Genomic DNA, 55,806 nt, shown 5'->3' with positions numbered 1-55,806 from the left:
TCGCTGACCGGCACCATGCGGGCCTTCGCATCGTTTGCGGGATTCACGGGATTCGAGGCTTTCACGTCGTCGTCAGGTTCAAGCACGAAGCGGAACGAATCGACGCGCTGCATCACCTTCGCCGCATACGCGTTCGAACCGCCGCTGTAGCTCCTCAGTCCGGCCCGCACGTCGCCACCGGCCGCCCTCACGTAGCCCGACAGGATCGCGGAGCCGACTTCGACGTTCGCGTTCGGGTCGGTCAGGTCCTTCACGTTGCGCACCAGGCCGCGGTGCGCGGTCGGCACGACCTGCATCAGCCCGGTCGCGCCATGCTGGCCGCGCGCCTTTTCCTGGAAGCGCGATTCGATCGAAATAATGGCGTAAACGAGTGCGGGAGGCAGCGAATATTTCGTCGCAGTGACGCTCACGATATCGGCGAGCTTCGCGGCCCGTTCCTTCGCGACGCCGAACTTCTTCGTCAGGTAGGACGTGATGCGGCGGTTTGCTTCGTTCGGCTGATCGTTGGCGTCGGCGAGCGGCGCGGAGGCGACGGACGGCGCCGATGCGGCTGCTTCGGGCGCGGACGCAGGCAGTGCGGGCGCTTGCTGCGCCGACGCCTGTTGCGCGATGCCGAGCGAAAGCACGATCAGCCAGAGAAACCGTCGCATGGTGGAGTGCGGGGAATGGGAAGGCGCCTAGTATATCGGCCAATTGCCGCCGGTGGTCGAGTGCCGGTTCGAATGAAAGCGGCATGTAGGCTTGTGTCGCGGCGAGCCGATCGAGGAACCGATCGTTGCGCGGACACGCATCGGAGTCCGGACGAACGCTAGTTGATGATCTCGCCGATGCCGGTTTCGATGCGGATTCTGAGCTGCTGGATGAACGCCGGATCGTAGGGTTCCCAGCTTTCGAGTTCGCCGACGATCTTCAAAGGCGATGTGCTCCGGTACGATCGCGTCGGATTGCCCGGGAATTTCTTGTCCGTGACGTTCGGGTCGTTTTCGAATTCGCCGGTGGGTTCGACGATGTAGACCCGCGGTCGGCCGTCGCCTTTGGCCATTTCCGCAGCCAGGCCGGCGCCTTTGGGCAGGGCCGTGAAGTAGATGTGATTCATCACGACGTCGTCGCGATAATTCGATCGGAAGCCTGCCGTCAGCAAATCGCCGATCCGCAAATCCGCTTTCGTGCCATGAAAAAACGGGCCGGTGTCCGAAACGGTCATGGTTTCTCCTTCCAAAAGTCGCGCAACGGCTTCTACGCGCGCCGTGCGGCCGCCACCCGTGCAATCGCGCCGATCGCATCGCTGACGAGCACCGCGAGCAGCCCGACGATCACGCCGCCCTGCAGCACGAACGCGGTGTTCGACGTCTGCAGCCCCGCGATGATCACGTCGCCGAGCCCGCGCGCGGCGACCGTCGAGCCGATTGTCGCGGTGCCGAGATTGATCACGACCGCGAGCCGCACCCCATTGACGATCACCGGAAACGCGAGCGGCAGCTCGACCGACACGAGTTGCTGCCGGCCGCTCATCCCCATCCCGCGCGCGGCGTCGACGACGTCGCGCGGCACGTCCTCGAGCCCCGCGATCGTGCTTTCGAACACGGGCAGCAGCCCATACAGCACGAGCGCGATCAGCACGGGCTTCAGGCCGAAGCCGACGGCCGGCACCGCGAGCGCGAGCACCGCGACGGGCGGGAAGGTCTGGCCGATGTCGACGACGCTGCGCGCGACCGGCAGGAAATCCGCGCCCCACGGCCGAGTGACCGCGATGCCGGCCGCGACCGCGACGATCGTGCCGATCACGCTCGACAACGCGACCGTGCCGAGATGCGCCAGCGTGAGGTCGAGCAGGCTCGCGCGATCGTAGATGACCGGCGCGCCGTTGTCGGCGAACGGCGCGAACAAGCCTTGCAGCCAGGCGGGTCGCAACAGCAGCACGAGCAGCAGCGCGAGCGCGGCCGCGCGTGCGAGGTAGGCGGGAAGTGCCGACCGCCCGGGCCGCGTGCTGCCGTGCGTCGTCATGCGGGCTTCCTTGCGTGCGCACGGATCGCATCGAGCGTGATGCGGCGCGTGTTGCGGCCGTCGCCATCTTCCACCGGAAGCACATCGACACCGCGCCACAGCAGCTCCGACACCGCATCGCGCAGCGTGCGCGTCGCGGCGATCGGTTCGCCGTCGGCATGACCGGGTTCGGCCACCGCGTCGATCGGCGTCAGCGCGAGCAGGCGCAGCGGCCGGTCGACGCCGGCGACCAGCTGTTCGACGACGCCGGCTGCCGGCTTGCCGAGAATCTCGGCCGGCGCAGCGACCTGCAGCAGCCGGCCGCCGTCCATCACCGCGATCGTGTCGCCGAGCTTCAGCGCTTCCTCGATATCGTGCGTGACGATCACGACCGTGATGCCGAGACGGCGCTGCAAGGCAAACAGGTCGTCCTGCGCCTTGTTGCGGATGATCGGATCGAGCGCGCCGAACGGCTCGTCCATCAGCAGCATCGCGGGCTCCGCCGCGAGCGCGCGCGCCACGCCGACGCGCTGTTGCTGCCCGCCCGACAGTTCGTGCGGCAGCTTGTCCGCGAACTCGGCCGGCGCGAGATGAAACAGATCGAGCAATTCGTTCACGCGCGCGTCGATGCGATCGGCCGTCCAGCCGAGCAGGCGCGGCACGGTCGCGATGTTGCGCGCGACGCTCCAGTGCGGAAACAGCCCGTGCCCCTGGATCGCATAGCCGATGCCGCGACGAAGCTGCTCGGGCGCAACGGTGGCCGTATCGACACCGTCGATGCGGATCGTGCCGCTGGTGGGCGCGATCAGCCGGTTGATCATGCGCAGCAGCGTCGACTTGCCGCTGCCCGATGCGCCGACGAGCGCGGTGATCGTGCCGCGCTCGATCGTCAGCGAGACGTCGTCGACGGCGACGATATCGCCGAAGCGTTTGCCCGCACGTTCGATCTCGATCATCCTGCACGCCCCTTCGCGAGCGTGGTCGCGGCTTCGAATATGACGGCCGCCACCAGCGCGAGCGCGATCGTCGGGATCGCGCCGAGCAGCACGAGATCGGCGGCCGATTGCCCGATCCCCTGGAAGATGAAGGTGCCGAAGCCGCCGCCGCCGATCAGCGCGGCGACCGCGGTCAGCCCGATGTTCTGCACGAGCACGATGCGCACGCCGCTCAGGATCACCGGCAGCGCAAGCACGAGATCGACGCGCAGCAGCCGCTGCGCGCGCGTCATCCCCATCGCGCGCGCCGCTTCGGTCACGTGCGGCGGCACCTGGCCGAGCCCGACCACGACGCTCGACGCGATCGGCAGCAGCGAATACAGGAACAGCGCAAGCACGGCAGGAGCGACGCCGATGCCGCGGATGCCGAGCGCGGCCGCGAGCGGCACGTGCGCGGCGAGCAAGCCGAGCGGCGCCATCATCAGTCCGTACATCGCGATGCTGGGGATCGTCTGCACGATATTGAGCACGGGCATCGCGACGGTACGCACCGCCGCGATGCGCGCGCAGGCGATGCCGAGCGGCACGCCCGCGACGAGCGCGGCCGCCACCGAGCCGCCGGTGAGCGACACGTGCCGGATCGCCTCGATCCAGAAGTCGTCGCTGCGCACCGCGTATTCGCGCATCACGGAAAGGCCGTCCCACCAGCCGCTCGCGAGCGGCACCGAAATCGCTGCTATCGCGACGACGAGCGCGGCGAGGCGCCGCCACGGGCCGAATGCGAGCCGTGCGAGCGCATCCGCGACGAGCACGGCCCACGCGAACAGCAGCAGCCAGACGCCGGAGGAGGGCGATACGCGGGCGAGCGTGTCGTCAGGCGCGACGAGGTGCGTCGCGGCCGCGCCGACCGCGTACGCGAGCGTGGCGAGCCACGCGCAGCCGGCCGCGAGGCGCCACGCGGGGCGGCTGGCCGTCATCGCCCACAGCGCGCCGACGATCCACAGCGCGGCGAACCCGGCGCCCTGCAGGGCCGGCAGCGCGGCGAACACCGACAGGTCGGTGCCGGCCGCGATGCGGTTCGGCCGCAGCACCGCGAACGGCAGGCCGAGCACGGCGACGATCGTCAGGACCCCGATCAGGATGCCGACCTTGTCCGCCGTGATGCGCCGCGCGGACGCTGCCGCGCGATCGGTCATTTAACGAAGCCCTTCGCTTTCAGGTAGCTTTTCGCGACGCCGGCGGCCGGTTCGCCGTTGATCTGGATGCGCGCGTTCAGCGTCTGCAGCGTCTTCAGGTCGAGGCTCGCGAACACGGGCTTCAGGTAGTCGGCGATCTGCGGGTGCGCTTTCAGCACGGCTTCGCGGATCACCGGCGCAGGCGCGTAGACGGGCTGCACGTGCTTGTCGTCGTCGAGCACCGCGAGGCCGCTCGACGAGATGCCGCCGTCGGTGCCGTAGACCATCGCGGCATTCACGCCGTCGGTCTGGTTCGCTGCGGCCTTGATGGTCGCGGCCGTGTCGCCGCCGGAAAGCACGACGAGCTGGTCGGGCTTCAGCTTGAAGCCGTACGCCTTCTCGAACGACGGCAGCGCCGACGCGCTGTTCACGAATTCGGCCGACGCCGCGAGCTTCACCTTGCCGCCGCCGGCCACCCACTTGCCGAAATCGGAGAAGGTCTTCAGGTGCTGCGACTGCGCCACCGGTGCGAGCAGGGCGACGCCCCACGTGTTGTTCGCGGGCGCCGGGGTGAGCCAGACGAGATGGTTCGCCGCGTAGTCGAGTTGCTTCGCGGTGTCGTAGCCCTGGCTCGCGTTCTTCCACAGCGGATCGTCCGCCTTGTTGAAGAAGAACGCGGCGTTGCCGGTGTATTCGGGGTAGACGTCGATCTCGCCGCTCGTGAGCGCCTTGCGCACGATCGGCGTGGTGCCGAGCGCGATCTTTTCGGTGACGGGGATGCCGTGGGCCTTCAGCACCTGCGCGATGAGGTTGCCGAGCAGGTTGCCTTCGGTGTCGATCTTCGACGACACCACGACGGGCGTGTCGGCATGCGCGCCGGGCGCGACGATCGCGGCGGCGAGCGCGAGGCCCAGGATCCGGGCGGGCAGGGCGAGCTTCATACGGGCCAATCTCCAGGACGAGGGCGTACGCCGAAAGTTACTTGACTGAGCCGGCTTTGGCAAACCACGTGCGGCGGCGTGCCCACAGCCCGTGTGGGGATTACCCGCATCCGTGTGGCAGGCTTGTTACACTGAATCCGTTCCCGCCTTGCCGACACTTCCTGACATGAAGCCCGAGTTGCTGGTTCTCATCGCATTGCGCGGCGACGCGCATCGCGAGATCGCCGCGTCGTTCGACGTGCGCTACGCCCCGACATCCGACGAACGCGAACGTGCGATCGCCGAACACGGCGGCACGATACGCGCGGTGCTGACCAACGGCAGCACGGGGCTCACCGCCGCCGAAATCGATCGTCTTCCGCAACTCACGTTCGTCAGCGCGCTCGGCGCCGGCTACGAGCACATCGATGTCGCCCATGCGAAGACGCGCGGCGTGACCGTGGTCACGGGCGCCGGCACCAACGACGATTGCGTGGCCGATCATGCGTTCGCGCTGCTGCTCGCGGCCGTGCGCAACGTCGTGCAGCTCGATGCGAAAACCCGCGCGGGCGTGTGGCGCGACGGCCTGGCGATGCCGCCGAACGTGTCGGGCAAGAAGCTCGGCATCGTCGGGCTCGGCAAGATCGGCGAGAAGTGCGCGCGCCGCGCGGCCGGCTTCGACATCGAGATCGGTTATCACAACCGGTCGGAGAAGAACGTCCCTTACCGCTATTTCGATCGCGTCGACACGCTCGCGCAGTGGGCCGATTTCCTGATCGTCGCGACGCCGGGCGGCGCGGGCACGCGGCACCTGATCGATCGCGCGGTGCTCGACGCGCTCGGCCCCGGCGGATTCGTCGTCAACGTGTCACGCGGCAGTGTTGTCGATACCGCTGCTTTGGCGGACGCGTTGCGTGAAGGACGCATCGCGGGCGCGGGGCTCGACGTGTACGAAGGCGAACCCGAGCCGCCGCGCGCGCTGACGGATCTCGACAGCGTCGTGCTGACGCCGCACATGGGCGGCTGGTCGCCCGAGGCGCTCGATCGGTCGGTGCGGCAGTTCATCGACAATGCCGAGCGGCACTTTTCAGGGCGGCCGGTGTTGACGCCGGTGTGAGCGGCGCCGGGACGATGATTCGCCGCCCACCGTTTCGTCCGGGATCGATGTCGGCGTGAGAGGCGTCCCGCGACGGTCGAGGGCGGGTGCGCAGCGCTATCGATCGATACGCAGCACGAGCTTGCCGGTCGTGCCGCCCGACTCGAGCGCCACATGCGCGTCGACGATCGCGTCGAGCGCATAGCTGCCCCCGATCAGCGGCTTCAGTGCACCGGTGGCCAGCAAGCCGAACAGCTCGCCGAGCGTTTGCTGCACGACGTGATCGGCGAGGAACGCATGCAACGCGAAACCCGACAGCGAGCGGCAGCCGAAGATGAGCGCGTTCATCAGGCTGTCATCGACCGCGAGCAACTGGCCGCTTGCCGCGCCATAGGCGACGAAGCGACCGTGCGGCGCAAGGCTGGACGCCAGCGTGCGGGCCACGGCGCCACCGATCGAATCGAACACGACGTCGGGGCCCGTGCCGCCGGTTGCGGCGCCGAGTCGATCGACCCACGCGTCGTCGCGATAGCTCACGGCCTGATCGGCACCGAGCGCCCGCACCGTCGATAGCTTCTCCGTGGAACCGGCCAGGCCGACGATCGTCCTGGCGCCGTCGAGTCTCGCCAGCTGGATGAGCATCGAACCGACGCCGCCGGCTGCGGCGGTGATGGCGACGGATCGTGCGGCCACCGGCGTCTCGCGCAGCAGCATGCGGGCGACCAGCCCCTGCAGCATGACCGCGACGGCGTCGTCGTCCGAAACGGCGTCGGGAATCGCGACGATCAGCGGAGCGCGTACCGTCACATATTCGGCATAGCCGCCGGTTCCGCTCGTTGCGCCGAACAGCGCCGCGGCCACGCGATCGCCGACCTGGAAGTCCCGCACGTTCGCGCCGAGGGCTTCGACGGTGCCGACCGTTTCCGATCCCAATATCGCCGGCAACGTCGGCGCCGGCCCCGGATAGGTACCGGCGCGTTGCAGCGTTTCCGCGAAATTCAGTCCGATGCGCGTCACGCGCACGAGGACTTCGTCGGGAGCCGGTGTCGGGCGCTCGATCACGACCGGACGGAGTACGGACGGAGCGCCGAAATGATCGATCTGAATGGCATTCATGGTGTTCACGGGGAAATCTCGCTGGATGCGGGGGCGTTGCCCCCGGGATGTGTGAGGTGTCGGGCAGGACGCGGCGTCGGCCGGATCACTCCGGCAGGGATGCCCGATCGCCGCGATCGAACGAGGCGCGGCCCGCGCCGTTCAGCACGAGCGCGAGCAGGCCGCCCGTCATCGACAGGTTCATCATGAAGAAGGTCTGCTGCGTCTGGTCGCCGCCGCTATGGAAGATCACCGCGGCGATGACCGAAAAGATCGCGAGCCCGAGCGCGGCGAGTCGCGTCATGAAGCCGGCGATCAACGCGAGGCCGCCGGCGACCTCGACGAAGATCACGAGCGGCAGCAGCGCCCCCGGTACACCCATGTGCGCCATGTATTGCTCGGTGCCTGCGTAGTTGAAGATCTTGCTGATGCCCGCGCCGACGTAGACGCCGGCGATGAGGGTGCGCACCAGGACGGACAGGATGGCGTTGACGGTGGGCGTCTGCGCAGCGGTTCGGTACAGGGCGCGGTTGATCGATCGAATCATGGTGAGTCCTTGTTCGAGGGGCGGCGGATCGGCGATCCGCCGTCGTGTTCAGCGGTTGGGGTTCGGGGCCGCGCTCATGCGCGAAACGGCGGGTAGTCGGTATAGCCGGCTTCGCCGCCGCCATAGGCCATGGACATGTCTGCATGCGCGAGCGGCCGGTCGTGCCGGAGGCGTTCGGCAAGATCCGGGTTCGCGATGAACGGGTAGCCGAACGACACGAGATCGGCGTGGCCGTCGGAAAGCGCCGTTTCCGCGCGTGCTTTCGTGTAGCCGTTGTTCGCGATGTAATGCCCGCCGAACGCGTGCCTGAGCGCGCCGTAGTCGAATGCGGGCACCGCGTCCGGTGCGGCCTGAGGGACGCCTTCGACGACATGGAGATAGACCGCGAGGCCGCTCAGCCGGTTGGCGAATCGCTCGAACAGCGTTTGCGGATCGCTATCCGCGATTCCACCGAAATGCGGCGTGACCGGAGAGATACGGATACCTAATCGATCGGGGCCTGAAACGAGGCCGACTGCGCGCACGACCTCGAGTGGCAGCCGAAGCCGGTTGTCGATCGTGCCGCCGTAGTCGTCGGTCCGGCGGTTCGTGCCGTCACGCAGGAACTGGTCAAGCAGATAGCCGTTGCCGGCGTGAATCTCCACGCCGTCGAACCCGGCCTGCAATGCGGCGCGAGCGGCCAGCACGTATTGGTCGACGACGGCGGGCAATTCGGCGGTTTCGAGCGCGCGCGGCACCGGGTACGGCTGCGGGCCGGTCGGCGTATAGGCGTCGCCGTCGGGCCGGATCGGCGACGGCGCGACCGGTCGTGCGCCGTCCGGCTGCAGGTCCGGGTGACCGATGCGGCCGACATGGGCCAGTTGCACGAAAATGCGGCCGCCTTCACGGTGCACCGCATCGGTCACCTGTTTCCAGCCCGCGATCTGCGCGTCGCTGTAGATGCCCGGCGTGAACGGATAGCCCTTGCCCTGTGGCGAGATCTGCGCGCCCTCGGTGACGATCAGGCCGGCCGAGGCCCGTTGTGCGTAGTAGGTCGCGTTCATCGGGCCGGGCGCGTCGCCGGCACCGGCACGGCTGCGCGTCATCGGCGCCATTACGATGCGATTCCTGAGCGTGATGCGCCCGAGTTCGATCGGGTCGAACAGCGTCGGACGCGCAGGTGCCCGGGGCGGTGAAAGCAAGCGGTCGGTCGTCATGGTTCCATGTTCCTGTGACATTGACGGGGGACTGTCGACGCGGGGGAAGCCGCGATCGACATGGCGTGACAGGAATGTAGGGGATCGTTTCGATCCAAACAATTGGCTAGAATGGATCGTTAAAATCAATTTTCTGGATAGATCGTGGATCGCAGCCCCAATCTGGATCAGCTTCGTGCGTTCGTCGCCGTCGTCGAGGCAGGCAGCTTTTCAGGGGCGGCGCGTCGGCTCGGCAGGGCGCAATCGGTGGTGAGTTATGCGGTCGCCAGCCTTGAGGCACAGCTGGGCATGCCGTTGTTCGAGCGCGGCAGACGCCGTCCGCAACTGACGGCCGCCGGCGAGGTCGTGCTCGCCGATGCGCGTCGGCTCGACATGCTGATGGGGCAGTTGCAGGCGAAGACGGCCGGTTTGCGGGGCGGCGTGGAAGCCGAGCTGTCGCTGGCCGTCGACGTGATGTTTCCGTTGCCGAAGCTGGTCGAAGGCATGCAGGCGTTTGCGGAGGCGTTCCCGACCGTCGCACTCAACCTGGCGATCGAAGCGCTCGGCGGCGTCATGAAGCTGGTGCTCGACGGCGGCTGTGCGCTCGGCATCAGTGGCCCGATTCCGAACTGGCCGGATGCGATCGACGCGACCTCGATGGGGGCGATCGAGTTGCTGACCGTTGCGGCGCCCATGCATCCGCTCGCGTTGCGTGACGCGCCGATTCCGCTCTCGGAGGCGCGCGAGCATACGCAGATCGTGCTCACCGACCGCAGCAAGGTCACCGACGGGCAATCGTTCGGAATCCATGCGACCCGCACCTGGAAGGTGGCCGACCTCGGCGCGAAACATCGGTTGCTGCTCGCCGGGCTGGGCTGGGGATCGATGCCGATGCATCTGATCGAGGACGATCTGCAGTCGGGCCGTCTCGTGCCGGTGCAACTGGCCGACCGGCGCACGTTCCGCTACGGACTATCGCTGATCCGGCGTGCCGATCGCGCGAGCGGTCCGGCCGCGCAGTGGCTGATCGATTATTTGAGTCGCCAGGGCGATCCGAACGGCCGGCGGCCCTGACCCATGCCCGGCGGCGACCGGCCGGGCAGGCCGCCCGGCCAGCCTTGCAATCCGCGACGATCGAAGGCTGGCCGGACGTTCGGCCGTGTCAGCGACGCGCGCGGGCGGAAGTGCGTTCCGCCCGGCGCACGCCCGCTCAGGACGAAGCCAGCGGCACCGTCACCGACGTACCGGCCGGGTCCAGCGTCAGCCCGGTGCCCGGCGTCGGCCGCAGCGTCGCCTCGTTGTCGCTCGACAGCACGACGAGCCCCAGCCGGTGGCCGGCTTCCAGCTTGTAGTCACGCGGCATGAACGTCAGCTTCAGGTCGTACGGCATGCCGGGCAGAACCGGCTGCGAGACCCACTCCGACACGCGGTTGCGCGGGTCGGTCCACGCCCGCGTGACGATCGTCGCCGTGCCGTCCGGCGCGCGATCGACCAGCAGGGCCGTCACGTTGGCCACGGCCGTGAAGGTCAGCCTGACGCGCGCGGTCGCCGAACCGGACAGGCGTGTCGCGGCCGTGAGCGGCGCGGTTTCGAAGCGGCTGCGGTTCTCGCCCGTCGGCGCGTTCGCCAGCGTGAGCGCGGTAATGCGCGCATCGTCGGTGAAACGCGCGAGCGGGCCGCCGGTCGGCAGCCGCAGCAGCGTGCCGGTACCCGCGCCGTCGCCGCCCGCGAAGTACGTGACCGGCGTGGCGTGGCGCGCGGCCCAGTCCGCTTCCTTCAGCAGCGTGCCGTCCGCCTGCTCGATCACCGCGCGCGGATCACGTTCGACGCCATTGTCGAAACCGATCAGGTAGCGCGTAAACCAGCGGTTCACTTCCGCGGTCCACGCGTCGGCCATCGCCGGCACGCGGGTCGGGTCGGTGTGCTTCAGGCGATGCAGCCACAGCTGCGTCGGCACGCCCTGGCGCCGCATCGCGAGATGCCACAGCGTCGACTGGTCGACCCGCACGTTGTCGTCGGTGAGCCCCTGCGCGACGAGCGCCGGCGCGACCGCGTACGCGGTGGGAATATCGCGCGCGGCCCAGAACGGCGAATAGTCGCCGGTCTTGCGGTCTTCCTGCTGCAGCGCTTCGTCGATCAGGTGCGTGCAGCGCTCCGGATGCGCGTTCGTCAGCAGCGCCTTGATGTACACGTCGACGTCCTCGCCCTGATAGCCTTCCGGCGCACGCACGAGCCCGCCCGAGCGGTAGTAGCCGTACATGTTCGTCAGCCCGGCGACCGGCACGATCGCGTCGAGCCCGCGCGTGCGCAGGCTCGCGACCATCTTCGGCAGCGTGCCGTCGTACGACACGCCGTACATGCCGACGTGGCCTGTCGACCAGTTCGCGACGACCGTCTTGCCGTTCGCGTCCTTCGCGGTCGCGTCGCGGCCGAGCCAGCGGATCACCGAGGCCATCGCGACCGATTCGTCGCGAGTGAGGATCGTCGGGCAGCCGTCCGAGCCGGCGGTGCCGAGCGAATCCGCGTAGACGATCGTGAAGCCGCGCGGGATGAAGTAGCCCTCGATCCACGAGCGCCCGGCGGCGGCCGCCTCGACCTGCTGCAGCATCCGCACCTGCGGCGCGGCGGCCATGATGCGTGCGGAGGCGCCGGTCGCTGCCGCGGCCGCCGTGGCGGCCGGATGCGGCGTGCCGTCGAGTTCGACGTCGACGTTGTGGTCGGGGCTGTCGGCGAGGCCCGCGTAGTACGGGCTCGCGAGCACGATGACGGGCGTGCGCGCGCCGTTCGCGGTTTCGGTCGGGCGCACGATGCGCACGTGGATCCGGTCGCGCGTGCCGTCGCCGTCGGAGTCGACCGGCGTGTCGACCCACGCGTTCTCCTCGATCGTGCCGCCCGACAGCGACGGCTGCACCTGGCCGTTCGCGATCACGGGCCGGTAGTGGCCGCCGCTGGCCGGGTTGGCGTACGGCACGCCCGACGGCGAAATGCGTGACGCGAGCGACTGCTTGTCGGCCGCCGAGGCGGCGGCCCCCTCCTGTTGGCCCTGCGCGAGCGCGGAGGCGCCCGCCACGCTGCCGCCGTCGTCGCCGCCGCACGCGGCGAGCGTTGCGGCCGCAACGAGCGCGGGAAGCCACGCGCGACGTAATCCGGTTCGATGAATGTCCATTGTCGACCTCTTGTTGTGATTGTCTGGAACCGGACGGCCCGCGATATGCCCCCTGCGGCCCGGCCGGGTGCTGCATCGGATGAAACGGAACTGCACCTTCGAAAGCGCCGGGCGCGATGCCCGGGTGTCACGGCCGGTGTCGACGCGCGTCACGCATCGCGCGACCCGGTGAGCGTCGGGGCGATTGCATCGCCTCGACCGCAAAGCGTCAGCGCGGCGGCTGATTCGGGTCGCCCGGTCGAAGCGAGGCCGGCGGCACGAATTGAATACAGGAGTGCGAATCAAATGCGGGCATGCCCGATCTTCCTTCAGGTTTCAGATGAAACGGAACGGCACGATGCGATGAGGCGGGGATGGTGCGAACGGCGGTGCTGCAACGGCAGGAAAGCGCGACGCGAGTCGGCAGGGCTGGCCGGAATGCTTTCCGGAAGCTTGCGCAAAACTTATCTCAGTGAAATCTCGGTGTCAAACTTTTTTAGTTCGAGTCAAACAAAGTTTTAAGTGTGCGGGGCGATGGGCCTGCGATCGGTCTAAATTTCCGGGAAATCTGTCCGTAAACGGTAAAAAACAGATTGAAAGGAGAGAGAGGGCATGACGACTTCAGTCACGGCAGCGAGCGGCCTTTCGCTCGTGCAGATGGCGCAGCAGGCTGCGCTCGACGGGCGCCAGCAGACGGACGCGGCGACCGGGCAGCCGCAGGACACGCCGATTACCATCCGGGCGCTGGACCAGGACGCGATGCACGCGGCGCGCATGAAGCAGATGTCGATCCTGGGCAACCTGTCGACGAAGCTGCGCGACGTCACCAGCCAGCTCGCGACGAGCCTGCACGAGATCATCGCGAAGCGTCCGGGCCTGGCCGACGCGCAGTTCGACTTCATGACCGACAACGGGCAGATCAAGGTCGTATCGAAGACGATGACGGAAAGCGATCGCGCGTGGGTGGAGTCGACGCTGAACGCGAACGCGGGCCTCGTGCTCGCGACGCGCGCGTTTCACCAGCAGGCCGTCGATTTCGCGGAGCAGGGCGCGGCCGCCGTAGGCGAGACGTTCACGGACGACGATCGCAAGGTGGCCAGCCAGCGCGCCGACGCGGACTTCCTCTTCATGAAGGAGATCAACGCGTCCGTCGCGCGCAACCAGAGGTTCGAGGAAGTCGGCGGGCATTTCACTACGCTGGACGGCACGCGGCTGACGTTCGATCAGTCGGCCGGCACCGCGCGCGGCACGCTGGCGCTGCTGGATACCGACCGCCAGTTGTCGTCGGGTGCGGCGATCTTCGTCGACGATTCCGGGCAGAAGACCTACGGCCGGCGCGCCGGCCTGATCGACGTCGGCTTCGGCGCCGCGTTCGAGGACATCCTGAACGGCCGCAACAGCATCGGCTTTCACGAGATCGCGTAGCCACGCGCGCCTCAGGGAGCCGCACGCCGCACGCCTATTCGTCGCGCAGCGCTTCCGCCGGCCGCACCCGCGCGGCGCGCCAGCTCGGGTAGAGCGTCGCGACGCACGACATCAGGAACGCGGCCGCGGCGATCTCGATCACGTCGGTCGCCGCGAGCTTCGACGGCAGCGAGCTGAGGAAGTACACGGACGGCGTCAGGAAGCGGATGCCGAGCAACTGCTCGATGGCGGGCAGCACCCACGGGATGCTCACCGCGATCGCGCAGCCGAGCGCGACGCCCGCGAGCGTGCCGGCGAGGCCGATCGTCATCCCCTGGATCGCGAAGATCTTCATGATCGACCCGGGCGGCGCGCCGAGCGTGCGCAGGATCGCGATGTCGCCCTGCTTCTGGGTGACGGTCATCACGAGCGACGACACGAGGTTGAACGCGGCGACCGCGACGATCAGCATCAGGATCAGCGACAGCATGCGCTTTTGCAGCCGCTCGGCCTCGAACCACGTGCGGTTCTGCCGTGTCCAGTCGCGGATATAGAGGTCGCCCGACAGCGTGCGCGACAGTTCCAGTGCGACGTCCGGCGCGCGCTGCAGATCGTCGAGGCGCAGCCGGATGCCGGTCGGCGCATGCACGTTGAACAGCGTCTGTGCGTCGCGGAGGTGGATGTAGGCGAGCGCGCTGTCGTACTGGTAGTGGCCCGACTCGAACGTGCCGACCACGTTGAACTGCCGGAACCGCGGCAGCGCGTCGCCGATGCGCGCGGTGTTGCCGGGCGCGAAGAACGTGACGCGGTCGCCGATCTTCACGTGCAGCGCGTCGGCCAGCGCCGAGCCGAGCACGATGCCCATCTCGCCCGGCACGAGCGCGTCGAGCCGCCCGGTCTTCAGCTTGCGCGCGATCTCGGACACCCGCGGCTCCAGCACGGGATCGATGCCGCGCAGCGCGACGCCCGTCACGCTGCCCGCGTTCGTCAGCAGCGCCTGCGCGTCGACATAGGGTGCGACGGCGCGCACCGCCGGATTCTGCAGCGATTCGTGCGCGGTGAGCCGCCAGTCGGGCATCGCGCCCGTCGGCGAGAAGATTTCCACGTGGGCGAGCACCGACAGCATCCGGTCGCGCACTTCGGTCCGGAAACCGTTCATCACCGACAGCACGACGATCAGCGCGGCGACGCCGAGCGCGATGCCGGCCATCGCGGCGCCGGCAATGAACGACACGAAGCCGTCGCCGGCCGAGCGCCGGCCGCCGCGCGCATAGCGCAGCCCGATCTGCCATTCGAACGGGAGTTTCAAGCGGTTTCCTTTCATTTCGATTCGAGCCTGCCGAGCCGCGCATTCTAGCGAACGCGGCGCCGCCGTGTGCAGAGGTTGCGCCCTGGACGACCGAGATCCGCCCGACCGGCCGGTCATCCGGCGGCGTTGCGCGCCGGCACACCGATATTTCCATCGTTTCGGGTCTGATCGATAATGGCGCCCAGCATCCGGTCGAACATACCAAGCAATTACGGCGCAACCGGGCCGCGCCGTCACAGACCCATAACAATTCGGGGAAGGTTGCCGCACCCGGCAGCATGTCCTTGACAAGGAAATAACAATGGATTTGCTGCGCTTCCTGCTGCTCCTGCCGATTCGTGTGGCGGGCTTCGTGTGGTGGCTGCTCGGCTGCGCGCTGCGGCCGCTGGTGGGCGACGTGTCGTGGACGGCGCCCGCGTGGATGGGCGTGACCGCCGCGGCCGTGCGCCGCCGCCCGTGGCATGCCGGCGGCCTCGTGCTGCTCGCGGCCGCGCTCGGCTACGGCGGCTACTGGTTCAAGCATCGCCCGAAGCCGCCCGAGCCCGCGACCGTCAGCTTCACCGTGAAGGCGCCGGCGATCACCACCTACGAGGTGGACGACACCGACAAGCCGAAGATCAGCGTGCATCCGCTCGAAATCGTGTTCGCGCAATCGGCGGCGCCGATCGAACAGGTCGGCAAGCCGGCCGGCGACGGCATCGAGATGACGCCCGCGCTGAAGGGTGCCTGGGAGTGGGCCGACGACAAGACGCTGCGCTTCACGCCGGCGGCCGACTGGCCGGTCGGCGCGCACGTCGAGGTGCGCTTCGCGGTGCACCGCGTGTTCGCGCCGCAGGTGCTGATGCACGACAACCGTTTCGCTTTCGACCTGCCGGCGTTCGCCGCGACAGTCGGCAGCAACGAGTTCTACCAGAACCCCGACAATCCGGCGGAAAAGCAGGCGCTGCTGCAGTTGCGCTTCAACTACCCGGTCGATCCGGCCGAGTTCGAGAAACGCGTCGGCCTCGTGCTGGTCGGTCGCGACGGCAAGAATACGACGCCGCTGCGCTACACCGTCAGTTACGACAAGATGAAGACGAGCGCATGGGTCCGCTCGCAGTCGCTCGAGATCCCGCGCGATCCGCTGGTGGCACGGCTCGACGTCGACAAGGGCGTGAAGAGTGCGCGCGGCGGCAACGGCACGCCGGACGTGCTGCATGCGTCGGTCGCCGTGCCGGGGCTCTACAGCCTGTCGATCGCCAACATCGCGCCGACGCTCGTCGACAACGAGCGCTTCGAGCCCGAGCAGGTGCTCGTCGCGGAAGCGTCGGACGGCGTGCGCAGCGCCGACCTGGCCGCGCGCGCCAAGGCGTGGGTGCTGCCGAAGCGCAAACCCGGCGTCGATCAGTCGGACGACGATCCGCCGTACGAATGGAACGTGGCCGACATCAGCGACGCGGTGCTGAAGCAGTCGAAGCCGCTGCCGCTCGACGCGGTGCCGACCGAGAACGACTACGCGACGCTGCAAAGCTTCAAGTACCACGCGACGCCGGGCGATCGCATCGTCGTGCGTTTCGCGGGCGACCTGAAATCGGCGGGCGGCTACCTGCTCGCCGAGCCGGTGACGACCGCGTTCACGGTGCCCGACTATCCGAAGCTGCTGCGCTTCATGGCTGACGGCTCGCTGCTCTCGATGAGCGGCAGCAAGCGGCTGTCGGTCGTGTCGCGCAACCTGCCGGGGATGAAGGTCGAGATCGGCCGTGTGCTGCCCGACCAGCTCCAGCATCTCGTGAGCTTCAACAACGGCACGTACGCACGGCCCGAGCTGTCGTATTCGTTCAGCGAGGATCACATCGTCGAGCGCTTCGTGCAGAAGCGTGCGTTCCCGGCCGGCGACCCCGGCAAGGCGCATTACGAAGGCATCGATCTCGGCCAGTACCTGAAGGGCGGCAAGCGCGGCTTGTTCCTGCTGCACCTGACGAAGTACGACCCGGCGGCCGAGAAGAAGAAAGCCGACGATGCGAAGGACAGCGATGCATCGTCCGGCGACGGCAGCCAGGATCAGTCGGACAACGCCGATTCGGGCGACAGCAGCAGCAACGGCGACGACAGCGACAACGCGCTCGGCGACACCCGCCTGATCGTCGTGACCGATCTCGGGATGCTGGTCAAGAAGGCGCTGGACGGCAGCCAGGACGTATTCATCCAGTCGATCCGCACGGGCAAGCCGGTTGCGGGCGCAACGGTATCGGTGCTCGCCGTGAACGGCCAGGCGCTGTTCACGCAGACCACGAGCGCCGACGGCATCGTGCATTTCCCCGCGTTCAAGGGGCTCGACCGTGAGAAACGGCCGCAGCTGTACGTCGTGAAGAAGGACACCGACCTGTCGTTCCTGCCGGTGGCCGGCCGCGATCGCCAGCTCGACTTCTCGCGATTCGACGTCGACGGCGAGCGCAATGCGACGGGGCAGGGGCAACTGTCCGCGTACCTGTTCTCGGATCGCGGGTTGTATCGCCCTGGCGATCCGTTCCACATCGGCCTGATCGTGCGCGCGGCGAGCTGGGCGCGCAGCCCGGCCGGCGTGCCGCTGCAGGCGGAGATCGTCGACCCGCGCGGGATCACCGTCGAGCGCAAGCCGGTGACGGTCGATGCGACCGGCTTCACCGAGCTCGGCTATACGACGGCCGAAACGGCGCCGACCGGTACGTGGACGGTCAACCTGTACATCGTCAAGGACGGCCAGCCCGGCGCGGAGCCGATCGGCAGCACGACTGTGCAGGTGAAGGAGTTCCTGCCCGACCGGATGAAGGTCGACGCGAAGCTGTCGCAGCAGGTCGTCGAAGGGTGGGTGAAGCCGAAGGGGCTGAAGGGCGTGGTCGATGCGCAGAACCTGTTCGGCACGCCGGCGGAGAAGCGCCGCGTCGCGGCGACGCTGACGCTGCGCCCGGTGTGGCCGTCGTTCCGCAGCTGGCAGGGCTATCACTTCTTCGACGCCCGCCGCGCGAAGGAGGGCTATACGACGACGCTGCAGGACGGCACGACCGACGACAAGGGCCATGCGGAGTTCGACCTCGATCTCGACAAGTACGCGGACGCGACCTACCAGCTCTACTTCCAGGCGAAGGCCTATGAAGCGGAAGGCGGGCGCAACGTCGCCGCGAACGCGCAGACGCTCGTGTCGAACAACGACTGGCTCGTCGGCTACAAGTCGGTCGACGATCTCGGCTACGTGAAGCGCGGCAGCCCGCGCACGGTGCGGCTCGTCGCGATCGATCCGACCGCGAAGGCGATCGACGTGAAGGACCTGCGTGCGCAGCTCGTCGAGGAGCGCTACGTGTCGGTGCTGACCAAGCAGGATTCCGGCGCATATAAATACGACTCGCGGCTGAAGGAAGTGCCGGTCGACGACAAGCCGCTGGCGATTCCGGCGGCCGGGCTCGACTTCACGCTGCGCACCGACAAGCCGGGCAGCTATGCGCTCGTGATCCGCAACGCGGCCGGCGCGGCGGTGAACCGGATCGAGTATTCGGTCACGGGCGACGCGAACGTCACGCGTTCGCTCGACCGCAACGCGGAGCTGCAGGTGACGCTCGCGAAGCACGACTACAAGCCGGGCGAGCAGGTCGAGATCGCGATCCGCGCGCCTTACGCGGGCAGCGGCCTGATCACGATCGAGCGCGACAAGGTGTATGCGCATGCGTGGTTCCATGCGGACACGACGAGCTCGATCCAGCACATCACGGTGCCGGCCGGCTTCGAGGGCAACGGCTACATCAACGTGCAGTACATTCGCGATCCGTCGTCGGACGAGATCTTCATGAGCCCGCTGAGCTACGGCGTCGTGCCGTTCTCGGTGAACCTCGACGCGCGCCGCAACGCGGTGTCGGTCGATGCGCCGGCGCTCGTGAAGCCCGGCGACACGGTGAACTTCACCGTGCATTCGGCGAAGCCGGCGAAGGTCGTGGTGTTCGCAGTCGACGAGGGCATCCTGCAGGTCGCGCGCTACAAGCTCGGCGATCCGCTGAAGTTCTTCTTCCGCAAGCGGATGCTCGAAGTCGGCACGTCGCAGATCCTCGACCTGATCCTGCCGGACTTCGAGAAGCTGATGGCGATGGCCGCGCCGGGCGGCGACGCCGACGATGCAATCGGCCGCCAGTTGAACCCGTTCAAGCGCAAGCGCGACAAGCCGGTCGTCTACTGGTCGGGGATCGTCGACGTGAACGGCGACACGCGCCTGAGCTACACCGTGCCCGACTACTTCAACGGCAAGCTGCGCGTGATGGCCGTGTCGGTGTCGCCGGACCTGGTCGGCACGTTCGAAGGCGCGACGACGGTGCGCGGCGATTTCGTGCTGTCGCCGAACGTGCCGACGACACTCGCGCCGGGTGACGAGGCCGACGTCAGCGTCGGTGTCGCGAACAACCTGACGGGTGTCGGCAACCAGCCGGTGCCGGTCGCAGTCACGCTGAAGACGGGGCCGCAGTTGCAGGTGATCGGGCCGGCCACGCAGAACGTCGCGCTCGCGCCGCAGCACGAGGGTGTCGCGATGTTCCGCGTGAAGGCGACCGACACGCTCGGCTCGGGCTCGCTGTCGTTCGGCGCGCGTTATGGCGCGAAGGGCGCGCAGCAGCGCGTCGACGTGTCGGTGCGGCCGGCCGCCGCATTCCGCACGCAGCTCGACATCGCACGCCTCGATCCGGGCAAGAAGGCGAGCGTGCCGAACCTGCGGTCGATGTACGACGCGTATGCATCGCGCGACGCGAGCATCTCGACCGCGCCGCTCGTGCTGTCCGAAGGGTTGTCGTCGTATCTCGTCAACTTCGAGCACACCTGCAGCGAGCAGCTGGTGAGTGCGGCCGTGCCGCGCGTGTTCGCGGCGAAGTGGCTGTCGGTGCGGGCGCTGACGAGCGCGATGCACGCAACCGACGCCGGTGCCGACGCGACGAACGCGGCGGCGATCACGCAGTTCCTCGGGGTGCTGCGCAGCCGGCAGAACGCACAGGGCGGGTTCGGGCTGTGGAGCGCGACACCCGACGCCGATCCGTTCGTGTCCGCGTACGCGATGCACGTGCTGCTCGACGCGCGCGAGCGCGGCATCGCGGTGCCGAAGGACATGCTCGACGCGGGCAATCAGTATCTGCAGAAGCTCGCGGCGAACGATTCGCTCGGCTCGCTCGACCTGCTGCGGCAGCGCGCGTACGCGGTGTATCTGCTGACGCGCCAGGGCAACGTGACGACCAACAGCCTCGCGGCCGTGCAGAAGCGGCTGCAGGATGCGTATCCGAACGACTGGAAGAACGATCTCGCAGCCGCATGGCTTGCCGCGTCGTACCAGCTGCTGAAGCAGGACAAGGAGGCCGCGGCGCTGATCGCGGGCCCGCAGGCGCTGCTCGAGCGCAAGCGCGCATCCGACGGCGGCTACGTGACGGGCTACTACCTCGATCCGCTGACGCGCGACGCGAGCGTGCTGTACCTGATCGCGAAGCACTTCCCGGACCGCGTGCGCAAGCTGTCGCCGCGCGCGATGGACAACCTCGCCGCGCCGCTCGTCGACAACCGCTACAACACGCTGTCGTCGGCGATGACGATCCTCGCGCTCGATGCGTATGCGGCGTCGAGTGCAGGCCAGCTCGACCAGCTCGCGATTGACGAGGTGCGCGCGGGCGCCGCGCCGAAGGACGTGTCGTCGATCCAGGCGAACCTCGTGCGCTCGGGCACGTGGTCGGCCGGTGCGTCGCGCGTCGACTTCGTGAACGGCAGCTCGCTGCCCGCGTGGTGGATCACGAGCCAGTCGGGCTACGACCGCGGCACGTCGACGAAGGCGATCAAGAACGGGCTGGAGATCGTGCGCGACTACACCGACACGGACGGCAAGCCGCTCGACAAGATCACGGTCGGCCAGGAGATCGACGTGCACCTGAAGATCCGTGCGACGGGTTCGGCGAGCGTCGGCAACATTGCAATCGTCGACCTGTTGCCGGGCGGCTTCGATCCGGTCATCGCGCCGCCGCCCGTCACCGACACGCAGGAGGGCGACAGCAACGGCGACGGCGGCGCGTCGGCGCCGGTGGCCGATGCACCATGGCGGTCGCCGATCGGCGTGAAGGGTTCCACGTGGCAGCCGCAGTTTGCGGACGTGCGCGAGGATCGTGTGGTGATCTACGGCACCGCGACGACCGACGTGCGCGAGTTCGTCTACCGGATCAAGGCGAGCAACGCGGGTCGCTTCATCGCGCCGCCGGCCTACGGCGAGTCGATGTACGACCGCCGCTTGCAGGCCCAGGCGCCCGGCGGGTCGACACTGACGGTGGAGCGCGTGCGATGACGATGAAGCTGCAACGTCGTTGCCGGCCGCGCCGGGTGCGAGGAGCGCCCGCGCGTGGCTGACGACGTTTCGGTGCGCCGGCGCGTGCTGCACGGCGCCGGCCGCTGGCTGCATCGCTGGCAGAACTGGATCGCCGGCGTGCTGCTCGTGTTCGGCGCGCTGGCCGCGTGCCGGCTGTGGCCGCATCCGCCGCTGCGCGACTGGAAGCCGTCGTCGGTCGCGGTAACCGACGCACAGGGCCACTTGCTGCGGCTCACGCTCGCGAAGGACGATCGCTACCGGCTGTGGGTGCCGCTCGACCGGATGTCGCCGCAGCTCGTCGAAGCCGTGATGCTGCACGAGGACCGCTGGTTCTGGTGGCATCCCGGCTTCAACCCGTACGGGCTCGCACGCGGCGCGTGGATCACGTATGTGCGCGGCGGCAATCCGCAGGGCGGCTCGACGCTGACGATGCAGCTCGCGCGCTCGCTGTGGCGGCTGAACACGCGCACACCGACCGGCAAGCTCGAGCAGGTGGCGCGCGCGGTGCAGCTCGAACTGTTCTATTCGAAACGGCAGATCCTCGAAGCGTATCTGAACGATGCGCCGTACGGCCGCAACGTCGAAGGCGCGGGCACCGCGAGCGTCGTCTATTTCGACCGGATGCCCGACGCGCTGACGCTGCCCGAGGCGCTCGCGCTCGCGGTGATTCCACAGGACCCGGCGCGACGGGTGCGCGGCGGGCAGGATGAAATCAACCGCGCGCTGGCCGTGTCGCGCAACCGGCTGTATGCGCGCTGGCTGACGAAGCATCCGGGCGATGCGTCGTTCAAGCCGCTGTTCGCGTTGCCGCTTGCGATGCGGCCGCTGTCCGCGCTGCCGTTCGATGCGCCGCATGCGGTCGACCAGGCACTCGCCGCCCGCAGCGCGTGGCGAACGTCCTCGAGTGCGACGGCGAACGACAGCGACGCCGACGCGCGGCTCGTGACGACGCTCGATCTCGACCTTCAACGCACACTCGAACGGCAGATCGCACGCTATGTCGCGCGCAACGATACGCGCGGCGTGCGCAACGCGGCGGCGATCCTCGTCGACACGCGCGACATGGGCGTGAAGGCGCTCGTCGGTTCCGCGAACTTCTTCGACCGCACGATCGACGGGCAGGTGAACGGCACGCTTGCGCGGCGCTCGCCGGGATCGACGCTCAAGCCGTTCATCTATGCGCTCGGTTTCGACCAGGGCGTGCTGCATCCGCAGACCGTGCTGCGCGACGTGCCGACCGCATTCGGCCCGTATGCGCCGGAGAATTTCGACGGTCATTTCCTCGGGCCGATCACCGCGACCGATGCACTGAACCGCAGCCGCAACGTGCCGGCCGTGTGGGTCGCGTCGCAGCTCAAGTCGCCCGATCTGTACCGGTTCCTGCAGGAAGCCGGCGTGCGCCGGCTCGCGAGCGCGCAGCACTACGGGCTCGCGCTGGTGCTCGGCGGCGGCGAAGTGACGATGCAGGATCTCGCGGCGCTCTACGCGATGCTCGCGAATCGCGGCGAGTTCCGGCCGCTGCGGCTGCGCGCGGACGAGCCGGCGCTGCCTGGCAAGCGCCTGCTGAGCGCCGAGGCGAGCTACATGACGATGGACATGCTGCGCCAGCATCTGCGCCCTGACGAGACGAGCGGCGCGCAGCCGTCGAGCGTGCCGGTCTACTGGAAGACCGGCACGTCATGGTCGTTCCGCGATGCGTGGACGGCCGGCGTGTTCGGCCCGTACGTGCTGGTCGTGTGGGTCGGCAACTTCGACAACTCGACCAATACGGCGTTCGTCGGCGTCGACGCGGCCGCGCCGCTGTTCTTTCAGGTTGTCGATGCGCTGAATGCCGAGCGCACGCTCGTCGAGCCGCCGCGTGCGATGCCGCCGAAGCTGAAGCGCGTGCGGATCTGCCTCGCGAGCGGCGACTTGCCGAACGAGTGGTGCCCGCAGCAGGGCTGGACGTGGTTCATTCCGGGCACGTCGCCGATTCGCGTGAGCACCGTGCATCGGCCGGTCGTGATCGACGAGGCGACGGGGAAGGCCGCGTGCCCGCCGTACGACGGCAAGCGCATGCATACGGAGATCTTCGAGTTCTGGCCGTCGGATCTGCAGCAGGTGTTCGTGCAGGCAGGCATTCCGCGCCGACGGCCGCCCCAGAATGCGGACTGTCGCGACGCGGGGCAGGTCGAGGGTGATCCGCCGCGCATCACGTCGCCGCTGCGCGGGAGTACGTATGCGATGCGTGTGAAGAGTACGGAGGAGACGCGCATCGCATTCAACGCGACCGCCGATGCGAGTGCGCACGCGCTGTACTGGTTCGTCAACGATGTGTTCGTCGGGCGCGGTGTGCCGGGCGATGCGCTGTTCTGGCAGCCGCGGACGGCCGGCAGTTATACGGTGCGGGTGGTTGACGATCACGGGCGCAGCGATCAGCGGCCGCTGGCGGTGGGGTTGGAGCAGTAGGAAGTGTGCTTGTGGGGGTAGGGTGCTGCCGCGCGACGGTAATCGCTTGTTTCGGCGTTTGGCGAATTTGCGGGTACACGAAGCAGGCTGTCTGCGATCGGCTACGAGTGATCGATCAGTCAGTGGGCTACGTAGGTCGGTGTACTTTAAAGGCGATGGATTCAAGCATCCACTGGTCAATGTCCCATTGCATCTGGGCCTCTACTACTCCACCCGAAGCGCTCGGCGCTGCACCGTTTCGATCGAGCTTAATTCGAGAGACGATCACAAGACCCGTTGCGCCTTTTTCCTGTCTATGAAGCTCGATTTCGTTTCGGGTCATTAGAATCGAGTCGCAAAGTTCGCTAGTTGTTCCCTTCACCTCAATCTTCAATGCTTGGCCGTCTCGCCGAGCCAGGATGTCAAATGGTTCAACCGCCGATTTGTCGTCGCACGTGAAGCCCTCGGATTGGAGAAATTGGATTGCCAAGAGCATTGCACGTAGTTCGACAGCCTTTCGCTCGGATGCAGTGAGTCCAATACCTTGTGCCCGTGTTCGTCGGTGTAGCGGCCTTACGATTGCTTCGAGATCGCGAGCATCTTGATCGGCCGGAGCTACATCTCGTTGATCAAGCTGCGCAAGATATATCGCGGAAAGTCTTTCTGCTGCAGCAAAGAGTAGCCCATCCAAATCGGAGGCATCGACGCTTTCGACGGGTACCCGTCGCGCCAATACCGTCGCCTTTTCAAATGTCCTCGGAAGTGACGCGCGTGCGCCAAGGGAGATGGTGTCGGTAAACGGCGCCAGCGTTTGCCAACGACGTTCAACCACGGAGCGCGCCCACGACGTTTTTGCAGTTAGCTGCGCATCAGATACGGGACGGAGATCACCGCCGCTCCAAACCGTACTGCCGCAACCTATGGTGAAAAAGCAGGCCGAACCATCTGCAGCAAAGTGAATGACGACATAGAATCCCTCACGTGGGGTCGGAGACATTGCCTTCGAGTAGAGCCGAACCCATGGCGCTTCGGTCTTCCTGCCGATGCCATCTGAACCCTCCACGGCTAAATCATCGAAAAGCGGATCGAATGCTCGACTCAGCTCGGGGAGCCGATGACGTAGCTCTTGCGCTAGATCGGAGCGAATGAGATTGCCGCGCTCCTGCATTTCGGGCGTATTCGATGAAGAATACTTTGGCTGAAGTTCGCAAATCCGCTTGATGGCCGATTTCAATTCGAGTCTCTTGGCTCGTTATGGGTAGTGTCCGTTCCGTGGCGATAAGCGATTTCCACCGAAGTCCCCTCTTATTCGTGCATCCGTATCCAGTTCCAGCAGCCCGCCCACCCCATCACCCATCATCCGCCTTCGCCTGCAGCCCCTTCAACCCCTGAATCACGACCAGCAGCGCGCGCCCGTGCTCATCCGACCCGTCCCACGCGTCGACGATCGCGTCGCGCAGCAGGTCGTTGTACTGGCGGCGCGACGGCCCGGTGTCGACACCATAGAAATTGCATAGCTTATTGAATGGCGCGCTGCGGCGCAGCCGGTGCCCGTTCGACAGCCTCAGGCGCGATACGGTTGGCTGGCTGACCCCGGAGAGTCGCGCGATTTCGCTGGACGAGCGTGTGTCTGCCATCAGACGGCGCAACAGGTCTTGAACGGGAAAATCTTGGTCCGGGGCTTCCATGCGATGCATTATACATATACAGTTACGGCTGTTGAATGGGCTTGCTGTCACCAGCGAGGCTGTATCCCCGAGAAAGTTGATGACACTGAAACACCTCCCACCCACGTTCTGCTGGACCAAGATCGGTACCGAGTCCGGCGAGGATTTGCCGACCGTCGTGCTCCGCAAGGAATGGGAGCGCCGGCTCGGGGGCGGGCGTTTTCTGTGGGGCATCAACCAGCCGCTCGGCAGCAGCGCGCAAGTCGCCGCGCATCGCACGGGCTCGCTGCTCGCGCTGTTTTCGCCGGTCGCATCGCGCCCGCGCGCGGGCGAGCGGAAAGACATGCTGCTGTGGAACGCATGGGTCGACGCAAGCGGGCAGGTGCGCCCGTTGCCGCCGCACACGTTCATCGCCAGTCGCTCGACCCTGCCGTCGGGCCGGCGCCGCGAACAGCACTACGCGCTCGTGTGCGCGTCGTCCACCGCGCTGACGGTCGGCACGCAATTGCGCGTGTTTCCCGATCACCTGCGCAGCGTGAGCACCGGCCAGCCGCTCGGCGCCGCACAGGGCGCGGCCGTGGTCGATTGCGTCGGGCGGGCGAAGGAGCAGACGGGCAAGAGCTATCCGCTCGCGCTGTCGGTCGAGCTCGAAGCACCGTATTTCGTGCGGCTCGCGCAGCCTTGCGTGCTGAAGGCGCGCGATCTCGCGGAAGTGAACAAGGCCACGCGCGCGGGCGATTTCGATCGCTTCGTCGAGCTCGTCGCGCGTTTGCGCGGCCGCTCGCCGACGGACGCCGTGCGCGGCGTCACGCGTGATCTGTTCGATGTGCCGCCGATCGAAACGGCCGCCGCGTATGTTGCGCCCACGCACGCGGCGCGATTGCGCAACCGGCCGGCGGCCGAGCATCCGCGTGATCTCACCGGCGACCTGTTCGACCTGTCGCCGGGTGAAGCGGCCGCGTTCGCGGGCCTTGCGCATCCCCGTATCGGGCGCGCGTGACGAAACGCACGCAGCGGATCGCGCAAGATTTTGTTGCAATCTCGCCATAGCGGAGCGGCGAGCGCAGAGAGACAATCGGCACGAAGCGCGCTGCGCGGCGGCCGATGCGTCGAACCTCGATGGGTCGTGGTTCACGCCGCCGACATGCGCACCACGCACACTGAGCGTCGGCGTGCTTCACACTGCAACCCTGAGGGAGAAGTGTCGATGTCGACCCACATCTGTTCGCGGGAAGCCCGGGCCGCGCAGCGCTTCGTCGAAGCCACGCGCAACGTCGATCAGGCGTTTCGCGCCGTGCGCGGCGAAAGCGACGACGACGTTTCGTCGGCGGAATACGCACTTGCGATGTCGCGCCTCGATCGTGCGCTCGACGAGCTGGCGCGTGCGCAGGAATTTTTCGATCGCGTCGTCAGCGCCGACACAGCGCACGACAACTGATCGAGCCGCATCAACGTTAAAGCGCGTCGGGCGACGCGCTTTCATCATCTTGCCGGGCATCGCGCCCGGCATGTCATTCAGTCATCCCGTTCCGACTTCAAACCTTGCGGCCTTCTACCGGATAGCCGGGATCGGTATAGCCGTGCGTCGAGGCATGCCCGGGCGGCACGAGCGAATCGACGAACCGTTCGTCGTCCGGGCCGAGTGCGAGCTTCAGCGCATCGATATAGCTGTCCCAGTGTGCTTCGGTGCGCGGCCCCGCGATCGTCGAGCTGACGATGCGGTTCTTCATGACCCACGCGAGCGCGAACGCAACCGACGTCGTGCCGCGCGCGGCGGCATGCGCGGCCACCTGCTGCGCGATGTGCAACGATTCGGGGCGCCATTCCGTTTGCTGGATGCGACGGTCGCCGCGGCCCGCGCGCGAATCGGCGGGCGGCTGCGCATCGACTGCATATTTGCCGGTCAATACACCGCGCGCGAGCGGGCTGTACGGCACGACGCCGATCCCGTAATGCGCGGCGGCCGGAAGCTGTTCGACCTCGGCCGTGCGATCGACGAGGTTGTACAGCGGTTCGCTCGCGACCGGGCGATCGATGCCGAGCTGGTCCGCGAGCCGCACGATCTCGGCGATGCGCCAGCCCTTGAAGTTCGACAGCCCGAAGTAGCGCACCTTGCCTTGCCGGATCAGGTCGGCGATCGCGCGCATGCCTTCGTCGAGCGGCGCATCGGTCAGCGCGCGATGGAAATAGAGGATGTCGATGTAGTCGGTGCCGAGCCGCTTCAGGCTCGCGTCGACCGATTCGACGATCCATTTGCGCGACTGGCCCTGCCGGTTCGGCCCTGCGTCCGGCCCGGCCGGATAGCCGAACTTCGTCGCGACGACCCAGCTGTCGCGACGCGACGCAATCGCGCGGCCGACCACTTCTTCCGAGCGGCCGGCGTGATAGACGTCGGCCGTGTCGATGAAGTTGATGCCCTGGTCGAACGCCTTGTCGATGATGCGCGCCGATGTCGCTTCGTCGGTTTCGCCGCCGAACATCATTGCACCGAGACACAGCGGCGACACCTTGAGCGCGCTGCGCCCGAGATAGCGGTAATCCATGAAGGCTCCATGCGGGCGCGTGCCCGCCGGTTGAATGTAGGGATGCTGCGCTTACACGCCGGCTTCGTCGAACACGCGCTGCGCGATCGTCAGCGCCGAGCTTGCGGTCGGCCAGCCCGAGTAGAACGCGAGGTGCGTGATCGCTTCGACCAGCTCGTCGCGCGTGAGGCCGTTGTCGAGCGCTTTCTTCAGGTGGAATGGAAGTTCGTTGACGCGATACAGCGACACGAGGCTCGCGACCGTGACGAGGCTGCGATCGCGCGGCGACAGGCCGGGGCGCTGCCAGACGTCGCCGAACAGCACGTTGTCGGTGTAGTCGGCGAGGGCGGGGGCGATGGCGCCGAACGCTTTGCGTGCGGCGGAAGTCGGTTCGGACATCGAGGGCTCCGGGGAAGGTGGGGAACACCGTCGATGGTAGCCACCGATGCGTCTATCGATAATCCCCGTCAATCCGCATGCACTTATCGACCCGATTCATGAATCGCGGCGCAGGTGTGGCGCAAAGCGGGCTCATGCGCGATAGCGCAGCGCCTCGACGATCACCGCGAGCGCGCGCGACGACTGCCGCCGGCTCGCGTAGTACAGGTGATGACCGGGGAACGTCGGGCACCAGTCGGCGAGTACGCTGTCGAGGCGGCCGGCGTCGACATGCGGCGCCGCGAGTTCGGCGGGCACGTAGGCGAGCCCGTAGCCCGCGAGCGCCGCGTCGAGCGTTTCGTAGGTGCCGTTGAACGTGACCTGCCCGTCGACGCGCACCTGCAGCATCGCGTCCCCGCGCGCGAGCTCCCACGCGTACAGCGCGCCGTGCGTCGGCAGGCGCAGGTTGATGCAGTCGTGCGCGACCAGATCCTGCGGCGACACGGGGCGCGCGCGTTCCGCGAAATACGCGGGCGCGCCGACGATCGCCATCTTCATGTCGGCCGAGATGCGCACGGCGATCATGTCCTTCGCCACCTGGTCGCCGAGCCGCACGCCGACGTCGAAGCGCTCCGCGACGATGTCGGACAGCCCGTAGTCGTTCACGAACTCGACCTTCAGGTCGCGATAGTCGCGCAGGACCGGCGCGAGCTTCGGCCACAGCAGCGTGCGGATCACGAAGTCGGTCGCGTTGATGCGCACGGTGCCCGTGGGCTGGTCGCGCAGTTCCGCGAGCGCAGCCAGTTCGGCCTCGATTTCGTCGAAGCGCGGCGCGAGATTGAGCAGCAGGCGCTCGCCGGCTTCGGTCGGCGCGACGCTGCGTGTCGTGCGCGTGAGCAGCCGCACGCCGAGGCGGGTTTCGAGCGAGCGGATCGTATGGCTGAGCGCGGATTGCGAGACGCCGAGCTGCGCGGCCGCCCGCGTGAAGCTGCGCTCGCGCGCGACGGCGATGAAGGCGAGGAGATCCGCAAAGTTGTCGCGCGGCATGGAAGGTGTCGAGTGGTCGAGGCCCGCGCATCGTACCACCGGGTTCGACGGGCCGCGTCGTGTCGCTGCGTCGTGTCGCGGCGATGCGGCGCGCGTCAGCCCGCGCGGGTCATGCCCGGCGCATGGGGCGCGGGACGGTACGCATAGCCGCGCTGCTGGAACGACGTCGCGAAGAACCGCATCTGGTAGCGGATCGCATTCGCCCAGTAATCCCACGTGTGGCCGCCCGGCCGCTCCGCATAGTCGTGCGGCACGCCGAGCGCGACGAGCCGTTCGTGCAGCGTACGGTTCGAGCCGACGAACGCGTCGTCGCGGCCGCAATCGATCGTCAGGTCGAGATGCGCCCGCACGAACGCGCTGGCGCTGGCGACGATCACGTTGCGGTCCCAGAACGACGGATGGCGGCCGGGGTCGCCGAATACGTGGTCGATGCCCGGCTCGTCCGCGCAGCAGCGCGGATCGACCGCGCCGCTGATGCTGCCGACCGCGCCGAACGTGTCGGGCCGGTCGAGCGCGATGCGCAGCGCGCCGAAGCCGCCCATGCTGAGCCCGGTGATCGCGCGGGCGCGTTGCGTGGCGATCGTGCGGAAGTGCAAGTCGATGTACGACACGACTTCGTCGCCGATGAAGGTTTCGTAGCGGCTGCCCGAATCGAACGGGCTGTCGATGTACCAGCTCTCGTGCCCGCCGTCGGGCATCACGAGGATCACGTGGTAGCGGTCGGCCAGCGCGGCGATGCGCGTGTTCGACGTCCAGTCGGTGTGATCGCCGCCCGAGCCGTGCAACAGATAGACGACCGGATAGCGGTCGACGTCGCGGGTGCCGCGCGCATAGGCGTCGGGCAGCACGACGGTGGCCTTGAGCGTCTCCTTCATCGCGGCGCTGGGAATCACGACGACCCGCGCGTGAAAGGCGAGAGCAGGGCCTGAAATGGCGACCAGCAGAAGCAGCCAGAAGGCGCGTGCCAGGTACATCGATCCTCGCATGTGTCGACCCCATCCGGCGACGGGCGCCGGGAAAACCCTGTTCGGACGACTCTAGCAACCGCGCCTTTCAACCATATTTCGGCGAATCCTACGGGTTGTCAGGCGGGCGGCGTGGACACGATGCGCCCGAGCGCCGCGCGAAACGCATCGGGTTGCTCGGCCGCGATCAGGTGCCCGCAGCGCTCGATCGTGTCGAAGCCGGCGCAGCGCGCGAGCGCCCGGTCGGGCACGTGCCAGCCTGCGCGCGAGCGTTCGCCGGCCATCAGCCAGACCGGATGACGCTCGAACACTTGCGCGAGTGTCTGCAGATAGCCCGGTTCGCCGGTCGTCGCGACTACCGAGCGGCCCATCGCGCGCAGCGTCGATGCGGGCTGATGCGCGAGCCAGCGGCGGGCGTCGTCGACGAGGCCCGGCGACGGCGCGTCGATCGCGCCGCGCAGCCAGCCGTGCGGATCGGCACGCAGGCCGTCCAGCATTGCATCGGCTTCGGCAGGCGTCATGCGGCCGACCGACGCCGACCAGAACGCATCGTCGAGCGTGAAGTTGCCCTCGACGTTGACGATCCGCCGCACGCGTTCCGGGTGCGCATGCGCGAACAGCATCACGATCGCGCCGCCGACCGAGTGGCCGACGACATCGACCGGCTGCGCGCCGAAGTGCGTATCGACGGTATGGCGAAGGTGCTCGACCTGCGCGGCGAGTGTGATCAAGTCGAACGGTACTGCGCGATGCGCGCCGTAGCCGAGCAGGTCGGGCGCGAGATGCGGGCCGTTCCACCCGCGCACGTCGAGCGTGCCGATGAAACCGTGGATGAAGACGACGGGCGTGGACTGGGTCATGGGGCGGGCGCGGCAGGAAGGGGCGGCAACGCGAGTTCGGCGAGCAGTTCGTCGAGTTCGAGCACGTGCGTGCGGTCGTGGTCGAGCAATTCGCGCACGAGTTCGTCGAGCGACATGCGGCGGAAGCCGTCGCGCAGCCCGCAGCGTGCGAGTTGCGCGGAATCGAGCGCGGCCGCGGTTGCACACAGCGCGGCGCGGCCCGTGCGGAATGCCGTGACGGCAGCGTCGAGCGGTTGCGCGAGATAGTCGCGTTGCGCGGCGAGCGCGGTGCCGTCGACGGATGCCATCACGGGCAGGTCGAGCGTGCGTACGGCGTCGATGCGCTCGGCGAACACCGCGTCGAGATCGCGCAGGTGGCACGCATGCTCGACGAGCGAGAAGCCCGTGGCGTCGGGGCGGCGTGTCCACAGGGCGGCCGGCACGTGCGCCGCATACGCGGCGAGCCGATCGGGCAGGCGCGCCAGCGCGGCGACGACGTCGGTGAACGGCAGCACCTGCGGATACGCGCTGAACACCGCGCCATAGCTGAACAGCGTGCCGCCGAGCCGCCCGCGCGCCTGCACGACGTCGTGGCCGTGACGGCGCATGACTTCCGCGACCATCGCGCCGCAGAACTGGCGGGCGGTGGTGTCGGTTTCGATTTCGGGGAATTTCAGTGCGATCTCGTGCTGGATCGCACCGATCGCGGCGACGCCCACGCGCGACAGCGCCGCGAATTCGACGTAGCGCTCGGGTTGCGCGATCAGCGCTTCGAGCTGGACGCCGAGCGCGGTGAGGCGGAAACGGTCGAAGCGGGAATGCATGACGGGAGGGTTTCGGCGAGTAACGTATCAAAACGATACGTTACTCGCCGAGGGGACGTCAACAGGCGGAATCGTGCACGACGTTGGGTCACTCCTTGCCTGCGCCCTTGGCTGCCTGTTCGATCAGCTTCGCAACTTCGGCCGGGTGCGAGATGTACGCGACGTGGCTCGACTTGAGTTCGATCGTCTTGCTGCCGGCGCGTTGCGTCATGAAGCGTTCGAGCTCGGGGTTGATCGCGCGGTCTGCCGTGGCGACCACCGCCCAGCTCGGCTTGGTCCGCCATGCGGCATGCGTGATCGGCACGCCGAACGACTGCGCGGCCGGCGTCACCTGCGAGATCGCCATGAATTTCGCTTCGGCGGCCGGTACGTCGGCCGCGAAGTCGGCGTGGAACGACGCTTCGTCGAAATACAGATGGCCGTCTTCGGTGGCCTTGATCGCCTTCGTCGCGGGCGGCGTCTTCCTGGTCAGGTCGAGCGGGCTTTCGCCGGTGTCGGGCTGGAACGCGGCCACGTAGACGAGGCCCGCGACCTTGTCGTCGTTGCCGGCTTCGGTGATCACCGCGCCGCCGTAGCTGTGGCCGACGAGGATGCTCGGGCCGTCCTGCGCGTCGACGACACGCCGGGTTGCCTTCACGTCGTCGTCGAATGACGTTTCGGGCTGCTGAACGACGGAAACCTTGTAGCCGTCGCGCGTCAGGATGTTCGAGACGGCTTGCCAGCCCGAGCCGTCGGCGAAGTAGCCGTGAACCAGCACGACGTTCTTGACGGGGGCGGCGACGGCCGCGTGCGAACCGAATGCGGCGGCGGAAACGGCGAGTGCCGCGGCGATGTGGCGAAGTTGGGAAAAGCGCTTCATTTTCATTCTCCAGAAGGAAGACAGGGTGGGAAACCGTCGGATATCGACAGGCGTCTTGTTCTGTCGATAAAGTCATCCTACTAGTAGGTAGGGTGATCGACAAGGAGAATTTGCGGCTGGAAAAGACTATCTCAGGGCAGTAAACTATCGCTGTTTTTCATCCGACTAGATGGTAGGCAAATATGACGGTATCGGGGGACAGTACGGCGGGCCGCATTCTCGAGGCCGGGCGCCAACTGATCATGCGGCGCGGCTACAGCGGGTTCAGCTATGCCGACATCGCCGACGCGATCGACATCCGGAAGGCGAGCATCCACCACCATTTCCCGACGAAGGCGGATCTGGCGGTCGCGGTGCTGCAGCAGTCGCAGGCGAATTTCGATGCCGACATGTCGCTGCTCGACGCGAGCGGCGCCGACGCGCTGGTGCAGATGCGCGCGTATGTCGGCTACTGGGAACGCTGCATCGCGGACGACAGCGCGCCGTTCTGCGTCGCCGGCATGCTCGGCGCGGAGCTGCCCGCGCTGCCCGACGACGTCGCGCGGGCGGTGAGGGCGCATTTCGACGATCTCGCCGCATGGCTGGTGCGCGTGCTCGAGGCGGGGGTGAAAGACGGCGTCGTGCAGCCGGACATATCGGTGCAGACCGAGGCCGCGACGTTCGTGTCGCTGGTCTACGGCGCGATGCTCGCCGCGCGGGCGTACGGCAATGCCGGGATGTTCCGGGACGTGACCGGCGGCGCGGTCGAGCGGCTCGCGGTGCCGCGCACACGCGGGTGAGCCGCGCACGCATCAGCGGGTCGGAGCGGCGTCCGGCGGTGAGGCGAAACCGTCCGGCGCCGCCGCGATTTACGCGTGTTTTCCGGCGTCGGCCTGCGCGCTCGACCTCGCTTTCTGCGCTTGCAATGCTTCCGTGAACGCCGGGCTGAAGTCTTCCGCCTCGAACAGCGGGCGGATCTCGATGTCGGAGTCGCCGGGCATCGGGTTCGGGCAGCGCTTCACCCATTCGACTGCCTCTTCCATCGATTTCACCTGCCACAGCCAGAAGCCGGCGACGAGTTCCTTCGTTTCGGCGAACGGGCCGTCGCTGACGGTGCGGTTCTTGCCGGCAAAGTGCACACGCTTGCCGCGCATGCTCGGGTGCAGCCCGTCGGCGGCGAGCAGGATGCCGGCTTGCGCCAGTTCTTCGTTGAACCGGCCCATCGCGGCGATCATTTCCGGGTCGGGCATCCGGCCGGATTCGGAATCGGTGGTGGCCTTGACGATGACGAGGACGCGCATGGTGGACTCTCCTTGAACAAGAATGAGGGGGCGCCGCCGGTCGTGCCGACGGCAAAACGAGCGGTTACGACAACACGACGCGCGACGGCGGCGCGAATCGACATCGCAGGGAAAAAATCTCAGGGGTGAACGGCGTGTGCGGCGTTGCGCCGGCAATCCGTCATGTCGTGCCGGCGCCCGCATCGAGCGCGCTGCGGATCCGGGCGGCGAGTTCGTCGCGCCGGTATGGCTTGCCGAGCAGCATCACGCCGGGGTCCAGCCGTCCCGCATGGAAGATCTCGTCTCGCGTGTAGCCGGACGTGAACAGCACGGGCAACGGCGGCTTGCGCAGCGCGGCACGGCGTCCGAGTTCGCCGCCCTTCACGCGGCCGGGCATGATCACGTCGGTAAACAGCAGGTCGATTGGCGTCTCGCTGTCGAGCACGCGCAATGCGGCTTCGCCGCTGGACGCCGTGATGACCTTGTAGCCGAGCTGCGCGAGCATGTCGACCACGGTCAGGCGGACGTCCGCATCGTCCTCGACGACGAGGATGGTCTCGTGGCCGCGCACCGCGTCGTGCTGCGGCATGCGGGCCTGCTCCTCGGCCGCGCCGTGGCAGCGCGGAAACGTGAGGCGCACGGTGGTGCCCTGGCCCGGCGTGCTGTCGATCGACACATGGCCGCCGCTCTGCTTGACGAAGCCGAACACCATGCTGAGCCCGAGCCCCGTGCCTTCGCCATCCGGCTTGGTCGTGAAGAACGGTTCGAACGCGCGCTCGAGCACGTCGGCCGTCATGCCGGTGCCCGTGTCGGCGAGCTCGAGCGTCACGTATTCGCCGGGTGGCGTCGGCGCGCGGCCGGCGTTCGACGCATCGCCTGACTGCACGTTGTAGGCGGCGATCGTCAGCGTGCCGTCGCCGCGCATCGCGTCACGCGCATTGAGCGCAAGGTTCAGGAGTGCGTTTTCGAGCTGGTGCCGGTCGGCGAGCACGTTGCCGACATCGGACGACAGTGCGGGGACGATCCGGACCGTTTCGCCGAGCGCGCGGCGCAGCATCTCGCTCATGTCCACGATCAGTTGCCGCGGATTCAGCGTCGTCGGCGCGAGCGGCTGGCGGCGCGCGAAGGCGAGCAGGTGCGACGCCAGTTTCGCACCGCGCCGCACGGCGTTGTTCGCGTTCTCGATCCGGGGTTGCGCGCCCGCATGGGTGCCGAGCTCGACGGAGAGGATCTGCAGGTTGCCGCTGATCACCTGCAGCACGTTGTTGAAGTCGTGCGCGATGCCGCCGGTCAGGTTGCCGATCGCTTCCATCTTCTGTGCATGACGCAACTGTTCCTCGATCGCCGCACGCTCCGCGATCGCGTCGGTCACGCGCTGCTCGAGCGTCTCGGTCAGGTCGCGCAGCCGGGCATTGGACGCCTGCAGCGCCGCTTCCGCGCGATTGCGGTGGCGCGTGGCGAGCACGCGTTCAGTGGTCTCGACGACGACGGCGAGCACGCCGCCCGGTGCACCGTCGTCGTCGGGGATCGGGCTGTAGTGCAGATCCATCCAGACGTCTTCGGGGCGGCCGCTGCGCAGCAGCACGAGGGCTTTGTCGCGATAGGACAGCGTGCCGCCGGCGAGGCAGGTGTCCATCACGTTGCGGTTGAAATCGGCGACTTCGGGCCAGCCGAGTTCGACCGGCTTGCCGAGCAGATACGGATGGCGCCCGCCGGCGAACCCGGCATACGCGTCGTTGTAGATCATGTAGCCGGGGCGGCCCCACAGCATCACCAGCGGCAGCGGCGACGCGAGCACCGTGCGCACGGCCGTGACGAGGCTGGCCGGCCACCCGTCGAGCGGGCCCAGCCCGGTGGCGGCCCAGTCGAATGCGGCGATGCGCCGGGCCATGTCGCCCTGCCAGCCGGTACAAGCGTGATGCTGCGCGAACAACTCGACATGCATGGGAGCGCTCCGATGAGGACATGCGGTCTCGGGCGGGGGACAAGTCGCGAAAGCGTGCTCCATTCTAGGGCAGATCGATTCGTGCGGCGACGCTGCGCCGTTCCGGAGCCCGTCGTCAAAACTGGTATGCTGATCCTCACCACGTTCACGCGGAGGGCGCCATGGCTGCTAAGGAAGTCTCGAAGAAGAAGTACCTGAAAATCCTGAACAAACGCCTGCGCGCCGAGCCGGCGGCTCCGGCCGGCGCGTCGTTTGTCTTTTTCCCGCTGGGTGCGAAGGCGAAGCACGCGACGGGTGTCGTGTCCGGCGACACGCGCAGCAAGCGCGAACTGGCGGTGATGGCCGCGGTGCAGCGCAAGGCGGCCGAAGAGTTCGTCGTCGCCGGCGCCTGACCGGACCCTGCTGCACCCTCGCTGGATTGCCGCCTCCGCCCCTTACGCGGCGGCGGCCTCGCAATGCGCGATCGCGCCGGCGAGCACGCGCGGGATGTCGTGCGTGAGGGCCGGGCCGTGCCTCGGCAGGATGAGGTCGAGATCGAGCGGCTGGATCGGGCACAGCGCACTGGCCAGGCAGGCGAGCGAGGGCAGGTAGTCCGGGCGCCGGCTCGAATCGACGGTCGCCGGCAGCGGGCCGTCCGTCGCTTCACGGCCGAAGCGCATCAGGATGCCCGACGACAGCAGCGCCTTGTACGCCGGCAGGTACCCGACTGACCCATTCCACTGATGTACGTGTTTCGTGAAGATCGGCACGAGTTCGACGCCGGAGCGGGGCGTCGACACCGTGCCGGGCAGGCGCGCGACACGGTGCCTCGGCTCGGTCCGGCAGCGTCGGTCCGGCCGCGAATCCGGCCGCTTCGCGCAGCAGTCGGGCACGGCGCTGCGCACCGTCCCGGCTATCGTGAACATCCGGTTCGATCGGGCGCTCAGGACACCTAGTCCGCCGCCGCCGCATAGCGGCCACCGCCATCCGCTTCGTCGCCCGCCGCGAGCTGTTCCAGCGCGAGGCCCTTCGTCTCGATCCCGAGCGTCCACACGGCCAGCGCGGCCGCGATGAACGACAGCGCGCCGAGCGTGAACACGCCGCCCTGGCCGAACACCGGCAGCACGACGCCGACCACGTAAGGCCCGATCAACGAACCGACGCGCCCGATCGCCGACGCGAAGCCCGAGCCCGTCGCGCGTGCGCCGGTGCCGTACAGCTCCGGCGTATAGGTGTACAGCGCGGCCCACATCCCGAACAGGAAGAACTGCATCGCGAGGCCGGTGCCGATCAGCAGCGCCATGCTGCCGCCATACAGCGCGCTCTGGCCGTACGCGTACGCCATCACGCCGCCGCCGATCAGCGACGCGATGCAGGTCGGCTTGCGACCCCAGCGTTCGACGAGCCACGCGGCGCACAGGAAGCCCGGCACGCCGCCGAGCGAGATCAGCACCGTGTAGAACACCGATTTCGTGACCTCGAAGCCGGCCTGCTGCAGCAGCGCGCCGAGCCACGACGTGAGGCCATAGAAACCGAGCAGCGCGAAGAACCACAGCAGCCACACCATCACCGTGCGGCGGCGGTACACGCCGCTCCAGATCTCGCGCAGCGCGCCGCGCCCGCGGGCGGCGACCGGCTCGGCGAGCCGCGACGGCGGCGGCAGCGTCGTGACGCCGGCCGAGCGCATCACCTTCGCCTCGATCGTGTGCATCACCGTGTCGGCTTCCGCATGTCGGCCCGCATGCTCGAGCCAGCGCGGCGATTCCGGCACGATGCGACGCACGACGAGCACGAACACGGCGGGAATCGCGAGCAGCGCGAACACCGTGCGCCAGCCGAACTGCGGCAGCACGAAGTACGCGACGATGCCGGCCGTGATGAAACCGAGCGGCCAGAAGCCGTCCATCAGCGCGATCAGGCGGCCGCGCTTCTCGGTCGGCACGAATTCGGACAGCAAGGTCTGCGCGACCGGGAATTCCATCCCCATCCCGATCCCGAGCAGCACGCGGTAGACGATCAGCGCGTCGACGCTCTGCGCGGTCGAGCACAGATACGAGGCCGCGCCCCACAGCACCATGCTCCACTGGAAGGATGCTGAAACTAGACTTTTTCCATGAAAAATCAATATGTTATGTTGACTTTCCGGTATTCCAGCGTGCCAACAAAATACATCGTCTCACACTATAAAAAACAGATACTTAGCGATGCGTTTTGAACCTCCAGAGATTTCACATCCCTTGACTGTCGTACAGATGTGTCGCGACTTCGAAGGATCGAACCAAGTGTGATAGAAATGTATCCTTGCCACACCACACAACCAGATTCCGACATGGAACTCAAAGAACTACAGGCCCAGCTCAGGGAAGTGAACACCCAGATCGCTGAGGCGCGATCGCAAGAACGGCGAGCATGGCTCGCGACGGTCAAGGAACAGGTTCAGGCGTTCGGCATCAGCCAAGACGAACTGCTGCGCGCGGCAGGCTTCCTGAAGATCCACAAACGCGCCGCAGCGAAGTACTACGATCCGTCATCGGGGAAATCATGGTCAGGCAAAGGCCCGCGCCCGAAGTGGCTGGAGGGCAAGAACCTGGACGACTATCTGATTGATCGCCAGCCGAAGGCTTGGTGGCCGGGAGAAGAGGGATGACCGATAAAGAATTGCTGGAACATGCAGCGAAAGCAGCAAAATTTGATTTTGTTCCATCAAAAGATGGTGGTATTGGATGGATTGGAGGCATTCTGCACAAGCCATGGAATCCATTGCGTGATGATGGGGATGCTTTACGTTTGGCTGTAAAGATGAAAATGGATATCGTTATAGGTCAATCGGTAAAAGTCGTTTGCGTGATCAATGATCATAATGTATCACGCGTAATTTTGCCATTAGATGAAGATCCTTACGCTACGACAAGACGAGCCATTGTTATGGCTGCTGCTGGAATTGAGGGATAAATTGACTCGCAGCCACAATCGGCTGGCTAGGAGGCGGGGTGAAAAACTGGGCTATATTCGTGCACATACCGCTTGAATGGGATGCGGAGTTTGCTCGGTATTCACGCCGTGAATCGGCATGGCGTTATATCCATTCGGTGCCAGCCGAAAATGAGGGTGACGCATTACACAAGGCTAAGAATTTCTTTGCCAAGCGCCAGCGTAAAAACACGGCATATTATCCGACCAGCAAATTGAAGGATATAAGAGTGATGGACGACAGACTTTACGTGACCGGATGTTACGAAATTGATTCGGTAGGGACAGGAAGGGATTGATACGCAGCATAACGCTGGCTAGAGAGGGGTGTGATGGACGAACCAACTATCCAACAAGTGATCGACGCATTCCGCCATGGGCCGTTGCTAGGAAGCATTGACGATCGCGCCGCAAGTATAGCGAACTATCTATCACGCGGAAAAACATCCGTAATCGTAGATCGCATAGAAGGCACGGTCGCGCACTTCATACAACATACGATGTTAGAAGATCCCATGTTCCACCTTCGAGGTGGGATGGGAGACTTCTACAAATACGAAACAACTAGGCTTGAGATTGAGATGGCTCCGCAGAATGCGGGCTGAGGGAGGGGTGTGATACAACCCGCCATCTGTATTTGTCAGACACAAACGACAGGCTGTAATCAGGGAGAAACTTTTGGTCGACTACGTGCGCCTGCTTGAACAACTTCTAGGCCCACAAAACGAAAAATGGCTGTGGCCACGAACGCTGACCGAAGATGAAATCGAATATTTCCGCGTACAAGCTCGCGCACCCGAGATAACGGGAGGCGTGATTATTCGCGGCAATGTGATTCTGGTCACCGATGGCGTGGCCACGGCTTTTACGATTAACTGGCGTGTGATTTAGGCGAGAGCAGCGATGACGCGGCTGATGGCATGATCCTTAACGTTCGGAATCAGCATTGAAGATTTGCCGATGTGCGTCAGCAGTCCGGCATGCTGCCAGTCCAAAGGTAGACTAGGAACGATATCGAGTCCATTCCAGTACAGATGCAGCGGCACTTTTGCAAGCAACGTGCGGAAGTTGGCATCAGGACTGATGCGCGGCGGTTCGTAGCCGAATACGGCGACCGGCGGATTTCCCGAGATAGTCATGGCCGCCGCGGCGACAACAGCGATGGCAGCACCGAGTGAGTGCCCTACGAGGGTGACAGGCTTTCCGTCGATCGCGGCAAGCACTGGCATCGAGATAGCCTGCCAAGCCTGCCAGAAACCTCTATGGCACCTTCCGATGCCCGGAACCACCATCGGGCCAATGTCGATGTCTGCGCCGACGCAATCCGCGTTATCGGTGCCGGGAAAGGCAATCACCAATCCATCCGCCGTATGTCGCACGATGGCCCGAGAAGCGCTATCCGGATCGCCAATGTCAGGCTTTGCGGAATACGCCTCTTGAGCCAAGAGCGCGTAATCATACGCGTTCATTACTGGCTCACAGCGGGAGCCGGAGCGGCCGTCGTCAGGAACTGATCAATGAGCGCTTGAACCATCGGCCCGAATGTCTGGAGACCCAGAAGAACCGCCTGTTGGTCGGGCAGTGCGGGCACAGCTTGGACAATCGTAATTGCGGCAGGAAGCAGCGTATCGTGGAACGCCTTCAGGTTGGTGACGTTCAGTTGCGCACCAGCTTTGCAGATAGCTTGGTTCGCCGGCAGGATCGTTTTCGAGATCGTGGCCTGTTGATCCGCATTAAGCAGCGGAGACGTGGCAAGAATGGTCAGATCGCCGTTTACGATCGTGCAGCCGGTCTGGAATTGTTGCTGGGCAGTCGGCAAAGAATTGCAGCCAACGATTGCGACGGACGCAAGAACGCCTGCCGCGAGAAGCAGCTTTTTCATTTGATACTCCGGAAATTTGCCGCGATTGCGGCCGGGATTACTGCGCTGTAGTAGAAGGCGCTACGTTCGCAGCTGATTTGGCTGCACTGCGTGTCATCAGATAGTTGTATGCCGCATGCGCTCCGGTGATCAGGAATGCCGAAATCTGAAGCTGAGCTTCCATCGGGATCGTGACATGCATGACTTGTGCAGCCCAATCGATGATTGGCACAAGAGAGGCAGCGGTCAAAGTGATCGCGCCGGTTTGAATGCTGGAGGTATTGCCCATTTACTACTCCTTGTCGGCCATAGGCCGATGAGAAATTTTTTCATTCCATGTCGACGCATCAGCGCCTACATCGGGATTGAAGCTACGGAAGTTAAGCAGATGCCCGAAAACAAGATGGCAGTTGTGACCCGGCGCTTCGCAGAGTGTGATGAGATTGCTTTCTTCCAGCTCCAATTCGGGATGGAGATGGAATGGATGACGGTGATGTACCTGAAGCTTGATCTTGCCGCCGCAAACCGCACAGACAGGAAATTTTTCAAGATGCTGTTTGCGAACTGTAGGCCAATGCGGCGAACGCGCAGCACCGAGCGGATGCTTGCCTTGGGCAGCATCGATAAGATGGCGAACGATGGGCATAAAAAAGCCCGCTCGTGGCGGGCATAGCGATAAAATTTCGAGGGGGGATTAGCTCGGCATTACGCCTGTAGACATGGCATCAGCGAGACGTTGCGCTCTCGTCCCGACTTGTCTCGCCCAAAGCGAATTGCGCATCCCCGTAGCGGCAGCGGTATAGAAGCCCATCTTCATGTCAGTGAGCGTATTGCGGAAAGTCAGTAGAGTAGTGATGCCCATGTTGAAGCACATGTTGCAAATCACGCGCTGTCGTACTTCATCGAGGTTGCGCCACCACGGCAGGAATCGATCCAGGCTCGCGCAAGCTGTCTGGATATCTTCAGTCAAAAGTTGATCGACCTGCGCATCATTCAGCGGGAACGTCCAGCCATTAGGGATAGGATTGGCATCCATATTTCGACCGACACCGATTGTGCGGCGAGGCGGCTTTGCAGTATCAAGATATGGCGAGTAGCGCACACCTTCATCGCGGCGCAACTCGACCTTGAGAAGTTGCTCGTTCATTGTCGATCCGCCTTGTTTTCGAGGCGTCGATCAAACTTCTCGTCCATCGATTCCAGTTTCTTGAACACGGCATCAACAGACGCGCTAAAACGATCAATGGCCTTCTCAAAAGCAGAATTCGGCGTGTAAGTCTCGGCCACGTGCAGGCGATAGGCATCGAAAGCCTTCTCTTGCTCCTTCATTTGCTTCTCCTGCGCCTCGAACTTTTGATCGTGCGCTTCAAACTTCTTGTCTGCCTGACTGATGGCGCGTCTGATCAACCAGCCAAACGCGCCAACCACAGCAGTAGCAATGCCGCCGACCCCGGCAACGGTCGTGTTGTCCATGTGATTCTGGGAAAAAGAAAAGCCGCACGAGGCGGCTTGAATTGTTCAATTACCGGTGCACGCGAACTGCACGATGTCAGTACCCGTTCCTGTGAACGTGATGGACGTACCGGAGGTTTGGCTAACTTTCACTGCGGCAGCAGCAGTCGTATCATTTGCTGTGCACACGTAACTTCCTGCGGAGGTGAACACGGCTGATCCGCTCAATGTGACCGTCGCGCTACCGGACGATAGGGTTGCAGTTCCGTTGACGATATGGGCGGAACTCACAAGTGTCCCGCCCGTTCCATAAACTGGGGCGCCAGCGTTAGTCCATGTCATCGAATTAGAACCTCCGCCTTGCGAAGTCAAAACTTGTCCGGCAGATCCCGCGTTGGCTGGAAGGTTGAAGTTCCACGCGCTGCCAGCCGCTCCATTTTGGAATGTCACGGATGCTCCGCCAGGAGAGCCATTAGCAAGACTTAAGGTGCCGGCAATCGCACCATTAACGCCGATTGATAGGCCCGAAAGAATTGCAGTACTTGCTGCCGGAGCAAGTGTGATATTGCCGTTGGCATCAGCGTAAATTTTCGAGAGAGTTACTGTGCCACCGCTATTGCGAGCTTTAAATTGAACCGGTTGCGATGCGACGTTATTACCAAGCCCGGCAGCGCCAGCAGCAAATGCCGCAGTATTAGGCGCATCATCAACCGTTACTGCGGCGGACCAACCAAGAGAGCCAGCCACGTTCAATGGCGCCACCTCAATACCATACGCACCCCCAGATGGCACGCTAGCTGCCTGCGCAGCAATTTTTACAGCAACTGCAGTTCCAGTGAGTCCAGTACCATTTAAATAGACATCTGCCTCCATACCGACACAATAGAATGCAGTTTGACCTGGGTCGTTACCACTAGCTGCATCAAAATTTGTGCAGATAAAATTTCCGCCCCATTGCTGCGTGTTGTTGGCGTTGCTCATGCCGACACCGAACACGCCGGCACTGCCCTTGTTTGAGCTCGCACTGCGTGCGTAACCGGCGATTGCCGTATTGATAGATACATTGCCATTCCAGAGTGTCGCGTCGGTTGACGGCGTATCTATAGATGCAGTGAACGCTGATGTAGTCGCATGGGAATTGTTTCCGTTCATCGATGTAATCGGAAAATTATTTACATTCAACCAAGTCGGCGCATAGATAGTGCTATACGTTGCCCATGTTGGAACCGGTAACGTTGCATTTGCCGTACCGTTTATCTGGAGATTAGCCACGGTCGAGGTGCCAGTAAGCGTAGGCCCATTCGACAAGACGGCTGACCCTGTTCCAGTCGCGGCATTCGTTCCTGTGCCTCCATTGGCGACGGGCACCACTGACGACCCAAGAATGCTCGTCAACGCCGCCGCCTGGGTCGTGGCATTCGTGCCGCCAGAAGAAAATCCGATAGGCGACGACAAGCCGCTGATGGTGCCACCAGTAATGGTCGCGTTTGATGTGCTGAAGGAGCCGCCAGAGATCGTCGTCCCGCTGATCGTGCCGCCCGTGATCGTAACGTTCGGGCTGGAGAAATGGTTGAGCGTTGTCGTACCAGTAACCGTGAGCGCCGGCACCGTCAACGGCCCGGTGAGCGTCGCTCCAGCAAGTGGCACATAGAGCGCGAATTGGTTGTTCAGTTGCGTAGCTGTCAGCACTTGCCCGTTGATGAACTGAGCATTGGCCGAGGCGGACGCGAGCAGCAGGAGGGCGGCTGAGAGGCGTTTGAACATGGTAAAAGTAAGAAAGCCGTCCGGAGGCGGCTTAAATTGTTGATGTTTTTTATAGCGCGTGTTGTACACTTGTTGTCGCCAAGGTTCCCCGAGACATACAAGAGTCATCACTCACGAGACATACTTAAAATCGAAATGATCATTACTCATGTGACGCCGTTTAGGCAGATACTCAAGGCATATTCCACGCTCATCAGTATTCCCGGTGCGATTTCGAATCTGCAAGATGCGTTATCTGCTCAGCAAGGCAAAATTCAAGAATCATTCGAAAAAGTTAATCAAAAGCTTGGTGACCTGGAATCCATGAATAGCGTTACGGCGCCGCAGTTGATCGATATATACGACCGCATGGGTTTCAAGCTTGTGCTTGATTCTTCGAGCATTGTCGACAAAACAATGATCGAAACAGGAACATGGGAGATGGAACAGCTGTCATTCTTCGGATCATTGATTGATCGCCTGCGTGGTCGCGAGAATCCTGTTTTTCTTGATATTGGATCTTATTGGGGGCTATATTCGCTGATCGCGCATCGGTCTGGTGTATTCCAAGAAATTATCTCGTTCGAAGCAGACCCATTCAATCGAGGGCAACTGCATTCCAATCTTTGGTTAAACGGGATATCGAATAACGTGAAAGTTATTGACAAAGCCGTTTCATCATGCCCCGGAACGCTGAAATTTTGGGATAGTCGAACCCATCCAAACGGCAATCGGGCCGGAGTTGGCGTGCTTCCAGAAGTCACGCCATGGCCATCGTTTCAGGTCGAAGCGACCACGATTGATATTGAAACAAACTTTTCAGGCGCGCATATCCTGATGAAGATCGACGTAGAAGGACATGAAGATAAAGCGCTAATTGGAATGGAAAGAACGGTTCGAGATAATAAGGTCGTGATGCAGATCGAAGTGTTCGAGCAGCAGTATGAGACAGTATTTGCTATTGCGAGTCGTCTCGGACTTCGTGTTATTCTTGAAATACGACCTGATTTTTATCTCACGAACATTCCGCATGACGAACTAGGTATGTGATTGTGCGGGAGCCGAAAACGTCTCGTTACTGTATAGATACCCAATAGCAACTACGGTTCCATAAGGAATCTCCACGACGGTCGCGCCATCAGGGGGTTGCCAGCCGCCGTCATGGAGATTGGTATTGCCGTCCCACATGATCGTATTCACTACGACACCTTTTTCTATCAAAGCGTAAGTGCTATTCATGCATCACCATTCGAAATGTAAGAATCCTGGTGTCCCCGCGCCTCCCGCGCCTCCAACACTTGCTCCGGCTGTATAGTATCCACTGCCGCCACCGCCACCAGCTCCGTATCCATATGCAGCCAAGCCTGCTACGCCCCCACCGGTAGCGGTTCTAGCGCCGGCACCACCACCACCAAATGGCCCGCTAGCACCTGATCCCCCGCCAGCTGATGCGCTACCTGCGGAGGCGTCATTTCCATAACCGCCGGCCGGATATCCGGCGCCCCCGTTTGCTCCAGCAACGGGGGACGCTGCATTCAACCCGGCACCCCCTCCAGAGCCTCCACTTAGTGTGATATTAGAACCGCCGGGTACAGTGATCGTGGTATTACCGCCCGCGGTTCCTGGCGTCATACCACCAGAAGTCGAGCCGGCCGTACCACCGACGCCGGCAGAGCCGATCGTATATGTGACAGTTGCGCCAGGAGTACCAGTAATTTTCTGCCGGATTATCGTCTGACCGGCACCGCCGCCACCAGCTCCACTCCCTACAGACGAGCTACCTCCCGCACCACCGCCACCACCTCCACCAGCTGCGCAACCGCTGACCCACATCGCTCCCGATAAAGGCATTACAACCGAACCGCTAGTGGTAGCGGTTAGATGATTCCCTTGCGCCTGAGATAGTTGTGCTGCGTGCTGAAGTTGAGTCGCGGCGCCCACTTGCCACGCATCAACGTTAGTGTTCGTGCCATCGCCACGAATCTCGACGGCGCCCGGAGCAATAACCAACGGCGTGCCGCCATTTTCAAGCACAGAGAGAGTGTACGAACCAGGTACAGTCTGATTAACTACATACCATGTCTGCGTTGTATTCGGGAAGGCTACTTGAACGTTTCCAGTCAGAGTGCCGGTGAAAAAGATAATGCTTTTGGCATATTGAGCTGGCGTCAAAGTGATATTGGAATTTGTTACGGGAACTATTGCTGAACCATAAAATGAGCCCGGTAGCCAATTTGAACCGCCGGCCGCAGTAATAGTCGTGCTTGAGACTGTCTGTGAGCTGCTGACCGTGTACGTTCCGGTGCCGCCGGAGCCAGTACCGAGTGCAAGAATTTGCGTTCCCGTCGTAACGCCAGTACCAGACAGAATCTGCCCTACTTGCACGGTGCCAGACGACACCGCCGTCACAGTAAGTGTGGTGCCAGAAATCGAACCAGTGAATGAAGCAGGGCCAGCATCCGGATCACTTTTGTTGTTGTCTGCTGTGTTACGCCAAAATCCAGACCCATCACCACTTTGAAGTACGGCACCGTTCGGATATCCACCAATCGCGTTCGCAAACGTCGCGTTATAAACCGGCTGACCGCCGACTTGTTCCCACTGGACGCCGGCGGTGATCTGATTGAGCAAACCATTCATATCCTGCCCAAAGGGCGGCACACCCCCGGCATTGACAGCCAGGAACGTAAGGGGAGGGAATCCATCCGCCAAACTTGCCGCACCGTTCTGAATGCCAATTTGGCTGGCAACGGGGATCGGACGGATGTAACCCGCGCCGGCTGCATTTGCAAATGGTGCCTGAAAGAAATTCGGAACCTGGCTGGCCTGCATTTTTGGGAAATCCAAAAAGAAAACCCGCACATGGCGGGTCAAGATAATGGGTAGCCGAAACTAAACGGCTTTATGTATGTTCACGACAATCTGGATTCACCTAACACAAAGGTAGAACCCAATGTCGGCGCAGGGATCGGAACTGGTGGTGGATTTACGGTGGAGAATCCATAAAAGAAAACTCCATTATTGAATCCGGCCGCGCTCGGGCCCGCTTCAGCAAAACCAAATGTCGGCTGCGATACAATCATGATGTTCGCGCCAACCCCAGTAGGAGGCGAGAACGCACCAGACTGTGTAAGAATTGCGATCTCAAACGTCTCTAACGGGAACATGAAGACAAGATTCATCTGCATGTTGCCGGAGTCGGTAACAAATGCGTTCCCGCGATTAGGGAACAACTGCATCAGGATCGTGTTATACGTTCTAATTGAGCAATTTGAGATGTTGGCGAGCGCCTTGATGAGAATCAACGCGCGAAACGCATCGTCGGAAAGGGTGTAGTTTTGCGTGACCTGTGTCCCAGAATAAAACGGTCCCTGCCCGAATGGTGCGGCTGATGCAGTTCCTGCCTCTTCGAATCCTAAGTCAACCGTTCCGCCTGGAATTTGCAGAACATTCGTTACGCCAACAATGCGCCCCCAAACCTGTAGGCCGTATCCCTGAGCGGTATCTACATTCCAAACCAGATTGTAAAAGGCATCTATGTTAGGGGATGGATCTACTGCCGAATTGAAGCTCGAAATGAGCGACATGAGTGCGGGACTATTGGCATACTGACTCAGTATGGTTTCCAGATAGTTCTGCATTTCACGAGAAGCTCACTGTGATATTGCTGGTGGCACACGTAGGTACTTGATTGATAGCCATCAGAACTGAATTCTGATTGGCAACGCCCACACCGACCTGAATTGAGTAGATCATTGCCCATGGGCCTAACGAAGCAATGTTTGCATAAAAACGCGACGCAAAGATCCATGATCCAATACGCGCACGCGGTCCATTATCGGCACCCGTGAAAGACTGAAGAACTGCATTCTGCACAAGTTGCACTGCATTTGATGGAACGCTTGCATTGCTTTGCATAGAAACCAGAAACACTACCGACGTAGGAGTTGGAGTTTCATATGTGACTGTATATTGAGGATACGGTGGGCTATACGGATTGGCCGTAGTACCCATGTCGATCACTGTTGCGGACGTATTGCCATTGTAGTTGCATCCAGGACTTTTTTTCGCCCAGATGGCGTTACAAATATCCTGTGCGGCACCACCGTATGCCGCGACATAGAGAGAGTTTTTTGCAAGTTGAACGCCGCCAGATGCAATGGTCATTGCTTGCGAGCCAACAGTTTGGCTTACGTTGATTGCGTATGTCCCGGTTCCCCCAGTGCCCGATCCCAGTGCGGTAATCAATGTTCCTTGAGAAATACCCGCTCCGGTCACCATCTGACCGACAGTAATCGCACCAGGGAGCCCGCTGCCTGTCCAACTAGGATCGGCAGTCGTTACCGTCAGGGTTGTGCCGCTGATTGAGCCAATCACGCTCGCCCCACTGGTAAAACCGTTCACGTTCTCTGTCGCGTACGCATCCAGAACATTGGTTACGTCGAATACGGCACCTAGGACGGAAGGCAGTGATCCTTGTGCGTTGAGCGCAACAGATTGAGAGCGCCGATATTCAAAATCGGCACGAGATTCTACGTTATTTCCGACAACGCCCGATAGGCATGTAACCGAGTCCCATCCTGAGATCGCTTGATAAATCGAGACGCCATTGGTTGATGGAACTGTAATAGGCCCAGTAGTCGTGCAAGCGAATGATGTAGTTACGGAACCGCCTGGAGGAATCGTAACTGTGTCGGTGCAGCTATAAATGTTGCCTTCCGAATCTTGGATCAGCGCGCTATTAGCAGGAATTGATACGCCAGCCAATCCAACGCATGAGATTTGCAAAACGGTCGGCTGAGCAGGGTTTCTCTCAATGTAATAGATTCGACCAATGGCATCTTGCATTCGCCCCGCTGCATATGCAGGGTCAACTCCATTTGCCAATGCAAGGAATTGATCATTGGCATCGCCGATGATTGCGGTATCTGATTGGGCGATCTGTCCTTGTGGCGTGGTTAATCCGGGATTGACATTGCCACCAAATGCCGTGTTGATATCGGCCTGGCGGCCAGCAAGAATGGCACTTTCCGCAGGCGCGACGAACCCAGTAGTGCCAAACGAGGGTGCTGGAACATTCGTGGTCATCGAGAGGGCGCAAAAAAGCCGCCATTAGGCGGCTGGTTATTGTATTGAGTTAAAAACTCGCTGCGGTTGTATTTCCGTTTGAGTCAGTTACTTGAACTTGGCCTTGCAATTGCCGGTTATCAACACCAGAAATGAAAACTTGTGCGCTGACCACTCCAGGAACCGTTAATGCGGCGTTGACGAGATCAGATTTGACAAGCGAGAGCGACGGGAAATGGCCCAAGATTTCTTGCCAGTATGGAACTCCAATCGTTGTGTTGTACCAGCATTCCCCAAGGAATGTCCGACATGCGCTGGCTGCATCCTGAGCTAAGCTATATGGATCAGATGCGAGAGCAATATTTCCTGAAGAATCTAACGTCAGATCCCATGTCTGCGGCGTCAAAAATAAGGTATCCATGTCAGTTCACTGGGCCACTATTCCCGCTTCCCGATTGAACGCCATTATGTGTATGCGTGTTATCAATGGTGTGGCCGTTTGATGTGATAGTTCCCACAAATTCAACCGCACCAGTGATTAAAGATGCAACACCACTCACGACACTGCCAGTCATGCCGGCAAGCCATGAGAGTAACCCCTGAATAATCACGGCGCCGCTGAAATTCGATTGTGGCGAGTTGACCGTGAACGAAGTCGATGCATTATGCACAATCTGCGGCGCAGTTAGAGATATCTGGGTCGGAGAAACCATAGAAATGCCAGAACTCGCAAACGCTATGTACTGATTTGGCGTTCCATTGACAATGCCGCCCCAATAGACGGCATCAGCCATATCAAACATGCGCCGGCTGGCTGGGTTTGCCTGCCCCTTGGATGCTACTGCGCTTGAAATATCTCGATCGGCAAATCCGGCCCAACCGATATCCCCCACCTGCGGATCAAGAATGACAGCATTTCCGCCTCCCTGGAGCCGGAAGTAGGGGCATCTATATATCACGCCATGCGGCTCTGCATTACCGGCACCATCGATCTGATTTACTAAAGGTAAAATGTCTACAAATCCAACGGGAGATATCCCACCATTGTTCGTAACTCCAATTACCTTGACGATTTGCATCGTCCGCACACTTGCCAGAATCGACCAAACCATGAAAGTCTGGGCATTGAAATCTGAGCCGGATGATGATGGCGTTTGCTGTCCGTTATAACCATTATTGCTAGCTGGCATTGAACGGTGATCCTTTGAACGTAGTTTCCCACTGCCCATTGGGAGTCTCGCTCTCTAGATCGTGAAAGACCTCATACATCACGAACTTGCCATTGGCGAATGGAAGGCTGCTTTGCACCTGGCATGTCTTGCCAATACCAAGCTGCGGATTGAATAAGGTACGCACGTACACACCAAGATCGCAGTTTGTCGGATAACCGATCATTCCGCTGCCGGGTGAAATTAGAGGTATCGAGCCACCGCGACTACCGCCTTTCGGCCAGATTGCCAGCGTGCCATTATCGAGCGACCAGTTGATGTTGGCGGCATTCGCACATGCTTCCATCTGACGTTTAGGCGAGCCTGGGAAGTAGGGTGTCGACAGAATTACCGAGACGCCATTGTTTTCGAATGCGTAGCCATTCTCAGTGGCAAAGTTCTGCATGATAACTGCCGCATCGGCCGAACCAGGAAAACTTAGTGCCGGCGCAACCTTCAACGCCTCAAACAATCCGGCATGTGCTGTAACATGCAGCGTCGAGTCCGGCATGCCACTCATATCTATCTGGCTCAAGGACGTTTGCCCTTGAAAGATGATACTCATTCCGACCTGATCATCACCAGCCTCTATCACCAACTGGTTGAAGCGAATTGCAACTTGCCCGTTGTCGAGCCTGTTGACGCTTGAGAGCTGGTTTAGCAGGGATGGCGTGAGGCCGTGCACAATCACAGACGCCTGTCCCATTGATGGGGGCCCGGCATTGGCCACGGTCGCTTGTACGCGCAGACCAGTAACTGTCACCGTGTCATATTTGCCATCAAACGAATATTGAGTGCCATTCGTATCCTTGCCTAGCTTGAAGGTCAAGTTGATCTTGCGACGGACAAACGACATCATCCAACCCCGTTAAGATCCGATGCTTCTAAGTAGCAGAACAAATACCGTGTACCTAGCCCAGGGCTTGATGGGTCGGAACCGTTGCTAGGCAGAGTGAAACTTCCTTGAGTATCTAGAAAGCAAAGATCGCCGACGAACCGTAGATACAGGCTACGCACGATCCGATTGAGATTCTGACAGATCACACCATTAAGAAGAGGCGTGCCGTTCAGATACAAATCGCAGTAGAATCCTGTGGACTTCTGATACAGATTGATCTTGCAGTTCTGCCCAGCAAGTTGCACCGATATTGTTTGGGACGCGGTATCAGAAATCGGAATAATCTGCATGTTTATAGATTCCGCATCGCTTTTGATTTTAACTAACACTCAATGAGGTCAGTAATGAAAAAATCCGCCTTCGCACTTCTATTTTTTACATCCTTAACCTTTGGGCAGCAGAACCCTACGGCGAAACAGGCAAGTAACTGCATGCTGGAAGCAGAGGTGTTTAAAGATGCAGCAAGTATGAGAGATGGTGGTCTATCTCCTCAGCAGACATACAGCAGTCTCTCAATGCTCCAGGGGGCACCCAAGCAATCAGTGAAGCGCATAATTAACTTGGTCTATTTCGACGAAAGATTCCAGGGTGCTGGCGGCAAGGCTTTGTATGACCAGGTGTACGACATTTGCCTATATCCCAAGGGGCACTACACCCCCCTAGAATGATCTCTATTTAAAGATGACGGTGTTAGGGCCGAAGAGTGTCGCAGTCCCAATCGTAGGGCTCTGAGGCTGTACTAGTCCGCCTTGTTGCGCGTCAGCTCCGCTTGGTTTGGCCGTATTGGTGAAGGCTGGCGATGGAGCAATGCGGATTTCAAGAAGCCAAAGATCAACCGTCAGCAAACCAATACCGTTCGTAGAGGTGCGCCTATAATCGTAATGAACGATATTAGCGTTCTGCATAATGAGTTCGGGCATCACGACATCGTAAAGCTCCGTTGATTCTGCCATCGAGTCAATCGAAGCTAAAAATGCCGCTCGATCAGCGTCAGTGCCGCCCTTTGACATGCTGATGCGGGCATCAAACGGCATCGTCACCTTGTTGTAGCTCTGGAAGGCACCTTCCTCTTGAGGATAGTTAGGAACCTGCCAGTCACGCTTGACGCTAACGCTCAATACCGAATCTGGGACGATCGAGAAGAATCCATTTTGTCCGATACCCCATTTCGGACCAGAAAACAGATTGAACGCGATCTGTGCGTCCGCAACAAGCAACTGCACAGTGTTCGCGATGTTGGCAACCTGATTCAACAGGGGAGGGATGCCGTTTGCCATCAGATAAGTCCGGTGTTTGACTGCACGGTGAATGCATACTTCTGGACTGCCGGCCCGATATCCTTGGCGATTGCTGTCGCGTCAGTCGCTTGGGTATGAACGTTGAGCTGACCGATCTTCACATCAGTTGTGCTCGTAGAAGCAGCCTGGGGATTGCCAGCCGCTGCCATGACACTACTTCGTGCACCATTCGCCAGATTGATGCTCGCCATGATTTTTTTAAGCTTCGCTCCATATTGAGGATCGGTTGCATAAACACCAGTAAGAGCATCTGCATACGCGTTAGGATCGTCGCTGTGTGCGCGAGCAGCAGCGTACGGCTTTCCGGTCGCTAGCAATTTCGCATGGGCTTCGAATGCATCAGCGAGCGTATCGAATTTTGCAAATTTCTGTGCGACTCGGACTTTCTGCCCGTTGATAAATTCATCGGTCATCGCCTCGACAAAAGGTTGACCCGGCTTCGCCTTGATACCGAACGGATTGTTGCTGCCTTCCGGCGTCGACTTTCCGCGATTGCTCTCAAGAGCCCATTGCGCGAAAGTTATTCCAGCAGGAACTCCATACTTTGCCTCTGCCTGCTTTGCTGCCTGGAGCACGTCGGCGAGCGCAGATTGACCAGCGCCCGTTGAAACTGTAGAAGAGCTTGCACCGTTGGCCGAAGGTGATACAGAACCCCGTTCACTTGAGGCTGCCGCAGCGGCCTCCTCATGCTTTCCAGTGATGGCATCCCATACCGCATGAGCCCGATCTTTGACCCATTCAAAGGCAGATACAAATGCTGTCTTGAATGCCGCGAGAATAGCCGGCCCGAGATTTTTGATGAGGCCAATCCAGTCAGTGAAATATTTACCGAGATCACCGACAAGAGCAATCCATGCCTTACGAATATCATCACCGCTACCGGTGAATAGAGCTACGACCAATTTGAGCAAATCAGTGACGCTCGATATCCAGTCTGAGAATACCTTCTTGAGAGAATCGAATACCGGTGTTACCACGCCAGATATCGACGCCCATTTGTCAGCAAAAAACTGCCAGAATCCGCCGAATGCGGACTGGCCGCCGTCGATCCATGTTTTCCAATCGTCATAGAGCAGGGCGATCATAGCGATCGCAACACCGATGCCGGCGGATAGGGCCGCCATCCCAGCCAGAGGCGCAGCCAGCGCAACCGCGAACGCCGTTACTGCTGCGGCGAGGCCAAAAAACGCCGCCTCGACCATCGGGCGATGGGTTTCGGCCCATTCGGAGAATTTGAGAAGCGCGGCGCTGAGTTGCTGGATGTATGGCGATAGCGATGTAAGGATCTTTCGGCCAAGATCCGTCGATGCTTGTTCGAGCGAACGCCATGCGGCCTGCAACTGCATCGCCGACTTGGCATCTTCTTCGTTCGTATGACCGATCTTTTCTTGCTCGGCCAAAAGAGCTTGAACGGCTTGTCGACCTTGCATCAGGACATTGATCGTTCCTTCATCAAAGCCCATCCCGGCACCGAGCGCTTGCGCGCGCGCCGCATCCATATGGCTGAATGCATCCGATGCCATCAACAGACGTTCGCTTGAGCTGGTCGCCTTGTCGAAGTATTTCGACACGTTGATACCGGCCATCGCAAGGCTTTGCAGCACCTGCGCGCCAGGTGTTCCGGTCAGCGCAATTTGCTGCATCTGGGACGAAATATTGCGCAGCGTCCCAGTGATGCCGGAAGCCGACCCACCAGCGCGTTCGGCAACTCCCTGCCAAGCCGAAAGCGCTTCAGTGGATAGGCCGATGTTCTTTGCAACACGGCCGACCGCCGCATCGGCCGCCACCACATCCGATACAAACGACGACAATCCTTTGCCGGCCGTGAAGACCGCAAACAATCCCACAACCTGGTTCTTGATCTGCGAGAAGAACTGAGCCGCTTGTTTGCCCTTGGCTTCCAGTTCTTTCGCCGTACGATCAGCCTGATCGCTCGTCTTCTTGAGCGCTTCTGACGCGTCCTTTTGACCTTTCGTCAGACCAGACGCATCAATCCCAAGAGCGACAACGAGACTATCAATCAATGTCGCCATGGCTACTCTTCAGATTGGGATGCAAGACGCTTGTTGTGTGCATCTACGGCCATGATTTCGAGCAGGTCGTAGATATCTTCCATGCCAAGAACCGTTTCTATCTCAGCCATTGTGGCCATCCTGGCCGAGATCACAGCCCCGATGATTGGCGGGACGTTGACATAGTCCGCATATTCCCGCCCGTCACCCAAATCAAGATGAATATTTAGCGGGCGACGGGCGTAAAAAAATTGAGGTGGAGAGCGAACAATTCCTTGCGAAGAAGAAGGCGCGTCTGCACTTCCTCGATGTCGTCCTCGATCAATGGTCCGACTCCGCCAAAGCCACGTTTAATAGCTGGCTTCGTAGGATCAGGCACGTATGAAACCATCGCGAACATCTCATCAAGCAAAGGTTCTGCGTCCTCATAACGAAGCCCAGAAAACGCCTTGATACCCAATCGCGCCACGCCAGCTAACCCAGCCGATGCAATATCGTCAGGAACTTCAACGCCAGATTTCGCCAATGCAAGCAGGGCGCGAAATGCCCATTTTTCAGCTTGCGAAGGCGGCATTTCAGTGATAGTGAACATCTTTCCCTGATCGCGCCCTTCAGCTTCGACGATGACCGTGTTCGTCTTTCTCATGCTGTCGGTGCTCCAATAACCACGTTCCACTTGATCTGAAACTTGCGAGGCTGAAGAACCTTCTTGGCTTCAGCGAACGGAGTGAAGTTCGTCAGAACACCACGCGTGAGCGTGTAGGACTTTTTGACTGCTGGCTGGATGACCGTGCCAAAGGCAAAGTAAGCATCTTGTGCTGCTTCTTCGGCCGCATACCACGCCTCAAAAAAATCATTCGATGCACTGTCTGCCTGAAGCGTGACACTCATCGTTTTGATTTGCGGAATCCAACCAGCGGAAAGCTTGCCGTCCGCCCCCATCTTGACTTCCTTGTTCTCGACGGCCTCCATCGAGTACATATCATCTTCTGCGAAGCCTTGCAGTTGCTGCGGGGTCGTATAGAGTCCTGCGACGCCAATGAGCAAGACGCTATTGGCGGAAGTAATCGATGCCATTATTGAACCTCAACAGAAGCGACGTTGATCGATTGCACCGAACCACCTTGGCAGTACCAGAACGTGATCGGCGGCGATTGGCGATTGCCTCGTGTCTGCGCTGTGGCGGGAAGGATCTGGAGATACCATCCCTGGCTTTGCAGCGTGTTTGCGATGTTCAGACCGGCGGCATTATTTACCTCGGCAATCTGATCGGCTGACAGCGTAACGTTGGGAGTAATCAACCCAAAGTTGACTGCGGCAGCAATCGGATCTTGCATTGCCGCATTGATCAGACCGTAGCCAACAGGGTTATATGGAATAGATTTGACGTTCGTCAGCAATTCCATAAGAGCCAGTTGGAACTGGCTATTCATCCACACCTGGCCTACATACGAATCCGCCCATTTGAAGGGGCCGG

The 55,806-nt window shown here is 62.8% G+C and carries 58 protein-coding genes (2 of these 58 cut by a window edge); 16 read left to right on the top strand and 42 right to left on the bottom strand.

Annotation, left to right across the window (positions count from 1 at the left end; translation table 11 throughout):
* From QZM35_RS23355 to QZM35_RS23330, 6 genes are all read right to left on the bottom strand, one after another.
* Window positions 1-650 carry the 5' portion of a lytic transglycosylase domain-containing protein gene (locus QZM35_RS23355; RefSeq protein ID WP_089426785.1) on the bottom strand. It extends 34 nt beyond the left edge of the window, so only the first 650 of its 684 coding nucleotides appear in the window; the start codon lies at window positions 648-650; its stop codon lies beyond the left edge, outside the window.
* Between the two features lie 158 nt (window positions 651-808).
* The gene (arr, locus tag QZM35_RS23350; RefSeq protein WP_089426786.1) at window positions 809-1,204 is read right to left on the bottom strand and encodes an NAD(+)--rifampin ADP-ribosyltransferase; all 396 of its coding nucleotides are present in this window, start codon (window positions 1,202-1,204) and stop codon (window positions 809-811) included.
* A 32-nt stretch (window positions 1,205-1,236) separates the two neighbouring features.
* Window positions 1,237-2,004 (bottom strand): ABC transporter permease, encoded by a 768-nt coding sequence (locus QZM35_RS23345; protein ID WP_301776889.1) that lies wholly within the window; start codon window positions 2,002-2,004, stop codon window positions 1,237-1,239.
* Window positions 2,001-2,939, bottom strand: coding sequence for an ABC transporter ATP-binding protein (locus QZM35_RS23340; protein ID WP_089426788.1), 939 nt, complete (start codon window positions 2,937-2,939; stop codon window positions 2,001-2,003). The genes QZM35_RS23345 and QZM35_RS23340 overlap by 4 nt, the downstream gene beginning before the upstream one ends.
* Window positions 2,936-4,114, bottom strand: coding sequence for an ABC transporter permease (locus QZM35_RS23335; protein WP_174973842.1), 1,179 nt, complete (start codon window positions 4,112-4,114; stop codon window positions 2,936-2,938). Before QZM35_RS23335 ends, QZM35_RS23340 begins: the two co-directional genes overlap by 4 nt.
* On the bottom strand, window positions 4,111-5,034 hold the full coding sequence (locus QZM35_RS23330; RefSeq protein ID WP_089426790.1) for an ABC transporter substrate-binding protein: 924 nt from the start codon (window positions 5,032-5,034) through the stop codon (window positions 4,111-4,113). The genes QZM35_RS23335 and QZM35_RS23330 overlap by 4 nt, the downstream gene beginning before the upstream one ends.
* Before the next feature lie 166 nt (window positions 5,035-5,200).
* On the opposite strand from QZM35_RS23330, the gene QZM35_RS23325 reads away from it, so the two are divergent.
* On the top strand, window positions 5,201-6,130 hold the full coding sequence (locus QZM35_RS23325) for a 2-hydroxyacid dehydrogenase (RefSeq protein WP_206147549.1): 930 nt from the start codon (window positions 5,201-5,203) through the stop codon (window positions 6,128-6,130).
* 96 nt (window positions 6,131-6,226) lie between these two features.
* Here QZM35_RS23325 and QZM35_RS23320 read toward each other — a convergent pair whose 3' ends face one another.
* The 3 genes from QZM35_RS23320 to QZM35_RS23310 form a co-directional block, all read right to left on the bottom strand.
* Window positions 6,227-7,234, bottom strand: coding sequence for a zinc-binding dehydrogenase (locus QZM35_RS23320; protein WP_089426792.1), 1,008 nt, complete (start codon window positions 7,232-7,234; stop codon window positions 6,227-6,229).
* Between the two features lie 76 nt (window positions 7,235-7,310).
* The gene (locus QZM35_RS23315; protein ID WP_089426793.1) at window positions 7,311-7,751 is read right to left on the bottom strand and encodes a DoxX family protein; all 441 of its coding nucleotides are present in this window, start codon (window positions 7,749-7,751) and stop codon (window positions 7,311-7,313) included.
* Between the two features lie 74 nt (window positions 7,752-7,825).
* Window positions 7,826-8,947, bottom strand: a complete 1,122-nt coding sequence (locus tag QZM35_RS23310; protein ID WP_089433153.1) for an alkene reductase — start codon at window positions 8,945-8,947, stop codon at window positions 7,826-7,828.
* A 144-nt stretch (window positions 8,948-9,091) separates the two neighbouring features.
* Between QZM35_RS23310 and QZM35_RS23305 the strand changes: the two genes are divergently transcribed.
* A complete protein-coding gene (locus QZM35_RS23305) occupies window positions 9,092-10,000 on the top strand; it encodes a LysR family transcriptional regulator (protein WP_174973838.1) in 909 nt (302 codons plus the stop codon).
* A gap of 136 nt (window positions 10,001-10,136) precedes the next feature.
* On the opposite strand, the gene QZM35_RS23300 is transcribed toward QZM35_RS23305, so the two are convergent.
* Window positions 10,137-12,092 (bottom strand): Xaa-Pro dipeptidyl-peptidase, encoded by a 1,956-nt coding sequence (locus QZM35_RS23300; RefSeq protein WP_301776888.1) that lies wholly within the window; start codon window positions 12,090-12,092, stop codon window positions 10,137-10,139.
* A gap of 591 nt (window positions 12,093-12,683) precedes the next feature.
* Between QZM35_RS23300 and QZM35_RS23295 the strand changes: the two genes are divergently transcribed.
* Entirely contained in the window at window positions 12,684-13,496 is an 813-nt protein-coding gene (locus QZM35_RS23295; protein WP_301776887.1) for a hypothetical protein, read from the top strand.
* Window positions 13,497-13,530: 34 nt separating this feature from the next.
* On the opposite strand, the gene QZM35_RS23290 is transcribed toward QZM35_RS23295, so the two are convergent.
* On the bottom strand, window positions 13,531-14,799 hold the full coding sequence (locus tag QZM35_RS23290) for a lipoprotein-releasing ABC transporter permease subunit (RefSeq protein ID WP_301776886.1): 1,269 nt from the start codon (window positions 14,797-14,799) through the stop codon (window positions 13,531-13,533).
* A 286-nt stretch (window positions 14,800-15,085) separates the two neighbouring features.
* On the opposite strand from QZM35_RS23290, the gene QZM35_RS23285 reads away from it, so the two are divergent.
* Both QZM35_RS23285 and pbpC read left to right on the top strand, forming a co-directional pair.
* Window positions 15,086-21,088 (top strand): MG2 domain-containing protein, encoded by a 6,003-nt coding sequence (locus tag QZM35_RS23285; RefSeq protein ID WP_301776885.1) that lies wholly within the window; start codon window positions 15,086-15,088, stop codon window positions 21,086-21,088.
* A gap of 54 nt (window positions 21,089-21,142) precedes the next feature.
* Window positions 21,143-23,557, top strand: a complete 2,415-nt coding sequence (gene pbpC, locus QZM35_RS23280; RefSeq protein ID WP_301776884.1) for a penicillin-binding protein 1C — start codon at window positions 21,143-21,145, stop codon at window positions 23,555-23,557.
* Between the two features lie 127 nt (window positions 23,558-23,684).
* On the opposite strand, the gene QZM35_RS23275 is transcribed toward pbpC, so the two are convergent.
* Window positions 23,685-24,770: a DUF3578 domain-containing protein gene (locus QZM35_RS23275; RefSeq protein ID WP_174973827.1), complete on the bottom strand. Its 1,086-nt coding sequence runs from the start codon at window positions 24,768-24,770 to the stop codon at window positions 23,685-23,687.
* Window positions 24,771-24,885: 115 nt separating this feature from the next.
* Window positions 24,886-25,224 (bottom strand): helix-turn-helix transcriptional regulator, encoded by a 339-nt coding sequence (locus QZM35_RS23270; RefSeq protein WP_089433147.1) that lies wholly within the window; start codon window positions 25,222-25,224, stop codon window positions 24,886-24,888.
* 79 nt (window positions 25,225-25,303) lie between these two features.
* On the opposite strand from QZM35_RS23270, the gene QZM35_RS23265 reads away from it, so the two are divergent.
* The gene (locus QZM35_RS23265; protein ID WP_089426803.1) at window positions 25,304-26,203 is read left to right on the top strand and encodes a hypothetical protein; all 900 of its coding nucleotides are present in this window, start codon (window positions 25,304-25,306) and stop codon (window positions 26,201-26,203) included.
* Between the two features lie 207 nt (window positions 26,204-26,410).
* The gene (locus QZM35_RS23260) at window positions 26,411-26,641 is read left to right on the top strand and encodes a hypothetical protein (protein WP_089429039.1); all 231 of its coding nucleotides are present in this window, start codon (window positions 26,411-26,413) and stop codon (window positions 26,639-26,641) included.
* Between the two features lie 97 nt (window positions 26,642-26,738).
* Here QZM35_RS23260 and QZM35_RS23255 read toward each other — a convergent pair whose 3' ends face one another.
* The 7 genes from QZM35_RS23255 to QZM35_RS23225 all read right to left on the bottom strand — a co-directional run bounded on the left by QZM35_RS23255 (window position 26,739) and on the right by QZM35_RS23225 (window position 32,637).
* On the bottom strand, window positions 26,739-27,746 hold the full coding sequence (locus tag QZM35_RS23255; RefSeq protein ID WP_301776883.1) for an aldo/keto reductase: 1,008 nt from the start codon (window positions 27,744-27,746) through the stop codon (window positions 26,739-26,741).
* A gap of 51 nt (window positions 27,747-27,797) precedes the next feature.
* Window positions 27,798-28,124, bottom strand: a complete 327-nt coding sequence (locus QZM35_RS23250; RefSeq protein ID WP_039369463.1) for a carboxymuconolactone decarboxylase family protein — start codon at window positions 28,122-28,124, stop codon at window positions 27,798-27,800.
* A 132-nt stretch (window positions 28,125-28,256) separates the two neighbouring features.
* Entirely contained in the window at window positions 28,257-29,150 is an 894-nt protein-coding gene (locus tag QZM35_RS23245) for a LysR family transcriptional regulator (protein ID WP_301776882.1), read from the bottom strand.
* Window positions 29,151-29,245: 95 nt separating this feature from the next.
* Complete coding sequence (locus QZM35_RS23240) at window positions 29,246-30,124, bottom strand: alpha/beta hydrolase family protein (RefSeq protein WP_301776881.1); 879 nt, start codon at window positions 30,122-30,124, stop codon at window positions 29,246-29,248.
* Window positions 30,125-30,234: 110 nt separating this feature from the next.
* The gene (locus tag QZM35_RS23235) at window positions 30,235-30,975 is read right to left on the bottom strand and encodes an alpha/beta fold hydrolase (protein WP_301776880.1); all 741 of its coding nucleotides are present in this window, start codon (window positions 30,973-30,975) and stop codon (window positions 30,235-30,237) included.
* The gene (locus QZM35_RS23230) at window positions 30,972-31,778 is read right to left on the bottom strand and encodes a DinB family protein (RefSeq protein WP_301776879.1); all 807 of its coding nucleotides are present in this window, start codon (window positions 31,776-31,778) and stop codon (window positions 30,972-30,974) included. Before QZM35_RS23230 ends, QZM35_RS23235 begins: the two co-directional genes overlap by 4 nt.
* Before the next feature lie 88 nt (window positions 31,779-31,866).
* On the bottom strand, window positions 31,867-32,637 hold the full coding sequence (locus tag QZM35_RS23225) for an alpha/beta hydrolase (RefSeq protein WP_089426809.1): 771 nt from the start codon (window positions 32,635-32,637) through the stop codon (window positions 31,867-31,869).
* A gap of 182 nt (window positions 32,638-32,819) precedes the next feature.
* Between QZM35_RS23225 and QZM35_RS23220 the strand changes: the two genes are divergently transcribed.
* Window positions 32,820-33,416 carry a TetR/AcrR family transcriptional regulator gene (locus QZM35_RS23220; protein WP_301776878.1) on the top strand — a complete coding sequence of 199 codons (597 nt, stop codon included), beginning with the start codon at window positions 32,820-32,822 and terminating at the stop codon, window positions 33,414-33,416.
* A 69-nt stretch (window positions 33,417-33,485) separates the two neighbouring features.
* Here the strand turns inward: QZM35_RS23220 and QZM35_RS23215 are convergent, their stop codons facing one another.
* Together QZM35_RS23215 and QZM35_RS23210 are read right to left on the bottom strand one after the other, a co-directional pair.
* Entirely contained in the window at window positions 33,486-33,917 is a 432-nt protein-coding gene (locus QZM35_RS23215) for a YciI family protein (protein ID WP_301776877.1), read from the bottom strand.
* 160 nt (window positions 33,918-34,077) lie between these two features.
* A complete protein-coding gene (locus tag QZM35_RS23210; protein ID WP_174973820.1) occupies window positions 34,078-35,841 on the bottom strand; it encodes an ATP-binding protein in 1,764 nt (587 codons plus the stop codon).
* Window positions 35,842-36,002: 161 nt separating this feature from the next.
* Here QZM35_RS23210 and QZM35_RS23205 point away from each other — a divergent pair, with 161 nt between their 5' ends.
* Entirely contained in the window at window positions 36,003-36,233 is a 231-nt protein-coding gene (locus QZM35_RS23205) for a hypothetical protein (RefSeq protein ID WP_034186060.1), read from the top strand.
* 42 nt (window positions 36,234-36,275) lie between these two features.
* Here QZM35_RS23205 and QZM35_RS23200 read toward each other — a convergent pair whose 3' ends face one another.
* Complete coding sequence (locus QZM35_RS23200) at window positions 36,276-36,746, bottom strand: hypothetical protein (RefSeq protein WP_241025765.1); 471 nt, start codon at window positions 36,744-36,746, stop codon at window positions 36,276-36,278.
* Between the two features lie 26 nt (window positions 36,747-36,772).
* Window positions 36,773-37,969 (bottom strand): MFS transporter, encoded by a 1,197-nt coding sequence (locus tag QZM35_RS23195; protein WP_301776938.1) that lies wholly within the window; start codon window positions 37,967-37,969, stop codon window positions 36,773-36,775.
* Between the two features lie 180 nt (window positions 37,970-38,149).
* Here QZM35_RS23195 and QZM35_RS23190 point away from each other — a divergent pair, with 180 nt between their 5' ends.
* The 5 genes from QZM35_RS23190 (at window position 38,150) to QZM35_RS23170 (ending at window position 39,681) form a co-directional block, all read left to right on the top strand.
* Complete coding sequence (locus QZM35_RS23190) at window positions 38,150-38,467, top strand: H-NS histone family protein (RefSeq protein WP_301776876.1); 318 nt, start codon at window positions 38,150-38,152, stop codon at window positions 38,465-38,467.
* The gene (locus QZM35_RS23185; RefSeq protein ID WP_301776875.1) at window positions 38,464-38,772 is read left to right on the top strand and encodes a hypothetical protein; all 309 of its coding nucleotides are present in this window, start codon (window positions 38,464-38,466) and stop codon (window positions 38,770-38,772) included. The genes QZM35_RS23190 and QZM35_RS23185 overlap by 4 nt, the downstream gene beginning before the upstream one ends.
* 38 nt (window positions 38,773-38,810) lie before the next feature.
* Window positions 38,811-39,089 (top strand): hypothetical protein, encoded by a 279-nt coding sequence (locus tag QZM35_RS23180; protein WP_301776874.1) that lies wholly within the window; start codon window positions 38,811-38,813, stop codon window positions 39,087-39,089.
* Window positions 39,090-39,122: 33 nt separating this feature from the next.
* Entirely contained in the window at window positions 39,123-39,395 is a 273-nt protein-coding gene (locus QZM35_RS23175; RefSeq protein ID WP_301776873.1) for a hypothetical protein, read from the top strand.
* Between the two features lie 73 nt (window positions 39,396-39,468).
* Complete coding sequence (locus QZM35_RS23170; protein WP_301776872.1) at window positions 39,469-39,681, top strand: hypothetical protein; 213 nt, start codon at window positions 39,469-39,471, stop codon at window positions 39,679-39,681.
* Here the strand turns inward: QZM35_RS23170 and QZM35_RS23165 are convergent.
* The 7 genes from QZM35_RS23165 to QZM35_RS23135 are packed head-to-tail and all read right to left on the bottom strand — an operon-like array spanning window position 39,678 to window position 43,936.
* A complete protein-coding gene (locus tag QZM35_RS23165) occupies window positions 39,678-40,259 on the bottom strand; it encodes a lipase (protein WP_301776871.1) in 582 nt (193 codons plus the stop codon). The genes QZM35_RS23170 and QZM35_RS23165 overlap by 4 nt on opposite strands.
* Entirely contained in the window at window positions 40,259-40,672 is a 414-nt protein-coding gene (locus QZM35_RS23160; RefSeq protein WP_301776870.1) for a hypothetical protein, read from the bottom strand. Before QZM35_RS23160 ends, QZM35_RS23165 begins: the two co-directional genes overlap by 1 nt.
* Before the next feature lie 37 nt (window positions 40,673-40,709).
* Window positions 40,710-40,940 carry a hypothetical protein gene (locus QZM35_RS23155; RefSeq protein WP_301776869.1) on the bottom strand — a complete coding sequence of 77 codons (231 nt, stop codon included), beginning with the start codon at window positions 40,938-40,940 and terminating at the stop codon, window positions 40,710-40,712.
* A gap of 3 nt (window positions 40,941-40,943) precedes the next feature.
* Entirely contained in the window at window positions 40,944-41,297 is a 354-nt protein-coding gene (locus QZM35_RS23150) for an HNH endonuclease (RefSeq protein ID WP_301776868.1), read from the bottom strand.
* A gap of 48 nt (window positions 41,298-41,345) precedes the next feature.
* The gene (locus QZM35_RS23145) at window positions 41,346-41,798 is read right to left on the bottom strand and encodes a glycoside hydrolase family protein (protein ID WP_301776867.1); all 453 of its coding nucleotides are present in this window, start codon (window positions 41,796-41,798) and stop codon (window positions 41,346-41,348) included.
* The gene (locus QZM35_RS23140; protein ID WP_085561608.1) at window positions 41,795-42,124 is read right to left on the bottom strand and encodes a hypothetical protein; all 330 of its coding nucleotides are present in this window, start codon (window positions 42,122-42,124) and stop codon (window positions 41,795-41,797) included. Before QZM35_RS23140 ends, QZM35_RS23145 begins: the two co-directional genes overlap by 4 nt.
* Before the next feature lie 45 nt (window positions 42,125-42,169).
* Window positions 42,170-43,936 (bottom strand): hypothetical protein, encoded by a 1,767-nt coding sequence (locus tag QZM35_RS23135; RefSeq protein ID WP_301776866.1) that lies wholly within the window; start codon window positions 43,934-43,936, stop codon window positions 42,170-42,172.
* Between the two features lie 66 nt (window positions 43,937-44,002).
* Between QZM35_RS23135 and QZM35_RS23130 the strand changes: the two genes are divergently transcribed.
* Window positions 44,003-44,896, top strand: coding sequence for an FkbM family methyltransferase (locus tag QZM35_RS23130; protein ID WP_301776865.1), 894 nt, complete (start codon window positions 44,003-44,005; stop codon window positions 44,894-44,896).
* A gap of 192 nt (window positions 44,897-45,088) precedes the next feature.
* Here QZM35_RS23130 and QZM35_RS23125 read toward each other — a convergent pair whose 3' ends face one another.
* From QZM35_RS23125 to QZM35_RS23100, 6 genes are read right to left on the bottom strand one after another with little or no spacing between them, the layout of a single operon-like run.
* Entirely contained in the window at window positions 45,089-46,720 is a 1,632-nt protein-coding gene (locus QZM35_RS23125; RefSeq protein WP_301776864.1) for a hypothetical protein, read from the bottom strand.
* A 38-nt stretch (window positions 46,721-46,758) separates the two neighbouring features.
* The gene (locus QZM35_RS23120) at window positions 46,759-47,487 is read right to left on the bottom strand and encodes a DUF2612 domain-containing protein (RefSeq protein ID WP_301776863.1); all 729 of its coding nucleotides are present in this window, start codon (window positions 47,485-47,487) and stop codon (window positions 46,759-46,761) included.
* A 1-nt stretch (window position 47,488) separates the two neighbouring features.
* Window positions 47,489-48,934 (bottom strand): hypothetical protein, encoded by a 1,446-nt coding sequence (locus QZM35_RS23115; RefSeq protein ID WP_301776862.1) that lies wholly within the window; start codon window positions 48,932-48,934, stop codon window positions 47,489-47,491.
* Window positions 48,935-48,983: 49 nt separating this feature from the next.
* A complete protein-coding gene (locus tag QZM35_RS23110; protein WP_301776861.1) occupies window positions 48,984-49,334 on the bottom strand; it encodes a hypothetical protein in 351 nt (116 codons plus the stop codon).
* A gap of 1 nt (window position 49,335) precedes the next feature.
* The gene (locus QZM35_RS23105) at window positions 49,336-50,103 is read right to left on the bottom strand and encodes a Gp138 family membrane-puncturing spike protein (protein ID WP_301776860.1); all 768 of its coding nucleotides are present in this window, start codon (window positions 50,101-50,103) and stop codon (window positions 49,336-49,338) included.
* Window positions 50,093-50,980: a hypothetical protein gene (locus QZM35_RS23100; protein ID WP_301776859.1), complete on the bottom strand. Its 888-nt coding sequence runs from the start codon at window positions 50,978-50,980 to the stop codon at window positions 50,093-50,095. The genes QZM35_RS23105 and QZM35_RS23100 overlap by 11 nt, the downstream gene beginning before the upstream one ends.
* A gap of 383 nt (window positions 50,981-51,363) precedes the next feature.
* Between QZM35_RS23100 and QZM35_RS23095 the strand changes: the two genes are divergently transcribed.
* A complete protein-coding gene (locus QZM35_RS23095) occupies window positions 51,364-51,687 on the top strand; it encodes a hypothetical protein (RefSeq protein ID WP_301776858.1) in 324 nt (107 codons plus the stop codon).
* Window positions 51,688-51,690: 3 nt separating this feature from the next.
* Here QZM35_RS23095 and QZM35_RS23090 read toward each other — a convergent pair whose 3' ends face one another.
* The 5 genes from QZM35_RS23090 to QZM35_RS23070 all read right to left on the bottom strand — a co-directional run.
* Window positions 51,691-52,296 (bottom strand): phage baseplate protein, encoded by a 606-nt coding sequence (locus QZM35_RS23090; protein ID WP_301776857.1) that lies wholly within the window; start codon window positions 52,294-52,296, stop codon window positions 51,691-51,693.
* Window positions 52,296-54,350 carry a glucosaminidase domain-containing protein gene (locus QZM35_RS23085; RefSeq protein WP_301776856.1) on the bottom strand — a complete coding sequence of 685 codons (2,055 nt, stop codon included), beginning with the start codon at window positions 54,348-54,350 and terminating at the stop codon, window positions 52,296-52,298. Before QZM35_RS23085 ends, QZM35_RS23090 begins: the two co-directional genes overlap by 1 nt.
* Window positions 54,351-54,555: 205 nt before the next feature.
* A complete protein-coding gene (locus QZM35_RS23080; RefSeq protein WP_174958545.1) occupies window positions 54,556-54,975 on the bottom strand; it encodes a hypothetical protein in 420 nt (139 codons plus the stop codon).
* A complete protein-coding gene (locus QZM35_RS23075) occupies window positions 54,972-55,406 on the bottom strand; it encodes a hypothetical protein (protein WP_174958546.1) in 435 nt (144 codons plus the stop codon). The genes QZM35_RS23080 and QZM35_RS23075 overlap by 4 nt, the downstream gene beginning before the upstream one ends.
* A protein-coding gene (locus tag QZM35_RS23070; protein ID WP_301776855.1) for a DUF3383 domain-containing protein crosses the window boundary here: on the bottom strand, window positions 55,406-55,806 show its end. The gene runs 1,327 nt beyond the window's last position; the window shows 401 of its 1,728 coding nt (coding positions 1,328-1,728); the start codon falls outside the window, past its right edge; it ends in the stop codon at window positions 55,406-55,408. The genes QZM35_RS23075 and QZM35_RS23070 overlap by 1 nt, the downstream gene beginning before the upstream one ends.

The sequence above is a fragment of the Burkholderia sp. AU45274 genome, from assembly GCF_030482505.1.
Classification (GTDB): domain Bacteria; phylum Pseudomonadota; class Gammaproteobacteria; order Burkholderiales; family Burkholderiaceae; genus Burkholderia.
Note: the sequence above shows the minus strand (reverse complement) of the source record. Positions and strands in the feature narration are given on the sequence as shown.

Excerpts from the sequence above, each read along its gene's own strand:
- arr (WP_089426786.1), bottom strand. The coding sequence starts at position 1,204 with ATGACCGTTTCGGACACCGGCCCGTTTTTTCATGGCACGAAAGCGGAT.
- QZM35_RS23345 (WP_301776889.1), bottom strand. The coding sequence starts at position 2,004 with ATGACGACGCACGGCAGCACGCGGCCCGGGCGGTCGGCACTTCCCGCC.
- QZM35_RS23340 (WP_089426788.1), bottom strand. The coding sequence starts at position 2,939 with ATGATCGAGATCGAACGTGCGGGCAAACGCTTCGGCGATATCGTCGCC.
- QZM35_RS23335 (WP_174973842.1), bottom strand. The coding sequence starts at position 4,114 with ATGACCGATCGCGCGGCAGCGTCCGCGCGGCGCATCACGGCGGACAAG.
- QZM35_RS23330 (WP_089426790.1), bottom strand. The coding sequence starts at position 5,034 with ATGAAGCTCGCCCTGCCCGCCCGGATCCTGGGCCTCGCGCTCGCCGCC.
- QZM35_RS23325 (WP_206147549.1), top strand. The coding sequence starts at position 5,201 with ATGAAGCCCGAGTTGCTGGTTCTCATCGCATTGCGCGGCGACGCGCAT.
- QZM35_RS23315 (WP_089426793.1), bottom strand. The coding sequence starts at position 7,751 with ATGATTCGATCGATCAACCGCGCCCTGTACCGAACCGCTGCGCAGACG.
- QZM35_RS23310 (WP_089433153.1), bottom strand. The coding sequence starts at position 8,947 with ATGACGACCGACCGCTTGCTTTCACCGCCCCGGGCACCTGCGCGTCCG.
- QZM35_RS23300 (WP_301776888.1), bottom strand. The coding sequence starts at position 12,092 with ATGGACATTCATCGAACCGGATTACGTCGCGCGTGGCTTCCCGCGCTC.
- QZM35_RS23295 (WP_301776887.1), top strand. The coding sequence starts at position 12,684 with ATGACGACTTCAGTCACGGCAGCGAGCGGCCTTTCGCTCGTGCAGATG.
- QZM35_RS23290 (WP_301776886.1), bottom strand. The coding sequence starts at position 14,799 with ATGAAAGGAAACCGCTTGAAACTCCCGTTCGAATGGCAGATCGGGCTG.
- QZM35_RS23285 (WP_301776885.1), top strand. The coding sequence starts at position 15,086 with ATGGATTTGCTGCGCTTCCTGCTGCTCCTGCCGATTCGTGTGGCGGGC.
- QZM35_RS23270 (WP_089433147.1), bottom strand. The coding sequence starts at position 25,224 with ATGGAAGCCCCGGACCAAGATTTTCCCGTTCAAGACCTGTTGCGCCGT.
- QZM35_RS23265 (WP_089426803.1), top strand. The coding sequence starts at position 25,304 with ATGACACTGAAACACCTCCCACCCACGTTCTGCTGGACCAAGATCGGT.
- QZM35_RS23260 (WP_089429039.1), top strand. The coding sequence starts at position 26,411 with ATGTCGACCCACATCTGTTCGCGGGAAGCCCGGGCCGCGCAGCGCTTC.
- QZM35_RS23255 (WP_301776883.1), bottom strand. The coding sequence starts at position 27,746 with ATGGATTACCGCTATCTCGGGCGCAGCGCGCTCAAGGTGTCGCCGCTG.
- QZM35_RS23250 (WP_039369463.1), bottom strand. The coding sequence starts at position 28,124 with ATGTCCGAACCGACTTCCGCCGCACGCAAAGCGTTCGGCGCCATCGCC.
- QZM35_RS23245 (WP_301776882.1), bottom strand. The coding sequence starts at position 29,150 with ATGCCGCGCGACAACTTTGCGGATCTCCTCGCCTTCATCGCCGTCGCG.
- QZM35_RS23240 (WP_301776881.1), bottom strand. The coding sequence starts at position 30,124 with ATGTACCTGGCACGCGCCTTCTGGCTGCTTCTGCTGGTCGCCATTTCA.
- QZM35_RS23235 (WP_301776880.1), bottom strand. The coding sequence starts at position 30,975 with ATGACCCAGTCCACGCCCGTCGTCTTCATCCACGGTTTCATCGGCACG.
- QZM35_RS23230 (WP_301776879.1), bottom strand. The coding sequence starts at position 31,778 with ATGCATTCCCGCTTCGACCGTTTCCGCCTCACCGCGCTCGGCGTCCAG.
- QZM35_RS23225 (WP_089426809.1), bottom strand. The coding sequence starts at position 32,637 with ATGAAGCGCTTTTCCCAACTTCGCCACATCGCCGCGGCACTCGCCGTT.
- QZM35_RS23220 (WP_301776878.1), top strand. The coding sequence starts at position 32,820 with ATGACGGTATCGGGGGACAGTACGGCGGGCCGCATTCTCGAGGCCGGG.
- QZM35_RS23215 (WP_301776877.1), bottom strand. The coding sequence starts at position 33,917 with ATGCGCGTCCTCGTCATCGTCAAGGCCACCACCGATTCCGAATCCGGC.
- QZM35_RS23210 (WP_174973820.1), bottom strand. The coding sequence starts at position 35,841 with ATGCATGTCGAGTTGTTCGCGCAGCATCACGCTTGTACCGGCTGGCAG.
- QZM35_RS23205 (WP_034186060.1), top strand. The coding sequence starts at position 36,003 with ATGGCTGCTAAGGAAGTCTCGAAGAAGAAGTACCTGAAAATCCTGAAC.
- QZM35_RS23200 (WP_241025765.1), bottom strand. The coding sequence starts at position 36,746 with ATGTTCACGATAGCCGGGACGGTGCGCAGCGCCGTGCCCGACTGCTGC.
- QZM35_RS23190 (WP_301776876.1), top strand. The coding sequence starts at position 38,150 with ATGGAACTCAAAGAACTACAGGCCCAGCTCAGGGAAGTGAACACCCAG.
- QZM35_RS23185 (WP_301776875.1), top strand. The coding sequence starts at position 38,464 with ATGACCGATAAAGAATTGCTGGAACATGCAGCGAAAGCAGCAAAATTT.
- QZM35_RS23175 (WP_301776873.1), top strand. The coding sequence starts at position 39,123 with ATGGACGAACCAACTATCCAACAAGTGATCGACGCATTCCGCCATGGG.
- QZM35_RS23165 (WP_301776871.1), bottom strand. The coding sequence starts at position 40,259 with ATGAACGCGTATGATTACGCGCTCTTGGCTCAAGAGGCGTATTCCGCA.
- QZM35_RS23160 (WP_301776870.1), bottom strand. The coding sequence starts at position 40,672 with ATGAAAAAGCTGCTTCTCGCGGCAGGCGTTCTTGCGTCCGTCGCAATC.
- QZM35_RS23155 (WP_301776869.1), bottom strand. The coding sequence starts at position 40,940 with ATGGGCAATACCTCCAGCATTCAAACCGGCGCGATCACTTTGACCGCT.
- QZM35_RS23150 (WP_301776868.1), bottom strand. The coding sequence starts at position 41,297 with ATGCCCATCGTTCGCCATCTTATCGATGCTGCCCAAGGCAAGCATCCG.
- QZM35_RS23145 (WP_301776867.1), bottom strand. The coding sequence starts at position 41,798 with ATGAACGAGCAACTTCTCAAGGTCGAGTTGCGCCGCGATGAAGGTGTG.
- QZM35_RS23140 (WP_085561608.1), bottom strand. The coding sequence starts at position 42,124 with ATGGACAACACGACCGTTGCCGGGGTCGGCGGCATTGCTACTGCTGTG.
- QZM35_RS23130 (WP_301776865.1), top strand. The coding sequence starts at position 44,003 with ATGATCATTACTCATGTGACGCCGTTTAGGCAGATACTCAAGGCATAT.
- QZM35_RS23120 (WP_301776863.1), bottom strand. The coding sequence starts at position 47,487 with ATGCAGAACTATCTGGAAACCATACTGAGTCAGTATGCCAATAGTCCC.
- QZM35_RS23115 (WP_301776862.1), bottom strand. The coding sequence starts at position 48,934 with ATGACCACGAATGTTCCAGCACCCTCGTTTGGCACTACTGGGTTCGTC.
- QZM35_RS23110 (WP_301776861.1), bottom strand. The coding sequence starts at position 49,334 with ATGGATACCTTATTTTTGACGCCGCAGACATGGGATCTGACGTTAGAT.
- QZM35_RS23105 (WP_301776860.1), bottom strand. The coding sequence starts at position 50,103 with ATGCCAGCTAGCAATAATGGTTATAACGGACAGCAAACGCCATCATCA.
- QZM35_RS23100 (WP_301776859.1), bottom strand. The coding sequence starts at position 50,980 with ATGATGTCGTTTGTCCGTCGCAAGATCAACTTGACCTTCAAGCTAGGC.
- QZM35_RS23095 (WP_301776858.1), top strand. The coding sequence starts at position 51,364 with ATGAAAAAATCCGCCTTCGCACTTCTATTTTTTACATCCTTAACCTTT.
- QZM35_RS23090 (WP_301776857.1), bottom strand. The coding sequence starts at position 52,296 with ATGGCAAACGGCATCCCTCCCCTGTTGAATCAGGTTGCCAACATCGCG.
- QZM35_RS23085 (WP_301776856.1), bottom strand. The coding sequence starts at position 54,350 with ATGGCGACATTGATTGATAGTCTCGTTGTCGCTCTTGGGATTGATGCG.
- QZM35_RS23080 (WP_174958545.1), bottom strand. The coding sequence starts at position 54,975 with ATGAGAAAGACGAACACGGTCATCGTCGAAGCTGAAGGGCGCGATCAG.
- QZM35_RS23075 (WP_174958546.1), bottom strand. The coding sequence starts at position 55,406 with ATGGCATCGATTACTTCCGCCAATAGCGTCTTGCTCATTGGCGTCGCA.